Source organism: Cupriavidus sp. 01L45, assembly GCF_056399885.1.
The window spans coordinates 112,415-168,826 of the sequence record NZ_JBFTSG010000003.1 but is presented as its reverse complement, the minus strand read 5'-3'; the positions used below and the strand labels follow the sequence as shown (position 1 = coordinate 168,826).

46 protein-coding genes (1 of these 46 running past the window's edge) are annotated in these 56,412 nt (G+C 64.9%); 17 read left to right on the top strand and 29 right to left on the bottom strand.

Annotated features, from left to right (window positions below; all coding sequences use genetic code 11):
- The 5 genes from AC1DT6_RS03200 to AC1DT6_RS03180 all read left to right on the top strand — a co-directional run.
- On the top strand, positions 1 to 1,055 hold the 3' portion of the coding sequence (locus tag AC1DT6_RS03200) for an acyl-CoA dehydrogenase family protein (protein WP_441626254.1). It extends 100 nt beyond the left edge of the window; 1,055 of the gene's 1,155 nt are visible here — the last part of the coding sequence; the start codon falls outside the window, past its left edge; it ends in the stop codon at positions 1,053 to 1,055.
- A gap of 10 nt (positions 1,056 to 1,065) precedes the next feature.
- On the top strand, positions 1,066 to 2,043 hold the full coding sequence (locus AC1DT6_RS03195; RefSeq protein WP_441626165.1) for an amino acid--[acyl-carrier-protein] ligase: 978 nt from the start codon (positions 1,066 to 1,068) through the stop codon (positions 2,041 to 2,043).
- Entirely contained in the window at positions 2,043 to 3,026 is a 984-nt protein-coding gene (locus AC1DT6_RS03190; RefSeq protein ID WP_276288172.1) for a DUF1839 family protein, read from the top strand. The genes AC1DT6_RS03195 and AC1DT6_RS03190 overlap by 1 nt, the downstream gene beginning before the upstream one ends.
- Positions 3,023 to 5,572 (top strand): glycoside hydrolase family 2 protein, encoded by a 2,550-nt coding sequence (locus AC1DT6_RS03185; RefSeq protein WP_441626162.1) that lies wholly within the window; start codon positions 3,023 to 3,025, stop codon positions 5,570 to 5,572. Before AC1DT6_RS03190 ends, AC1DT6_RS03185 begins: the two co-directional genes overlap by 4 nt.
- Before the next feature lie 310 nt (positions 5,573 to 5,882).
- A complete protein-coding gene (locus AC1DT6_RS03180) occupies positions 5,883 to 6,605 on the top strand; it encodes a Crp/Fnr family transcriptional regulator (RefSeq protein ID WP_276288170.1) in 723 nt (240 codons plus the stop codon).
- Between the two features lie 46 nt (positions 6,606 to 6,651).
- Here AC1DT6_RS03180 and AC1DT6_RS03175 read toward each other — a convergent pair whose 3' ends face one another.
- Entirely contained in the window at positions 6,652 to 7,728 is a 1,077-nt protein-coding gene (locus AC1DT6_RS03175) for a DUF1839 family protein (protein ID WP_441626160.1), read from the bottom strand.
- Between the two features lie 470 nt (positions 7,729 to 8,198).
- Here AC1DT6_RS03175 and AC1DT6_RS03170 point away from each other — a divergent pair, with 470 nt between their 5' ends.
- The 3 genes from AC1DT6_RS03170 to AC1DT6_RS03160 all read left to right on the top strand — a co-directional run bounded on the left by AC1DT6_RS03170 (position 8,199) and on the right by AC1DT6_RS03160 (position 14,047).
- Positions 8,199 to 9,665, top strand: coding sequence for a mannose-1-phosphate guanylyltransferase/mannose-6-phosphate isomerase (locus AC1DT6_RS03170; protein ID WP_441626252.1), 1,467 nt, complete (start codon positions 8,199 to 8,201; stop codon positions 9,663 to 9,665).
- An 85-nt stretch (positions 9,666 to 9,750) separates the two neighbouring features.
- A complete protein-coding gene (locus AC1DT6_RS03165; protein WP_441626250.1) occupies positions 9,751 to 12,084 on the top strand; it encodes a polysaccharide biosynthesis tyrosine autokinase in 2,334 nt (777 codons plus the stop codon).
- Positions 12,085 to 12,184: 100 nt separating this feature from the next.
- Positions 12,185 to 14,047: a serine aminopeptidase domain-containing protein gene (locus AC1DT6_RS03160; RefSeq protein ID WP_441626158.1), complete on the top strand. Its 1,863-nt coding sequence runs from the start codon at positions 12,185 to 12,187 to the stop codon at positions 14,045 to 14,047.
- 183 nt (positions 14,048 to 14,230) lie between these two features.
- Here AC1DT6_RS03160 and AC1DT6_RS03155 read toward each other — a convergent pair whose 3' ends face one another.
- From AC1DT6_RS03155 to AC1DT6_RS03145, 3 genes are read right to left on the bottom strand one after another with little or no spacing between them, the layout of a single operon-like run.
- Positions 14,231 to 16,492: a polysaccharide biosynthesis tyrosine autokinase gene (locus AC1DT6_RS03155; RefSeq protein WP_441626156.1), complete on the bottom strand. Its 2,262-nt coding sequence runs from the start codon at positions 16,490 to 16,492 to the stop codon at positions 14,231 to 14,233.
- Complete coding sequence (locus tag AC1DT6_RS03150) at positions 16,489 to 16,953, bottom strand: low molecular weight protein-tyrosine-phosphatase (RefSeq protein WP_441626154.1); 465 nt, start codon at positions 16,951 to 16,953, stop codon at positions 16,489 to 16,491. The genes AC1DT6_RS03155 and AC1DT6_RS03150 overlap by 4 nt, the downstream gene beginning before the upstream one ends.
- Before the next feature lie 11 nt (positions 16,954 to 16,964).
- Positions 16,965 to 18,143: a polysaccharide biosynthesis/export family protein gene (locus AC1DT6_RS03145; RefSeq protein ID WP_441626152.1), complete on the bottom strand. Its 1,179-nt coding sequence runs from the start codon at positions 18,141 to 18,143 to the stop codon at positions 16,965 to 16,967.
- A 32-nt stretch (positions 18,144 to 18,175) separates the two neighbouring features.
- Here AC1DT6_RS03145 and AC1DT6_RS03140 point away from each other — a divergent pair, with 32 nt between their 5' ends.
- The 3 genes from AC1DT6_RS03140 (at position 18,176) to AC1DT6_RS03130 (ending at position 21,580) form a co-directional block, all read left to right on the top strand.
- A complete protein-coding gene (locus AC1DT6_RS03140) occupies positions 18,176 to 19,171 on the top strand; it encodes a ChbG/HpnK family deacetylase (protein ID WP_441626150.1) in 996 nt (331 codons plus the stop codon).
- Positions 19,172 to 19,355: 184 nt separating this feature from the next.
- Positions 19,356 to 20,711, top strand: a complete 1,356-nt coding sequence (locus tag AC1DT6_RS03135; protein ID WP_441626148.1) for a lipopolysaccharide biosynthesis protein — start codon at positions 19,356 to 19,358, stop codon at positions 20,709 to 20,711.
- A 164-nt stretch (positions 20,712 to 20,875) separates the two neighbouring features.
- Positions 20,876 to 21,580, top strand: a complete 705-nt coding sequence (locus AC1DT6_RS03130; RefSeq protein ID WP_441626146.1) for a glycosyltransferase family 2 protein — start codon at positions 20,876 to 20,878, stop codon at positions 21,578 to 21,580.
- Between the two features lie 188 nt (positions 21,581 to 21,768).
- Here AC1DT6_RS03130 and AC1DT6_RS03125 read toward each other — a convergent pair whose 3' ends face one another.
- From AC1DT6_RS03125 to AC1DT6_RS03040, 18 genes are all read right to left on the bottom strand, one after another.
- Positions 21,769 to 22,911: a glycosyltransferase gene (locus AC1DT6_RS03125; protein ID WP_441626144.1), complete on the bottom strand. Its 1,143-nt coding sequence runs from the start codon at positions 22,909 to 22,911 to the stop codon at positions 21,769 to 21,771.
- 51 nt (positions 22,912 to 22,962) lie between these two features.
- The gene (locus tag AC1DT6_RS03120; protein WP_441626142.1) at positions 22,963 to 24,264 is read right to left on the bottom strand and encodes a glycosyltransferase; all 1,302 of its coding nucleotides are present in this window, start codon (positions 24,262 to 24,264) and stop codon (positions 22,963 to 22,965) included.
- 410 nt (positions 24,265 to 24,674) lie between these two features.
- Complete coding sequence (locus AC1DT6_RS03115; RefSeq protein WP_441626140.1) at positions 24,675 to 25,763, bottom strand: glycosyltransferase family 4 protein; 1,089 nt, start codon at positions 25,761 to 25,763, stop codon at positions 24,675 to 24,677.
- 133 nt (positions 25,764 to 25,896) lie between these two features.
- On the bottom strand, positions 25,897 to 27,042 hold the full coding sequence (locus AC1DT6_RS03110) for a glycosyltransferase (protein ID WP_441626138.1): 1,146 nt from the start codon (positions 27,040 to 27,042) through the stop codon (positions 25,897 to 25,899).
- A gap of 334 nt (positions 27,043 to 27,376) precedes the next feature.
- Positions 27,377 to 28,786, bottom strand: a complete 1,410-nt coding sequence (locus AC1DT6_RS03105) for a hypothetical protein (RefSeq protein ID WP_441626136.1) — start codon at positions 28,784 to 28,786, stop codon at positions 27,377 to 27,379.
- A gap of 255 nt (positions 28,787 to 29,041) precedes the next feature.
- The gene (locus AC1DT6_RS03100; RefSeq protein WP_441626134.1) at positions 29,042 to 30,304 is read right to left on the bottom strand and encodes a class I SAM-dependent methyltransferase; all 1,263 of its coding nucleotides are present in this window, start codon (positions 30,302 to 30,304) and stop codon (positions 29,042 to 29,044) included.
- Positions 30,305 to 30,581: 277 nt separating this feature from the next.
- Positions 30,582 to 31,160 (bottom strand): putative colanic acid biosynthesis acetyltransferase, encoded by a 579-nt coding sequence (locus tag AC1DT6_RS03095; RefSeq protein ID WP_441626132.1) that lies wholly within the window; start codon positions 31,158 to 31,160, stop codon positions 30,582 to 30,584.
- 49 nt (positions 31,161 to 31,209) lie between these two features.
- Positions 31,210 to 32,202 (bottom strand): GDP-L-fucose synthase family protein, encoded by a 993-nt coding sequence (locus AC1DT6_RS03090; RefSeq protein ID WP_441626130.1) that lies wholly within the window; start codon positions 32,200 to 32,202, stop codon positions 31,210 to 31,212.
- Positions 32,195 to 33,403 (bottom strand): GDP-mannose 4,6-dehydratase, encoded by a 1,209-nt coding sequence (gene gmd / locus AC1DT6_RS03085; RefSeq protein ID WP_441626128.1) that lies wholly within the window; start codon positions 33,401 to 33,403, stop codon positions 32,195 to 32,197. The genes AC1DT6_RS03090 and gmd overlap by 8 nt, the downstream gene beginning before the upstream one ends.
- 265 nt (positions 33,404 to 33,668) lie before the next feature.
- Positions 33,669 to 34,601, bottom strand: coding sequence for a glycosyltransferase family 2 protein (locus tag AC1DT6_RS03080; RefSeq protein ID WP_441626126.1), 933 nt, complete (start codon positions 34,599 to 34,601; stop codon positions 33,669 to 33,671).
- A gap of 211 nt (positions 34,602 to 34,812) precedes the next feature.
- Entirely contained in the window at positions 34,813 to 35,712 is a 900-nt protein-coding gene (locus AC1DT6_RS03075; protein ID WP_441626124.1) for a response regulator transcription factor, read from the bottom strand.
- Between the two features lie 832 nt (positions 35,713 to 36,544).
- A complete protein-coding gene (locus AC1DT6_RS03070) occupies positions 36,545 to 37,807 on the bottom strand; it encodes a glycosyltransferase WbuB (RefSeq protein WP_441626122.1) in 1,263 nt (420 codons plus the stop codon).
- Between the two features lie 38 nt (positions 37,808 to 37,845).
- The gene (locus AC1DT6_RS03065; protein WP_441626120.1) at positions 37,846 to 38,907 is read right to left on the bottom strand and encodes a glycosyltransferase; all 1,062 of its coding nucleotides are present in this window, start codon (positions 38,905 to 38,907) and stop codon (positions 37,846 to 37,848) included.
- Position 38,908: 1 nt separating this feature from the next.
- Positions 38,909 to 39,946: a GDP-L-fucose synthase family protein gene (locus AC1DT6_RS03060; RefSeq protein ID WP_441626118.1), complete on the bottom strand. Its 1,038-nt coding sequence runs from the start codon at positions 39,944 to 39,946 to the stop codon at positions 38,909 to 38,911.
- A 319-nt stretch (positions 39,947 to 40,265) separates the two neighbouring features.
- Positions 40,266 to 40,598: a hypothetical protein gene (locus AC1DT6_RS03055; protein WP_441626116.1), complete on the bottom strand. Its 333-nt coding sequence runs from the start codon at positions 40,596 to 40,598 to the stop codon at positions 40,266 to 40,268.
- Positions 40,599 to 41,257: 659 nt separating this feature from the next.
- On the bottom strand, positions 41,258 to 41,965 hold the full coding sequence (locus AC1DT6_RS03050) for a GntR family transcriptional regulator (RefSeq protein ID WP_477114432.1): 708 nt from the start codon (positions 41,963 to 41,965) through the stop codon (positions 41,258 to 41,260).
- Positions 41,962 to 43,374, bottom strand: a complete 1,413-nt coding sequence (locus AC1DT6_RS03045) for an AtzE family amidohydrolase (RefSeq protein ID WP_441626112.1) — start codon at positions 43,372 to 43,374, stop codon at positions 41,962 to 41,964. The genes AC1DT6_RS03050 and AC1DT6_RS03045 overlap by 4 nt, the downstream gene beginning before the upstream one ends.
- Entirely contained in the window at positions 43,371 to 43,562 is a 192-nt protein-coding gene (locus AC1DT6_RS03040) for an AtzG-like protein (protein WP_441626110.1), read from the bottom strand. Before AC1DT6_RS03040 ends, AC1DT6_RS03045 begins: the two co-directional genes overlap by 4 nt.
- A gap of 511 nt (positions 43,563 to 44,073) precedes the next feature.
- Here AC1DT6_RS03040 and AC1DT6_RS03035 point away from each other — a divergent pair.
- Together AC1DT6_RS03035 and cynS are read left to right on the top strand one after the other, a co-directional pair.
- On the top strand, positions 44,074 to 44,202 hold the full coding sequence (locus AC1DT6_RS03035) for a hypothetical protein (RefSeq protein ID WP_255350710.1): 129 nt from the start codon (positions 44,074 to 44,076) through the stop codon (positions 44,200 to 44,202).
- 63 nt (positions 44,203 to 44,265) lie between these two features.
- Positions 44,266 to 44,709, top strand: coding sequence for a cyanase (cynS, locus tag AC1DT6_RS03030; protein ID WP_035875095.1), 444 nt, complete (start codon positions 44,266 to 44,268; stop codon positions 44,707 to 44,709).
- Positions 44,710 to 44,981: 272 nt separating this feature from the next.
- Here the strand turns inward: cynS and AC1DT6_RS03025 are convergent, their stop codons facing one another.
- Both AC1DT6_RS03025 and AC1DT6_RS03020 read right to left on the bottom strand, forming a co-directional pair.
- Positions 44,982 to 45,425 carry a nucleoside deaminase gene (locus tag AC1DT6_RS03025; protein ID WP_276286936.1) on the bottom strand — a complete coding sequence of 148 codons (444 nt, stop codon included), beginning with the start codon at positions 45,423 to 45,425 and terminating at the stop codon, positions 44,982 to 44,984.
- A 142-nt stretch (positions 45,426 to 45,567) separates the two neighbouring features.
- Complete coding sequence (locus AC1DT6_RS03020) at positions 45,568 to 46,161, bottom strand: response regulator (RefSeq protein WP_441626107.1); 594 nt, start codon at positions 46,159 to 46,161, stop codon at positions 45,568 to 45,570.
- Positions 46,162 to 46,540: 379 nt separating this feature from the next.
- Here AC1DT6_RS03020 and AC1DT6_RS03015 point away from each other — a divergent pair, with 379 nt between their 5' ends.
- The 3 genes from AC1DT6_RS03015 to AC1DT6_RS03005 all read left to right on the top strand — a co-directional run bounded on the left by AC1DT6_RS03015 (position 46,541) and on the right by AC1DT6_RS03005 (position 50,815).
- Positions 46,541 to 48,595: an ATP-binding protein gene (locus tag AC1DT6_RS03015; protein WP_477111414.1), complete on the top strand. Its 2,055-nt coding sequence runs from the start codon at positions 46,541 to 46,543 to the stop codon at positions 48,593 to 48,595.
- Positions 48,592 to 50,238 carry an EAL domain-containing protein gene (locus AC1DT6_RS03010; protein ID WP_441626103.1) on the top strand — a complete coding sequence of 549 codons (1,647 nt, stop codon included), beginning with the start codon at positions 48,592 to 48,594 and terminating at the stop codon, positions 50,236 to 50,238. Before AC1DT6_RS03015 ends, AC1DT6_RS03010 begins: the two co-directional genes overlap by 4 nt.
- Positions 50,239 to 50,638: 400 nt before the next feature.
- Positions 50,639 to 50,815 (top strand): CsbD family protein, encoded by a 177-nt coding sequence (locus tag AC1DT6_RS03005; protein WP_477102853.1) that lies wholly within the window; start codon positions 50,639 to 50,641, stop codon positions 50,813 to 50,815.
- 59 nt (positions 50,816 to 50,874) lie between these two features.
- On the opposite strand, the gene AC1DT6_RS03000 is transcribed toward AC1DT6_RS03005, so the two are convergent.
- The gene (locus tag AC1DT6_RS03000) at positions 50,875 to 51,057 is read right to left on the bottom strand and encodes a hypothetical protein (protein ID WP_035875250.1); all 183 of its coding nucleotides are present in this window, start codon (positions 51,055 to 51,057) and stop codon (positions 50,875 to 50,877) included.
- A gap of 563 nt (positions 51,058 to 51,620) precedes the next feature.
- Between AC1DT6_RS03000 and AC1DT6_RS02995 the strand changes: the two genes are divergently transcribed.
- Positions 51,621 to 52,316, top strand: a complete 696-nt coding sequence (locus AC1DT6_RS02995; protein WP_441626248.1) for a phosphoribosyltransferase — start codon at positions 51,621 to 51,623, stop codon at positions 52,314 to 52,316.
- 18 nt (positions 52,317 to 52,334) lie between these two features.
- Here the strand turns inward: AC1DT6_RS02995 and AC1DT6_RS02990 are convergent, their stop codons facing one another.
- Genes AC1DT6_RS02990 through AC1DT6_RS02975 form a run of 4 tightly spaced genes read right to left on the bottom strand, consistent with a single transcriptional unit; the run spans position 52,335 to position 56,006 of the window.
- A complete protein-coding gene (locus AC1DT6_RS02990; protein WP_441626098.1) occupies positions 52,335 to 52,847 on the bottom strand; it encodes a LeuD/DmdB family oxidoreductase small subunit in 513 nt (170 codons plus the stop codon).
- Positions 52,844 to 54,151, bottom strand: coding sequence for a 3-isopropylmalate dehydratase large subunit (locus AC1DT6_RS02985; RefSeq protein ID WP_441626096.1), 1,308 nt, complete (start codon positions 54,149 to 54,151; stop codon positions 52,844 to 52,846). The genes AC1DT6_RS02990 and AC1DT6_RS02985 overlap by 4 nt, the downstream gene beginning before the upstream one ends.
- On the bottom strand, positions 54,148 to 55,176 hold the full coding sequence (locus AC1DT6_RS02980) for a tripartite tricarboxylate transporter substrate binding protein (protein WP_441626094.1): 1,029 nt from the start codon (positions 55,174 to 55,176) through the stop codon (positions 54,148 to 54,150). Before AC1DT6_RS02980 ends, AC1DT6_RS02985 begins: the two co-directional genes overlap by 4 nt.
- Positions 55,177 to 55,226: 50 nt before the next feature.
- Positions 55,227 to 56,006, bottom strand: coding sequence for a GntR family transcriptional regulator (locus AC1DT6_RS02975; RefSeq protein WP_441626092.1), 780 nt, complete (start codon positions 56,004 to 56,006; stop codon positions 55,227 to 55,229).
- Between the last annotated feature and the right edge of the window lie 406 nt (positions 56,007 to 56,412).

Here is a 56,412-nt window from a genome sequence, read left to right as displayed (position 1 = left end):
CCCACGAGGCCCTTGCCGCCATGCGTGATCAGCGACTGCTTGGCGCCATGGTGCCAACCGCATACGACGGTGCGGGAGCATCGCTCGATACCATCGCGGCCATCTGCCAGATCCTCGGCGCCGCCTGCTCGTCCACCGGCATGATCTACGCCATGCACCAGATCCAGGTGGCATGCGTGGCCGGGCACGGCGCGGGTAGTCCGTGGCATGAAAGCCTGCTTGCCCGCATCGCGGCCGAGCAGCTTCTGCTGGCCTCCGCCACCTCGGAGGAAGCCATCGGCGGCGCATTGCGAAACAGCGGCTGCGCGGTCGACGCCGACGGCGACCAATTCCACCTGTTGAAGATCGCGCCCACCATCTCATACGGTGCGTACGCGGATGGCATCCTCGTGACCGCGCGGCGGCACGCCGATGCTTCGCCGTCGGACCAGGTGCTGGTGTGCGTGCTGCACGGCGACTACACGCTTCAGTGCCTTAATACCTGGGATACGCTGGGTATGCGCGGCACCTGCAGCAACGGCTTCCGGCTTGAAGCGGCCGGGCAGGTTGCCCAGGTATTGCCCGTTGCGTTTGGCGAGATCGCCGACGTCACCATGACGCCGGTCTCGCATATCCTCTGGAGCGCACTTTGGCTTGGCATCGCAGGCGACGCGGTCCAACGCGCAAAAAATCTCTTCCGGGGGCAGGCAAGGGCGCGACCGGGTTCGCTGCCGCCCTCGGCGTCCCATGTCGCGGAGGCGGTGGGCCAGTTGCAGATGATCGAAGGGCGGCTCGGGCTAGCCCTTGCGCGTCAGCGCCAGCGTCACGTTGCCGCGTCGGTATCGGCTTCGTTCTCGCTCGCGGCTGAGATGAACGGCTTGAAGACTTCGGTTTCGGAGATGGCGCTGCAGGTGGTGCACCAGGCCATGCTGGTTTGCGGCATGGCCGGCTACAAACATGGCACGCCCTATAGTCTCGGCCGTCATCTGCGTGATCTGTGGTCCGCGCCCCTGATGATCAATAACGACCGTATCCTGGCCAACACCGCCAACCTGCTGCTGGCAGATCGTTCCTGAAAGAAACAAGATGGATTCCATTGCCCTTATCAGCGACACCCTGGCCACGAGCGGCGCCGACGAGCCACCGGCGGCCCGCACCGGACCGGCGACGTTTCTCGCGGCGCTGCTCGACGCAGGCCTCCTGATCCCAACCGGCGTGCAGGGCTTGTACGGTCGCAGCGAGACCTTCGAAGCCATCGCCGACGGCCTGAACGCGGCGATCACCGCGCTCGGCAGCGACCAGCACGCCGAGATCCTGCGATTTCCGCCCGCCATCGGAAAGGCTGACTTCGAGACCAGTGAATACATGAAGAGCTTTCCCCAGCTGGCGGGCACCGTCCATAGCTTCTGCGGCGACGACCGCGGCCACCGCCGCCTGCTTGCACGGCTGGAGGATGGCGACGCGTGGACCGACCAGCAGGCATTCTCCGGCGTGGTATTGACACCGGCAGCCTGCTATCCGGTCTACCCGGTGATGGCGCGCCGGGGACCGCTGCCGTGGCAGGGCAAGGTGGTCGATGTCCTGTCCTATTGCTATCGGCACGAGCCTTCGCTGGAGCCGACGCGCATGCAGTTGTTCCGACAGAGGGAATACGTGTGCCTGGGGCCGGCCGAGCGCATCGTGGCATTCCGTCAGCTATGGATGGAGCGCGGGCTGCAACTGGGCAAGGCGCTCGAGCTCCCGGTGAAAGTCGACGTGGCCAATGATCCGTTCTTCGGGCGCGGCGGCAAGATCGTGGCCGACAGCCAGCGCGAGCTCCGGCTCAAGTTCGAGTTGCTGATTCCCGTCAATGACGGGGCGCCGCCTACCGCCTGTATGAGCTTCAACTACCATATGGACCATTTCGGTGCTTTGTGGGGCATCCGGACAGACGACGGTGGCACCGCGCATACCGGTTGCGTGGGCTTTGGCATCGAGCGGCTCGGGCTTGCCCTGCTGCGTCACCATGGACTCGATCCGGCGCGCTGGCCGCGAGGCGTGCGCGAGCGGCTCTGGAGCGCGTAATGCATGGAACACCCAAGTTGGGGGGCCGCGGCGGTCTCGGTCTGCGCGGCGGGAACCCGGTGTGGTCGCACGCAAATTGCAATGTCGATCTGTGGATAGAGCTTCTGCATGGCTGGGAACTCGAGCCCATTGCCGCACTGGCATTTACCGTGAGCCAGGATTTCGAGGGCGATCAGTTCACGTTATTCAGTTTCCCGTTCGGTGATCTCGAGCGGCTCTATGGTGTCACCGTGCACGACTTGTCCGTGTACGACAACCTGGAGGGGCACATTGCCGCGCAGACATGCCGCGGCAACGTGGTACTGCTTGACGTCGACAGTTTCAACCTGCCGTATGCCGCCGCCGCTGGCTACCGGCGCCTGCATGCGCGTTCCTGCATCGGTGTGGACCTGCTGGTGCCGGAGGCCTCGACCGCCGGTTACTACCATGGCGACGGCTACCACACGGTCAGCGGCGAGGAGTACCAGGCCATCTTCCGGCTGCCGGCGGAACTGAAGGACAAGAATATCGCGCCGTATCCGCAAGCGAGAGTGGTGCGGCGCCGCTTTGCTCCCCAGACCGATGCCGCATTGGTGCGGATCTCGCTTGACATGCTGCGCCGCCACTTGGGACGGCGGCCGCGGGTCAATCCCATCAGCGCCTTTCGTACGGTTTTCCCCGCGCACCTGGACCAGATGATGGGGCGTGGGGAGCCGGGATTCCAGGCCTATGCGTCGAGCGTGTTGCGCCAGCTGGGCGCCAATTTCGAGCTGCTGGGTTGCTACCTTCGCTGGCTGGTGATGCATGGCCAGCCGCTGCCGGACACCATCGCCGAGGCTTGCTACACCATTGCCTCCGAGGCCATGGTGATGCAGTTCCGGCTGATGCGTGCCGTCATCAGCCGCAAGCCCGATCCCTGCCAGGATTGCTTCGATCAGCTCGAGATGTCCTACAAGGCGACGGTGCCGGCGTTGGCTGCCTACTTCGGCGAGGTTGGCGGGTGAGTGCGCGCGACTTCGCCCCCGATCGGCGCGGCTTGCCGGCATTGCCCGGCGTCGCGGTCAAAGGCGCGCCGTTGTCCGGGCAGTGGGTGTGGCTCGAAACCTCCGCTGGCGCCGCCGGGTGCCCGGCCGCCTTGCCGGAGGGCGCCGGCTGGCTGGCTGCGCCCGTGCCCGGCACCGTGGCGGGCGCCTTGCGTGCCGCCGGCCGATGGGATGATGCCGCGCCGCCACCGCTGCACCAGCGCGATCACTGGTACCGCGTGCACTTCACGGGCAGTGGCCGCCGCGTGCTGCGGTTCAGCGGCCTGGCCACGCTGGCCGAGGTGTGGCTGAACGGTGCGCTGGTGCTTACCACGCGCCATATGTTCGTGAGCCATCAGATCGAAGTCGAACTGGCGGGCGAGAATACACTGCACCTGTGCTTTCGCGCGATGTATCCGTGGCTGCGCACACAGCGCGGCGCGGTCCGCTGGAAGCCACGGATGATCGCGCCAGCGACCTTGCGCGCGGTGCGCACCACCCTGCTCGGCCATATGGCCGGCTGGTGCCCCCCGGTGCATGCCGTGGGGCCGTGGCGCCCGGTCGAACTGCTCGACCCGGCCGGCGACGATGCATCGCAAGGCATGCGCGCCGATCTCTCCAGCCGGATCGAGGGGCATGAGGGCGTGGTGTCCCTGCGGCTGCATTTTCCGGGAGAAGCGCCAGAGCATGGCAGTTTCAGTGCCGTCGATGGTGACGGTGAGCCGCTTTGCGCGGGCCTGTTGCGGCGCTTGGATGCCCACACGCTGGCTGGCACATTGCGCATCGCCCATGCCAGGCTGTGGTGGCCGCACACGCACGGCGAGCCCTATCTCTACCGCATAGTTGCCACGGTGCAGGGCGGCACGCTGGCATGCGGGCGCATCGGCTTTCGCACCATCGAGGCCGACCGCGGCGCTGCGCCGGGCGCCTTTGCCTTGCGCATCAACGGCGAGCGGCTTTTCTGCCGTGGCGCGTGCGTGTCGAGCCACGACCTGCACGGCCTGTCGGATGCGCAGGAGACGGTCGGACGCTGGCTGGCGCTGGCTCGAGGGGCCGGCATGAACATGGTGCGTGTGAGCGGCGTCACCTGCTATCCGGGCGAGAACTTTTATCGGCTCTGCGACGAACTTGGCCTGCTGGTGTGGCAGGACTTCATGTTCGCCAATTTCGACTATGGCGGCAGCGACGGCATGGCGGGATCCGCGCTGATGGACGACGCCGCGTGCGAGGTGACGGAGTGGCTGGTTTCCACGCGCGCGCATCCGAGCGTCGCGGTGTTGTGCGGTGGCAGCGAGACCGAGCAGCAAGCCGCCATGATGGGTGCGGCGCGCGCGGCCTGGCGCCAGCCGCTGTTCGAAGCGCTGATCCCCGGCCTGGTGGCCGCGCACAGGCCGGATGTCGTCTACGTGCGCAACTCACCTTGCGAAGGCGCATGGCCCTTCCAGCCCGATACCGGCGTCAGCCATTATTACGGCGTGGGCGCCTACCAGCGCCCCCTGGCGGATGCGCGTCTCGCCAATGTGCGTTTCGCCGCGGAATGCCTGGCGTTTGCCAACGTACCTTGCGAGCGCACCCTGGCCGAGCACGACCTTGGCCAGCCCTTGCACGATCCGCGCTGGAAGACACGCGTGCCGCGCGATGCCGGCGCGCCGTGGGATTTCGAGGACGTGCGCGACTTCTATCTGCGTACGCTGTATGACGTCGATCCACCCCGCCTGCGCTACGAACGGCCGGGGCGCTATCTGGCACTGTCACGCGCGGTGGTGGCCGAGATCATGACCGATGTCTTCAGCGAATGGCGGCGCGTGGGTTCCACCTGCGCGGGCGGGCTGGTCTGGCAGCTGCAGGATCTCCTGCCGGGGCCGGGCTGGGGGATCGTGGACGCATGCGCGCGTCCCAAATCGGCCTGGCATGCCTTGCGGCAGGTCTGGCAGCCGCTGCAGTTGCTGTTCACGGACGAGGGGCTCAACGGCTTGCACCTGCACCTGCTCAACGAATCGCCGGAGCCGCATCAGGTGCGTTTGTCGCTGCGCTGCTACCGCGACGGCGAGACGGTGGTGGCCGAAGCCACGCAGGACCTCGTGCTTGCCCCACGCGAGGCGCACCGCATCGAGGCCGCGTCGCTGATGGATGTGTTCTTCGATTTCACCTACGCCTATCGGTTTGGTCCGCCGGCGCACGACGTCGTCGTGGCCTCGCTTGTAGGGGCTGATGGTGCACTGCTGAGCCAGGTGGCCTACCTGCCGGATCGCAGGGCGAGCGCGCTCAAGCCGCCTGGCCTGAAAGTTGTAGTCGAATGCGTGGCGGGTGAATGGTGGCTCACAATCAGCACACAGCGCTTCGCGCGCTGGGTGCATATCGAAGATCATGTCTTTCAACCGGCACAAGACTGGTTTCATCTTGCCCCCGGCGAGAGCCGGCGTATCCGTCTTATGCATGACGGCGGCTCCCCCGCCCCGGGTGCGCTCATCCCTTCGGGCGAGATTCACGCCATCAACGCGGACCGGCCGGTCAGCTACAACGCATAGGACGCGCCGCTGATTCCCACTCCTGGCATGGCCTGCGCAGCCGCCGGGCCTCGCTTGCGCGCCCAAGCGGGCACGACCGCCGGTGTCCGCCCGTGTCATCTCCAACCTACCAAGGGATGATCTAGTACTAGCCGTCTGCCCAGTGTCACAACGGAGTTGCGTGGCGCTTAATACAGATACACCAGCTGGCGGAAAGTCAGCGGTTGTTTGCAACGGGTGGAACGGCATTGACAGTAGTGCCCAGTCATAAGGGCATCAGGATGTCTTGCTGGCACCAGCCGTGATCCTAGGGTCCAAGGGAGGTCCGAAAATGATCACGCATCGGTCAGATCTGCATGTCAATCATTTGCTCAGCGCGTTGCCGCGCCACGAGTGGGAGGTGTTGTGCCGGCACTTCGAACTGGTCAGGCTCCGCGCGGGGGAGTTGCTGACGGATTCGGGACAGCGCATCGTCCATGTCTACTTTCCCACCACGGCAGTGGTCTCCATGCTCTCGCTGCTCGAGGATGGTGCCACGGTCGAGTTCGCGGCCATCGGCAACGAGGGCCTGGTCGGCATCCCGGTCGTCACCGGCGGCGATACCATGCCCAGCCGCGTGGAAGTGCGCAGCCCGGGCTTCGCCTATCGCATCGCAGCCCGCGATCTGCGCAATGAGCTGATGCGCACACCGGTGCTGCAGCGCGTGACGCTGCTCTACGTGCAGGCGGTACTGACGCAGATCGCGCAGACCGCGGCCTGCAACCGCCATCACTCCCTCAACAAGCAATTGTGCCGCTGGCTCCTGCTGGCGATCGACCGGATGAGTTCCAACGAGCTTGTGATCACGCAGCAGGTGATTGCGAACATGCTCGGTGTCCGGCGCGAAGGCGTGACAGAGGCAGCCGGAAAGCTGGAGGACCTCGGACTCATCCACCACAGCCGTGGGCATATCACCGTGCTGGACCGTTGCGGGCTCGAGAAGCAATCCTGCGAATGCTACAAGCTCGTCAAACGCGAGTACGACCGGTTGCTGCCTGCCTTGGCGCACGCCTGAACAGAGCGGACCCCGGCGCACCGGGGCCGGCATGCCGACGCTGGCCTCAGGCGTGAAGGCGAGTCGCACAGCCGAACGCCGAGACCAGCCCGGCCATGGCGCGCTCATAGGACGCCTCGAGCGTTTCCAGGCAATCCGCGCAGTCGTCATGCCGCCGGCGCGCCACGGCCCGCGCCAGGCGGAATTGCAGCACCTTGCATTCGGTGGCAACGGCTCGGGCCGCAAGTGCCGCCGCTGCCGGGATCCTGTAATCGTGCTCGGCCAACCAGCCAAGATAATGATGAAGCAACTCGAAACCGGCACCGAGCTGCCGCGGCAGGTTGAAACTGTATTGGTGGAAGTAAGCATCTCCACGCGCCAGCAGGACTTCCATCTGCCCACCGAAAGCCGTGCGCCACTGGCTGACCGGATTGGCTGTGGGGCGCCGGGTCAGGTGGTGGCGCATCAGCGACACCGAAGCATTGACCAGCGCACGGGCGCGCAGCGGCGCTCTCGCCTGCCGGGCAAACTCGGCGTAGGGGAACAGTATGTTGCCGTTGCCGCTCAGTTCGGGCGTAAGCCGCATGGCGCCGCGGTAGTCCTCTCCGGCCAGCGTGTGATAGCCAAGGCCGTGGTAGTAGCCAAGCTCCTGCGCCGCCGGCGTGATGCGGTCGATTGCCACCGTGGTCTTGACGTGCTCGCGCCGATAGGCGGTCGCGCGTACGTCCGGCAGGTAGTAGCTGTCGAGTTCCACCAGCACGGTATGGCCGCGGCTGACCTGTGCGACGACGTGGGCCTCGAGCGTGTCATAGACCGGCATTTCCTGCACCACGGTGCCGTACAGCAACTCCAGATCCATCTGCGGATACTTGAAGAATGTGAAATGGTCCCCTTCGAAATCCTGCGTCACCGTGAATGGCAGCGCGGCGCGCGGATCGAGTCCCCGGCCATGCAACAGCTCGATCCACAGGTCCATATAGCAGTTGGTCTCCTGCCAGATCGCGTCCGCGCCATGCAGCACGTGCGGATGGCTTACGGTAGCGGCTGTACTGGTGGCAAGCTCCGCCGGGCGGGCGGCACGCGGCCTTGCCCGCGCCATATTGTCCGCGCCGCCGCCGCTTATGAGTACAGCGTCCCGTTTCATCTTCCGCCTCCTGCGTCTGTTGCCGCGCTGCCCGGTCCGTCGAAAACCGGTAGGCGCCTTTGCTGCCATTGCAACCGTATTGGCGCTTTCCATCCGTTCGTTGCCCAACAGAGGGCACGACAATGGCAGGGGCATTTGCGCGGGGACAGCCTGGCGGCTGGCGTGTGCGGCAGCGAACAGATACCCCCGCTCCCGCTCCCTACACTGGCTGTCAGTATGCGCCGGACCGTCCGGCCCAGGCGGGCCTCATGTCCGGAAGCGTTACCCCCGGCGCTGCGCGGCGCGAGTGCATGCGCGCCGGTGATCCCCCGGATGAAGAATGCACAGTCCGTGTTCCGCGCACGTGGCGAGTATCCGCAGCCTTTCCGGGCTGCGGCAGGCAAGGAGGCAAGATGAACGCAACGACTCGGGACGCGTACCAGCCGGACGGCGCGGCAATAGCAGTGTCCGCCGATGCAGGCGTGCAGTCCATGCCGATAACCGCGATCCAGCCAGTCATCCTGGCCGGCGGCGCCGGCACCAGGCTGTGGCCGCTGTCGCGCGAGCAGCATCCCAAGCAGTTGCTGAACCTGGTTGCCGATGACACGCTGCTGGAAGCCACCGCGCGCCGCTTCGACGGCCTGGCGGAACTGGCCGGCCGTGCGGCGGGCAAGGAAGTGGCGCCGATGGTGGTCTGCGGCGAGGACCACCGTTTCATGATCGCGGAGATGATGAAGCGAGCCGGCAAGCCCGCGCGGATCCTCTCCGAACCTTGCGGCCGCAATACGGCGCCCGCGCTGACGATGGCCGCGCTGCACGCGGCCGGCGGCCTGGGGGAGACCGAGGATGCCGTCCTGGTCGTGACCCCGGCAGACCACAGCGTGGCGGATCCGCAAGCATTTCGCCAGGCACTGGCGACGGCGATACAGCATGCCGACCGTGGCGCCATCGTGACGCTGGGCGTGCGCCCGCTTGCGCCGGAAACCGGCTACGGGTACATCCGCGCCGGCGTGAACGAGGATAGCGGGGCCTTCACGCTCGAGCGCTTCGTGGAGAAGCCCCATCTGGAACTGGCCGAGCACTACGTGGCGTCGGGCGACTACTGGTGGAACGCCGGCATTTTTGTCGTGCGGGCGTCGGTCTGGCTCAAGGCGCTCAGCCAGCTGCAGCCGGAAATGTACCTGCAGTGCCGTGCTGCATATGAGACCGGTGAACGCAGCGGCGACACGTTCCGCATTGGCAAGGAAGCCTTTGGCGACTGTATGTCGGATTCCATCGACTACGCGGTGATGGAGAAGCTGGAGGCCTTGCCCGGTGTGAGCGGCATGCTGGTGCCGCTGGACGCTGGCTGGTCCGACGTTGGCTCGTGGGCCGCGATCTGGGATATCGCTTCCAAGGACGCAGCGGGAAATGTGGGGCGGGGACGCGTGCTGTTCGATGGCGCTTCGTCTTGCCTGGCACATTCCGAGGGACGCCTGATCGCGTGCGTCGGGGTACAGGGCGTGGTGGTGGTGGAGACGGCGGATGCCGTGCTGGTCGTGGACAAGGCGCATGTGCAGGACGTCAAGAACGTGGTCCAGCGCATTCGCTCCGATCACGGATGCGAGGTGGTGAATCATCGCAAGGTCCAGCGCCCCTGGGGCTGCTACGACTCCATCGATCACGGCGAGCGTTTCCAGGTCAAGCGCATCGTCGTGGATCCGGGAGCCAGCCTCTCATTGCAGATGCATTACCACCGTGCCGAGCACTGGGTGGTGGTACGCGGTACCGCACGCGTGACTTGCGGCGACACGGTCAGCATCCTGTCCGAAAACCAGTCCACCTATATCCCGATCGGCACGCTGCACAGGCTGGAGAACCCGGGCAAGACACCGCTGGAAATCATCGAGGTCCAGTCGGGTGCCTATCTGGGCGAGGATGACATCGTCCGGTTCGAAGATAACTACGGGCGCGGTTAGCACTGCGGTATGGGAGCAGGCCTCGCTTGCCCGCTGCGCAGGCAAGGCGGGGACGAACCTAGCGGGGGAATTTGCTGTGAGCAAAATGTCATTTGCCGGCGTCGCGCCGGAGCGCATCGTGCCCGCGGGCGCGATGCTCGATCATATCGGCTGGATCCTTGCCGCTGGCCTGGCGGGTGCCGCGGTTGCGGCGCTGCTGGCGCTGTCGACACCGCGGCAGTTCCGCGCCGAGGCGCTGGTGCAGATTGGCGCCAGGGATGCCGCTACACAGGGGGTTGCGCGCGGTGCGAAGCCCGCCCCCTTCGATATCGGCTTGCTGAAGAGCCGGGCGATGGTCGGCCCGGTGGTGGAGAACCTGCATCTCGATATCTCCGCCGAGCCGTTACGGGCGCCGCTGCTGGGCAGCCTGGCGGCCCGCTTTGCGACACCGGGCAGGTTTGGCGCGCCCTGGCCGGCGAACCTTGGCTATGCATGGGGCGCGCAGCGGCTCGTGGTCGACAAGATGACCGTGCCGGAGCGCCTGTTCAACGAGCCGCTGATGTTCGAGGTCTTGCCGGAGCAACGCTTCGTGCTGCGCTCGGCGGATGCCGTTCTGCTTGAGGGCAAGGTCGACGAGCCTGCCACCGGCAACGGTGTGGAATTGCTGGTGACGCGCGTCGATGCGCTGCCCGGCACGCGCTTCACCATTACGCGGCACGACCTGGCGGCCATGGTCAGCACGATCGCCGGGGAGCTCAAGGTCAGCAGCGAGGAGGGCGAAGCCGGTACGGCGCGAATCACCTGGCAGAATCCCGACCCGAAACTGGCCGCGGCGCTGGTCAATGGTGTTGCCAATTCCTACATTTCGGGGCAGACCGCGCAGCGCAGCGACGACGCGGCCAGCACGCTGGCATTTCTCTCCAGCCAGCTGCCGCGCGTACAGGGCGAGCTTGAGCGCGCCGAAGCCGCGCTGACGCGTTACCGTTCGCGCTCCGGGTCGATGCAGCCCTCGCAGGACGCGCAGTCCTACCTCAATGGCAGCATCGACTACCAGAAGCAGATCGCCGCGCTGAAGATGGAACGTACCGGACTGCTGCAGCGCTTCACCACGGAATCCAACGAGGTACGCACCGTCGACAACAAGATTACCCAGATGATGCGTGAGCGCAAAGAGCTGGATGCGCGCATGCAGAATCTTTCGATGTCGGAGCGTGAGTCGGTGTCGCTCACGCGTGATGTCAAAGTGGCGGAGGACATGTACATGACCTTGCGCAACAAGGTCCAGGAACTGTCGCTGATTGTCTCGGACCACAGTAGTCAGGTCCGCGTCGTCGACAATGCGGTGGTGCCGATGTCGCCGGTGGGGCCCGGGCCCTGGCCGTTGACCGCCGGCGGTGGCCTGCTTGGCCTGTGCCTTGGCATTGCCTGCGTGAGCGTGCGCCAGCGCACGAAGCAGACCGTCGCCAGCGCCAACGAAGCGGAAGCGCTGCTCGGCATGCCCATGCTCGGGGACATTGCGTACAGCCGCGAGCAGCAAGAGCTGGAGCGTCTCATCGAGGCCAAGGTCCGCCTGGGTATTGCCGCTGGCTTCGCGGCGCCGGGCGCGGCTCGGCTGGAGGGGCCCGAGCCGGGGCAGGCACTGGAGGCGCTCGACGAATCCTATCCCGATTTCATCAAGCATTTGCTGCGCCAGGGTCTGCACGACCGCTATCTGCTGGCGCGAAGCGCCCCGCATTCCCTGGCCGTGGAGGGCCTGCGCAGCGTGCGCGCCGCGCTGCATTTCGGCTTGCGAAGCGCGGCCGATGGCGTGGTGGCCGTGACCAGCCCCGCACCGGGCGCGGGCAAGACCTTCGCCGCCATCAACCTGGCGGTGCTGTTTGCCGAAGCCGGCCAGCGTGTGCTGCTGATCGACGCCGACATGCGCCGGGGCAAGGTGGCGAGCTGGTTCGACCAGGGGGCTGAAGGCGGTCTGGCGGAGATACTGGCGGGCCAGCTCACGCTGGCTGCCGCCGTGCGTCCCACCGTCGTCAGCGGTTTGTCGATCCTGACTACGGGGGCGACGCCTCACAATCCCTCCGAACTGCTGATGCGTCCCGCCCTGGCGGAATGCCTGCGCCTGTGCGCTAGCCGCTTTGACCTTGTGATCGTCGATACGCCGCCGGTGATGGCCGTGGCCGACGCCACGCTGGTGGCGAATATTGCCGGCTCGACACTGGTTGTGGTGCGCGCGGACCAGACACCGCCGGATCAGGTCGAGGAGACGCTCAAGCGCCTGGCCCGTTCGCATGCGCGGCTTCTGGGTGGCATTCTGAACGGCGTGACGGCGCGCCGCAGCAACCGTGCCGAGTTCAACAGCATCAATCCCTATCTGGGCATGCCCGAGCCCGCGCCCAGCGTGCCAAAGCTGGAGCGCGCAGCCGGCGTGGAGCGGATGGCATAGTGCCTGGCGCTGGCGAGCGTACCCGTTTCTGCGTGGGCTTTGCCAGCGCCGCAATCGGAGGCGAAAGCAGCGCCCGGGCGGGCGCGAGCGGGGAGTCGGCATGAAGCGCGTCATATTGCATGGCTGTGCCGGCTGGCTTCACGGCGAGACCGGGAGAACCGGCGTGGTCCTCTGCGCGCCGGGCGGGCACGAAGCCATGTGGTCGCATCGCGCCTGGCGCCACCTGGCTGATGATATTGCCGCCGCGGGCCTGCCAGCGTTGCGCTTTGACTATCCGGGCAGCGGGGACTCGGGCGGCGGCGACGATGACCCCAGGTTCGTCGAGCAGGCCGTGGCGAGCATTGTCGCGGCCGCGGCACGGCTGCGCGAACTGGCCGGCGTCGAACGGGTGGTGCTTTGCGGCCTGCGCCTCGGGGCAACCCTTGCGGTGCTTGCGGCTGAAGCCATGGCTACCCACCACAGCACGGCTGCCGCTGGCCTGATCCTGCTGGCGCCCGCGACCAATGGCCGTACCTACCTGCGCGAGTTGCGGGCACTCCACGGCAACTGGCTGAGCAGGGCGATTCCCGATCTCGCCGTGGCGCCTGCGCAGGACGGCGCCCAGCAAGTCCTGGCATTCCGCCTTGTACCGGAAACCGTGGCCCGGATCGGCGCGTTGAACCTGGCGCGCCGGCGGGCTTGCCCGGCGCCGCGCGTGTTGATGCTGGATGCCTGGCCTGGCACGGCCTCGGCGGTGGCGTCGCTGGCGGCGAGCTACGAAGCGGCGGGAGTGCAAGTCGAACTTGGCGGGTTTGACGAATACCCCGCCATGATGCAGTCGGCCGAGTATGCCACCGTGCCCGAGCGGGCCTGGCGGAGACTGCTCGACTGGCTGCGGCCCGGCGCCGCGCCCGCACGGCTGCGGCCGCACCGCGGCGAACCGCGCGTCAGGCAGACACAGGGCTTGCAGGTGGATGGCGGCTTCGAACAGCCGGTCTGGCTGGGCGGGGGGCGCCTGTTCGGCATCCTTTGCGCGCCACGCGAGCGCCTGCCGGCCGGCACCGCGGTGATTTTCCCGAATACCGGTGGCAACCATCATGTTGGCGATGGCAGGATCTTCGTCACGCTGTCGCGCCAGCTCGCCCGCCTGGGCGTGGCTGCCTTGCGGCTCGACGTAGCCGCGCTTGGCGACAGCCCGGCAGCGGCAAGGCAGATGAGCATTCCTTCCATCTATTCGCCGCCGCCGTGCGCGGACGTATGCGCCGCGGTCGAGTGGATGCGAGCCCGGGGCTTCAGGCGCATCGTGCTTGCGGGCGTCTGCTCGGGCGCTTATCTCAGCTTGCACGCGGCGCTTGCCAACGCGGGTGTCAGTGGGCTGGTCATGGCGAATCTCGTCAAGTTCCGCTGGGATCTTGCGGACGACGCCGCGGCCGGAAGCAAGCTGCAATCGATACGAGGCTACCTCGTGGCGGCACGCAAGCCGGAAAACTGGCAGCGCCTGCTGAGCGGCGAGATTCACGCATGGCCGATTGTGTCGAGCCTGGCTGGCCGGGTCGCGCGCCGTGCCGCCGAGCGCCACGCCAGGTTGATGGCACGGCTGCGCGGCGCGGCCGACATCGCCACGGTCAGCGGTTTCGCCTGCCATGCCATGGGCGAGCTGAACCGGCGTGGCGTGTATACCGATTTTCTCTATGGCACGGGCGATCTCGGCCTGGAGGAAGCAGCGTTTTGCTTCGGGGGCGACATGAAGGCTCTCAGCGAGCTGGAGCGGGTGAAGCTGCACACGCTGCCGTGCCTGGACCATTCGCTGTTCCTGCCCGCGAGCCGCCAGGCATTCGCAGAGTTCCTGGTCCGGCACGTCATGCGGCACGAAGCCGAACTGGCGGCCGACACCGCGGCCACGGATGAATCGCCACAAGCGCCGCCCCTCGCGTCCGAGCCCGCCTACCGCACCGCGGGGCTGTTCAACTCCGCGAATCCATAGGGCTGCCGCGGCAGACCGCCTGGCGCTGCCGCGAGGGCTGGATTTCGTCCAGCCGGGAGCGCCGGAAGCCCTGTCCCCCAGTCATTGTTTTCGACTGCCATTGCGAGGCTTGTCTTGCGCACGGCCATCAAAGGAAAAGGGCCGATGCCCTCACGGCATCGGCCCTTTGCGCGTAGCGGCGGTTCAGGCGCGCTTGATGCGTGAGGTGCCGTACTGGTTGAGATAGCGATACTTGCCGAAGTGGTAGTGCGCCCTGTACCAGCGGCCATCGATACGCAGGCCGTTGAACAGTACCCCCTTGATCTCACCGCCGGCTTGCTGGATGGCCCTGTCCGCCGCCGTGATCTCGCCGACAGTGGTCTGGTCGGCGCGGGTCACCATGAAGACCGCGCCCGCCCTGGCTGCCAGGATGCCCGCGTCGGAAGCGGCAAGCACCGGGGGCGTGTCGATCAGCACAACGTCGTACTGTGCCTTCAAGGTATCGAGCAGGGTATCCAGTTGCTCGCTGAGCAGCAGGTCCGCCGGGTGCGGCGGCTCGGTGCCGGTCGGGATGACGTCCAGCCCAGGCAGGACCTGACGGCGGATCGCCTGGTTCAGCGGCGTGCCGGTCAACACCTCCGACAGGCCCGGGCTACGCGCCACGCCAAAGCGATGATTGAGACTGCCCCGGCGCAGGTCGGCGTCAACCAGCACGACGCGCTTGCCGCCGGAGGCCAGCACCGCCGCGAAGTTTGCGCAGACGAACGATTTGCCGACGCCCGGCGCCGGACCGGTGACCACCACGACGCGCGAGCGGCTGCCGGCCAGGGCAAACTGCAGGGCGGTGCGCAGGCTACGCAAGCTCTCGATGGCCGGGTCGCCGGGTTCCAGGTGAGCCAGCACATCGCAGCGCCCGCCGTCCTTGCCGCCCGCCTTCCTGGCGGCTTCCGGGCGTGCTTGTTGCGCACTGAAGGGGATGGTGGAGTACACCGTCAGTCCTGTCGACTTTTCCACCTCGTCGGCATCGCTGACGCCACCGTCGAGCAAGCGCCGCACGACAACCGCCAGCAGGCCCAGCAGCAAGCCCAGCACCAGCGCCACGCCGGCAATCATGCTGCGGTTGGGCCGCACGGGCTTGAGCGGTACCTCGGCGGTATCCACCAGGCGTGCCGTGCCGACCTTGCTTGCCTTCACCAGCCTGAGTTGCTGGGTGTCGTTCAGCAGCGACTGGTAGAGCTCGGTACTGACCTTGACATCACGCATGAGGCGCAACACGTTCTGCTCGACATCCGGCAGCTTCTGGATTTTCCCGGTCACGCCATTCAGTTGTGCATTCAGGCTGGCGATCTGGGAGTCCATGATCTCGATGGTCGGGTGATTGCTCGTGAAACGCGCAATCAGCTCCTGGCGCTTTTGCCTGAGTTCCTGCAGGCGCGTCTGGATTTGCACGGATTGGCCAAGGATGAGCTTCGACTCTTCGCTCAGATCGATGGTACCGCGCTGATTGCGCATCGCGTTGTAGCGCGACTCCGCGGTTTCCACCTGTTGCTTCAGCTGGGGCAGCTGACGATCGAGGAAAGCCAGGGATTTTTCGGCTTCCGCAGCCTTGCGGCGCACATTCTGCTCGACGTACTCCGCGCCGATTTCATTCAGGATGGCGGCCGTCTTCTCGGCGGAGTTGCCTTCGAGCGTCATGCCGATCACGCCGCTCTGCTTGCCGCGCTCCAGGATCATGAGGCTCTCCTGCAACTCCTCGATGGCCGCGGCGCGGGGTATTTGCTGCACGTAAAAGACGCTGCCAGGTCGGCCATCAAGCTCGCTGACCAACATGCTGACCTTGCCTTGCGGTGTGTCGATGGTTAGCGGCTGTCCCACGGTGCCGGTCGACCTGACATCGTTGCTGGCGAAGCTCACGCGGTACTGCTTGCCGCCCAGCGCGGTCAGCTGGATCGTCCTGTCGGCCAGCTTGGGCGGGACTTCGAGGCTCGCCACGCTGATGCTTTCCTGGCCCCAGGCAAAGCCGCCCCAGCCGAACAGCCCGGGCGTCGACAACTCCTTGTTGAAACTGGCGATGGCTTGCCCAACGACGGGGAAGTAACGGGGCGAGGCCTTGATGTCGAGATGCAAACTGTCAATCGCCTTGCCCACCACCATGCGTGAGCGCAGCAGCTCGATCTCCGCGGAGGCAGCCGGCTTGACGTCAAACACGGGCGTGACGTTTGCCGTCTGCTTGCCGGCAGCGCCAGCGCCGGCATTGCTGTCCTCGACCTGCACGACGATGTCCGCGCGATAGACCGGCTTGGCCAGCATCGCATAAACCAGCCCGGCGCAGATCACCCCCCCGGCGACGACGAGGAATGTGCGGCGATAGCGGACCAGCACATCGACATAGGACGTAAAGTCGATCGGCTTGCCGCCATCGTCCCACGTCTCCGGAGCCTGATTCCGCGAATTGACTATATTCATGACGCTTCCCCGTAGCTGTTTGCCGGCGTGATCGCTTGTATGTGAGCCGACCACGATTCAACCCCTTGCTTGATCAACCCCAACACGAGCACGAACATGCCTTGTGAGCCACCGTAGGGGTCTGGTACATCGACATGTGAGAACTCGCACAGCCTGTATGTCTTTCCGCGTGCCTGCGGGTAGAGCCGTTCCAGCTCGTCGCGTTGCTCGTTGTCCATCACCAGCACCAGGTCGGAGACGGCGATCAGTGATTCGTCGACGGTAACGGCGCGATGGGACTCCAGGGTGCAGCCCTCCATCGCCAGCAGGCTGGTGGCGCGCGGATCGGCGGTGGCGCCCACTGGCGGGTCGAGTCCGGCCGAGCGCACTCGGCAGTTGGGCAAGGCGCGCCGCAGCAGGCTCTCCGCCATCGGGCTGCGGCACCGGTTGCCCAGGCAAACGACCAGGATCGAGCGGATCATCGCCGTCTCCACTACGGACGAGCGATGCTTGCCGTGCCCACGACCGGCTGGATCAGCAGGCTCATGACCCGGCTCCAGCGCACCACCGCTTTTGCGTCGACATAGACCACGTCCTTGGGTTCGAGCTCGAAGCCCTCGGCAATGGCCAGCGCAATCGGCGAGGTCCCGTCCAGGTGGAACACCTTCGGTTCATCGGTGGCCGACTTGCGAATCACAAAGATCTGCTCGGCGTTGGCGGATCCGGGGTTGACGCCGCCCGCGTCTCCCAGCGCCTCGTTAAGCGACATGCGCCCGTTGCGCATCAGCAGCGAAACCGGCCGCACCACTTCACCGGTGACGAAGACCTTGCTGTCCTCGCGTTGCTCGACGCGCACGATGTCGCCGGAGCGCAGCATGATGCGTGCGGGATCCACTCCCTTGGCGAGCAGGGCAGGGATGTTGACGTACCAGCTCTGCTCCCCGCGAGTGACGCGCACGCGGCTGTTGTCGCCGGTCAGGTTCAATACGCCGCCAGCGCGGTTGAGCGCCTCCACCAGGGTCATCGGCGCGTCGTCGATGGCTTGCATGCCCGGCGTCTTCACCTCGCCGTCGACATAGATGCGCTGGCTGCGGAAGCCCAGCACGCGGACCGTCATCTGGGGATCCTTCACCACCCGCGACAGGATGCGCGCCATCTGGTCGCGCACATCGTTGGCGGTTTTCCCGGCCACCTTCAGCACGCCCGCATACGGGAACTGGATATCGCCCTGGGCGCTGACCACATAGCCGGGCACATTGGAGCCGCCGCTGGAGGTCGGAATCTCGAACGCGGCGCCGATGCTGTACGTCTGCGTCGGGAACACCAGTTCAGGGTGATCCCAGACCACCACCGAAATGATGTCTCCGGGACCGATCCGGTAAGGCTGCGGTGTCGCGTACAGTTCTTCCACACTTTGATTGGTCGGCCTGCTCTTGCCCTTCAGTTCACGAACCAGGTCCAGGGTGATCGGCGTCACGTCGACCTCGGCGTCCGACCCCATCGCGGTGGTAGAGGCCCGGGAACTCATCGTCATCCCTGGCGAGGCGGCAACGCAGGCTGCCAGCAAAGCGGAGGCGCCGAGCAAGGTCAGGCGCGAGAGAATCGTATTGCGAAGCGAAGCGCCGGTGCGGAATTCTGGCTCATCATTGCATGCGTTCACGGTATTCTCCATGCTTGTTCCAAACGGACATCGCAAGGCATGCCATGTCCACGGATGATCGCATCTTAGAAAGCCGCTCGTTCAGATTCGGTGCGCTGTCGCACACTGGCCGCGGGGTTGCGCCGCGTGGCCGGAATCGGGATGGAGTGTGGGCGGCCGCACGGATTGAGGCAGTAGCGTTGCGTAGCCTGCGTGCAGGGGCGTGTCATGGCTCGGGGTTGCCCTCGGGCCACGCCTTCTCCCTTCCTGCAACCCGGCTAGCGCTGGAGAAGACGATGCGAAGCTTGATCATCAACGCCGACGATTTCGGGTATGACGAAGACACCGTCAAGGCGACCATTTCCTGCTTCGAAGGCGGTCTTCTCACCAGCGCGACCATCCTGGCCGGGTGTCCCGCGTCCAGGCTGGCCTATGACTACGCCAGGCAGCATCGCAAGCAGCTGTCATTCGGCCTGCATTTCAATATCGTCGAAGGGCGGCTTGCAGCACAGGCTGGGAAGTCGTCCCTTTGCGGCGGCGACGGCATGCTTCGGCCGTGCAAGGCACAGCGGGTACGCGCCATGGCAGGCCTGCTCGCGGAGAAGGATATAAGAGAGGCGTTTCGCCAGCAGCTCACCGAATTGCGCGATCACGGCGTGCAGGTCACGCATGTCGACGGGCATGGGCATTTGCACAAGTACCCCGCGGTCATCCGCGCGATCAAACAGGAGATGTTGCAGGCTGGCATCAAATGGGCCCGCCGGCCGCAAAACTGCTATTTCCAGAAGAATGCGATACGCGGTGCCTTGAACGTATGGTTGCTGCATCACTTTTCCGGACTTCGGCATACCGATTACTACATCGCGGCGGACCCGCGCGAGCCCGGCTGGGCATTGCGGTTGCCGGCAATCCTGCGCGATGGCGTGACAGAGATGTCGGTTCATCCCGGCTTCGCCGAACCCTGGCGGCGGGACGAGTCCGCGCCGTTGCTCCAGCCCGCCGAACTGGCTGCGAAGCTCAAGAGCGCCGGCATCGCGCTGCGGCGCTATGGAGACTTATAGGACATCGCCCGCGCCCGAATTGATCGCCATGCCAACACGGCTCGTGTGGCACGCCGCTGCGCCATGGGGCCCGCCGCGCGCATTGTTTGCTGGCGCACATTTTTAGTTTCAACGGCATCCCGCACCATGGCGGAATCAGCGCCAGTGATGCGCGGCAGGCGAGCCGATCACGAGGAAATGAACGATGCAAGGAAAGGGAGCCACGGACGCCCAATCCGCTACGGCCGTTGAGTTCGGCGATGCCATGGCGAACGCGGAAGAGAAGCAGGATATGAGGTCGATCCGGCTCGCCGTGATGAGCTCCTTTGTCTCGAAGGGGTCCAGCGTTGCCTATCAGGTGATCAGCATCCCGCTGTTCGCGAGAGTGCTCAATCCTGAGGATTTCAGCGCGATCATGGTCTACTACGGCATCACGACCTGGCTGACCCTGGTGGCGATCGGCGTATGGCCGACGGTGTCGGCGCATGCCGCGGACAAACGCAAACAAGGCACACTGCCGGCCGTGGTGCTTGAGTCGGCACTATGGCTCAGCGCACTGCTTGGTGCGGTCATCGTGCTGGCGCTGGCGTTCCGGCCGGTGCTGGAGGGCAGCGGCGCCAAGCTGTTTTCGGCGGAGTATTTCAATCTGCTGGTTGCCGCATTGTGCTGCAATGCGCTGATCTTCGTATTCTCGCTCGGAGAGTCGGTCAACCAGGGACAAAACCGTCAGCATGTCAACAACCTCATTGGTGCCGCGTCCAACATCCTGAATGTCCTCTTCATCTACGTGGCGTCCCAGTCGGACGCCACGGCGGACGTGGTGTCCCTGTTCGTCGCCAGCCAATTGGGTTTCATCCTGGCAAAATTCGGCTGCTTCGCCAGTGTGCTGAAACGGGTTGGCTTGCCGCATGGGGTTCGTGCGCCGGGCCTGGCCAGGGAACTGATTGTGAATTCCAGGGCCTTCCTGCTGGCGCAACTCTCTGGCGCCTGCTTGCAGCAGGGCGCGGTGCTTCTGTGCTATGAGTCCGGACGCGCGCAGGATGCGGCCCTGCTTGCATTGATGTTCAGGGCCAACATGCTGCTGAGCAGCGCGGTATGGATGATCAACCAGCCGCTCTGGCCGATAGCCCATCGCCATCTTCTCGACGGGAATACACAGTGGCTCCTTGCGCTCTACAAGAAGCTGAGCCTGCTCTATACCGCCTACGGCGTCCTGGTGATTGCCGGGGCAGCGGTTCTCGGTGGTTATGTCATTACGTTCTGGACATCGTCCGAGTTTGTGATCTCAAATGCCACGGCATCGCTATGCGCGCTATATTTTGCGATCATCGTGTCAACGCAGGCGGGCATTCCGGTGTTAATGGGGGCTAAGGCGTTCGCAAGTCTGAGTAGGGTGGGCATGTCCGAGCTGATGGTTGCTGGCGTGCTGGGTGCGCTGCTTCTGCTCACGGGCAACATCAATTTCCAGTACGTTGTGATCGCGCTGATTGTCGCCAATTCAGTCACCACGCTATGGATGCTGCCAAGGGGCGCGCTACGGATTCTTCGTCAGCCGAGGTAACTGTACCGCGCTCGGCTGCTGCCGGCTCGTGCGCAGCCGAAACCCTGACGCCGGCGGGAAACCGGGAGAGCATGTCGTTGTCTGTCTGGAGACGTCCCGCAACCCGGGCCGCCCTTTCCTGATGGCAGCGATTATTTTTTTGCCGCTTTTTTTCAGGGTTCGAGATGACAAGAATCTCCGTCATATCCGTGAACTACAACAATCGCGATGGTCTGGCGCGCACCATGGACAGCGTGGCCAGTCAGCAACGCGTTGGGTTTGACCTGGAGTACCTTGTGATCGATGGCGGCTCGAAGGATGGGTCGGTCGAACTCATGCAGGCGCGACGGCAGGAAATCGATGTGTTGATCAGCGAGCCGGACGGCGGCATCTACGACGCCATGAACAAGGGCCTGTGCCATGCCACCGGGGACTGGGTCAACTTCATGAACTCGGGCGACTGTTTCGCGGATGAGTTCGCCCTGAAGAGAATCGCAGAGGCGGTCGGGGAAAAGCCGGAATGCCGTCTCGTGTATGGCGACAATATCAGCGTGCGTGGGCACGAGTCCGCGGATGTCGTCGATGTGCTGAAGGCCGGGATCATCCATGCCTGCCACCAGGCGATGGCATTCTGGATCTGCGATCTGCGGTATGACGAGCGCTGGCCGATCTACGCCGACCTGGACTTTGTGCTGCAGTACTACCTCCGCTTCTCCAAACAAGCGTTCTACTATCTCGGCGTGACGCTGTCGTCGACAGAGGAAAGCGGAATGAGCGCAGCGCACCCGCACCGTAAGCGGCTGGAGAAATTCGGAATCCTGCTGACCAGGCTCGGCCCGCTGGCGACGCTGCGCGCCCTTGGAAGCGCGGTGCTGCGCAAGTTCCTGTAGGAAGGACGGTCCTTGTCGTGCCAGGCGCGATTCGGGGCGGCCGGGCGGATGACCGGCCTGCCGTGCTCAGGATACCCGCTCCGTGCGGCATGCCCGCGATCGCAGCGGAGCTGGCTTTCCTTGGAATCTGTCGACTCGGAAAAATGAGTGCCCTCTCCGTCGTTTGATTCCGTATATCGGAATCTTCCTCAATCCATAGCCTCGATGAGCCTGCACGCCGCAGCGGAGATATCGAAATTTCGATCGAAACAGCGTCGCGCACTATTACGCATCGCTATCCAGTCCTCCCGGGGCAATAGCATCATGCGGATGATTGCCGAGCAGACCCCTTCTGCATCGTCCGAACTCACAATTCCTCCACCGCTACTCTGTATTTCTCGCCAAATATCTACCTGGTTGGTAATAATTACGGGTATTGAAGCGGCTAATGCCTCAGCAATGGCCAGGCCATAGTTCTCCTGGTGTGACGGCAATATAAAGGCATACGCGCTTGACAGGAGTCCCCACTTTTCATCGCCTTCGACTAATCCAGTGAAATGTATTCTCCCCAGGCCGGCGCCGGCGTCCGCGCGGACTCTCAATTCCTTGATATATTCCTCCGGCCCCGGGCCCGCGAAAACGAGTTCGATATCCTCCACGGAGGAGAGTGCTCTGGAGAATCCATCTATCAATATATCGCAGCCATTTTTTTCGTGCAGCCGACCGAGAAACAAGAGCCTTCTCGCATGAGTGCCGTTCGGTCTGTGCTGCGCCAGGGAGTCGGCGAGCTGCTCCAAATCTTTTGCGGAATTTTTAATTCCTGTCGGAACAATTTTTCCCTGGAATTTTGTAAATGGGAAAGCGGTGATTCCCTTTCTCTGTTCTTCGGGATTCGTGAAAAATATATCGTTGGCCGAATTTAGATTTTTGCATTCAAAGGCGAGCCAATATATTATTTTCTTTATGTATTTTAATGGGTATTTTTTGTTTATGATCGGGTCCAGCGTGCTGTGTGGAAAAACATAGTATGGGACGCCAAGCGATCTGCAAATATGCCCGGAAATGATGGAGTGCAATTGCCAAAGGCCGTGAATCAGCACTACATCGGCCGCGGCTGCACGCCGACTCAGTAGGTGCCAGAGATCTGAATAAAAACCGAACTTGGAATTTTTATCGACAACCGCCTCCCAGGAGATATCTGGGGGCCAATGGCGCGCTTCCTTGCTGCTATCGAGGGTTATGACGTTGCATGTATGCCCCATCGATTCAAGTTGAAGGCAGAACTGAGATACGTACGCCGAAACGTCTTCAGTGGCGGGATTGAGTGTTGGGGTAACATGAAGTATATTCATTTCACTACTCCGTCGCCGTCGCAGGCAGCATTGAAACAAGAAACTCCTCACTCATTCTTTGAATGTCGCTTTGACTATATCAATTCTCTTCACGTTCACGGATTGCATTCGGTATTTTTTTGCGAGTAGCAAGCAGCCAATAAATAGCCCTCTGACTCTCGGCCATAAGAGATCCATGTCTGATGATTTTTCCGCTCGCTCTCTTAGGGAGATGCAAGTAAGCTTTGTTATCTGGATGGCGGTCGAAAGATAATAGAGCGGAACAAATCCGATGGTTCTTGCCAGCGTCATCCCATTTGCAATTTTCGCGTATCGCGAAATAATCGGGCGGCTTGCACAGAAGCCGGAAATCATCTTCCTCAGGGTGACCGGGTTCATCCGGCGAGGATCGATCGCATGTACAATTTGCGCGCTATCCTGGTACCATCCGTCATAGCCCGCCAAATTAATTGCCAAGCATAGTTCCGTATCGTCGCCAGCCAATTGTGATTTCCCTGCTCTCCCGCTGAGAATGGGAACAAAACCAAAGCAATAGAGCCTGATGATAACGGCTGCTCGACAAGCCATTCCGGCGCCCCAGACTGGAGAGCCATGATCGAGGCGGCCGCTCTGATCGTATTGCCGTCCCACGGCATAGCTCGTGGCATGTACCTGAACATCGTCGGGAAATCGTGAGCCAGTGGGCAATCGCGTACTAACGCCGATCAGTCCGATATTTGGCTCATTTTCAAAGATCCGTATAATTTCCGGAAAATAATCCTCCGAGGGCAGGTTGTCATCATCGATAAAGCAGATGAATTCGCCGCGTGATGCCAAGACGCCCGTCCGCCTCGCATATGCCAATCCTTGTCGTCCTTCCTTGACAATTCTAAGTGCGGAACAATCAGGCTCATTCAACGCGAGCCTGGCAAGCATTTGAGTATTGTCGCTGGAATTATTGTCGACAACGATTATCTCCCACTGGTCTGCGGGCAGGCAAGATTGCGCCATATAGGCGCAATGCTTCAACGTCTGCGTGATCCGGTCTGCGGAATTGAAGCAGCAAATAATGATGGAGATCTTCATCTTGGAGCCAATTTTGGGATGTTTGATTTGTTCACCATCAGAATCATGCAAATGGCGATTCCTGTTTCCACAATCAGCCAATTCATCGCTGCGCCTTCGGCGCGCAACATAATTGGAAGAAGGCAGACGCTCAGCAATGAGGCGACCGTATCCATCGCTGCCCAGGGCGCGCGTCAGCAACGGTATTGTCACCAACGGCAAGGCATAGGCCGCGATTTGAACAAGAAAGAGATATGAGGAAAGCCGAGCGAGAGACTTCGGCGCCTTTTCGGCTTGAATGAGCGGCATTAACAGTTACCCCAAAGCTCGGATTTGACGCTTCTCACAGGACGTTCAAATGCAAGGACGGTGCCGGCGCATAGTTTGGGCAATAGGTCAGGATCTAGTTGGGTGGAGGTGTCGATCGTGTCCACTGGGGAGCGTTGGTCGCGTTTCCCGTGGGCTGCCATTTCTACAGCCATCGCATCGAACACTGCACAACCGGCACGAACTTCCTATTGCTCTACACAAACGTACCGCGCCGCGGATGCTTGCACCGTTCGGCAAGCCACACATAGGCGGTTTGCAGTGGGTGCCATGGAGTCCAACTGCTATTGCAGCGCTAGCTCGCAGGGCTCTAGCCTTACCGCGCTTCATGCCCAGGCGTGCACGCCGTCTCGGCAGGCTTATCTACTCAACGAATTTCAGATTCAGGACCGTTAGCGTGCATGTTCAGCGTGGCATATCATCTGGACGATCTGACCCAGGGTTTCTCCCGCGTGCTCGCGATCGATCCGGAACTGGTCGCGCAGCGATGCCTGCAAGTGAGTGATTTGCGTAAGCTGGGGTTGTTGCTTGCGCAGGAACGCAAGCGCGCCAGCTACGAAGTCGGCTCCCTGGGCGACTACGAGTCCGCCGTCGCCGCGAATCATCGAGGCAATGCAGCCGCGGTCGTTGGCGATGACCGGAATGCCATAGCTATGGGCTTCAAGCACGGTAAGCGGAGAGGCCTCGTTCGCATATGTACTGGGGAACACCAGCACGTCGATGCCGCAAAAGAACTGATGCTTGGCTTCGCCATGTACCGCGCCGACGTAGCGGGCGGCGGGTGTCCGGGCGAGCTCCGCGTTGAAATCCGCAAGGATTTCCTGCGCGACAGGCCCGGCGATGCGCGCATCGATGTCCAGGTTCAGTTCCTGGGCGCGTTGCACCAGGGCAAAGAAGGTGAAGATGCCCTTGGCCGTGGTGATATTCGAAAGAAAGCCGATCGTGAGCTTGTGGCGCTGCGATGGCTGGGGGACATCCTCCTGCTCGAAGTCAACCAGGCTCGAATTGGGCAGAACGCGTACCTGCGTGGCGGGCAGGCCGTATATCTGCATCAGCTTCTCGCCCATGCCGTCGCACAGCGCAAGATGCGTGGCCCCCGGCGCGCACCATAGCAGCGCGCGCGTGTACCAGCGCGCCCTGCTGATGTAGGCAAAGCTGTGGTGATGGATGAAGATCCTCAAGCCAAAGAGATGTGCCGTGAGTGCAAAGGGGATATCGAGCATTTGCCCGAGCCCGCCTGATATGCCCATGTAGAAAGAGCGGGGCCGCTGCGACAGGCAGGCGTACAGGAGCCGGATCCAGAGCATGAACCGCCGGCAGAGGCTACCTGCCAGCGCGAGCTTGCCGGTGCCCGCCCAGCCAGTGTCCAGCGTGATGACGCTGGCCTGCTTGCGCAAGTGTTCCAGCATGCGCAGGCAGGCCGCGGAATAGCCATGCACGGGCGGTGGCAGTGGACCCAGGAAGATAACTCGATTGGACATGCTGTTCCTCAGCATCGATAGCCTTGTGTTTCCGTGGCGTGCCTGGCGCCGCTGTTGCGGCTTTTGCCGAGGTGCGCCTGCTCGGGCCGCGGCACCACGCGGCGTAGCCCGCCGGTGCGTTGCGCGGCAACGTTCAGCGTCGTGCCTCCTCAAGGATCGTGATGCACCCGTCCACGATGGTGCGTCCAGCCGCCGCCGGCGTGAACTCTCCAATGACTTCCAGGCACCTGCGGGCCGTGACTTCGACATCGCTAAAGATCCGTACCGCCTGCCCAAGGGCGCCGGCAAGTGCCTGGATGTCGCGAACCGGAAACGTCAGGCCGGTCTCTCCTTCCAGCACCAGTTCCGGAATACAGCCGCAATGATCGCTGACCACCGCGGGGCAGCCATAGCTCAATGCCTCGTTGACCACCAGGCCCCACGCCTCGCTATGGCTTGGCAGCACGAGGCACGTGGCACGGCCATACTCCGCGGCCAGCTTGTCAATGGCCATCGGGCCAAGAAACTCCGTTGCCGCTGTCACGCCGAGTTCGCCGGCGAGCCGGTCCAGCGATGGCCTGTCATCACACGGGCCGGCCAGGACCAGGGTGGCGAGCGGATGCTCGCGCAGGACCAGGGCAAAGGCGCGCAGAAGGTCCTTGACCCCCTTTTTTTCCGAGATTCGTCCGACAAAGAGGAACCTGGGCGACGAAGGCGATGGCGCCAGTTCCAGGCGACGCTTCTCTGCGTGTTCCGGGCGGTACCCATGTGGCAGGGCCGCCGCCTGGCAACGGTCGAATACCCGCGACGGCTCGGCCCCTAGCGACACGGCGTAGGCGTAGCCGCGCTGTCCGTAGACGAATACGCCGTCGCAGTGTCGGAAGAAGAATACCTTCAGGCGATGCTTGATCGGATTGCTAGGCTGATCCATGGCCGTGGCGTCGCAGAAGACGGCGCGCCGTTTGCCGCGCACCATGCAAGCAAGCAGCATGGCCCAGTACTCGATCAGGTGATATCCGGGCATCACCACGATGTCAGCCGGCGAGCGCCACACCTCCTGCACCAGCCGCAGGCAGAGCTTCCAGCGGGGGATCGCTTCATAGGGGAGGTCGAACAGCACTCGATGCGGATACTTGTGATAGCTCGCGTCGACGTTACTCATTGACGTGCGGCCGCCGTCAGTCGGTACTACGTGAGAAAAGCGCACGCTCCGGCCAAGCTGGCGTGCATGCGAGAACGCCTCGCTGAAGACCGCGCCCTTGTATTTGGGCCATAGCATGTTGTGATAGATGTCGATCATCCTGCCTGCCTCTCAGTTCCCTCAGCCTCGGATATCCACTTGCAACGCGAGTGGCGCCAACTCCGGAATGGCGGTTTGACGCCAATGTACGGCTGCCATGCTGTCAGCACCGTTTGCTAGCACACAGATTCAGCGCGGCTTCGGGGCGGAACGCGGGCCGCGCATCTGCATCGACGACGGCTGCGGCGTGGCGCGCGCCAGCTGCGGCATGACGCCGAACCGACTCGCGTGGCGAGTCACTGCTCGACGTTGGCGATGGCGGTAGCGCGGTGTCGCCGCCGCGGTCCAGGGGCCACGGCGGCATTCGGGAGTCGATCAGCGAGACCGACGCTGCTCAGGATGTGACCGGGTGTGCCGGCAGCGAGTCAATGCGCGCTCGCGCGCGCTTTCGGCGGTAACGCATCACACGGTCTACCGCAAAGAAGGCCAGCGCCGCGCCCGAGCCGTAGGCGACGGCGACCATCAACGCGCCGCGCAGCAGGAAGATCAGATAGAGGGAAAAATAGATTCCCGCGGCCTGCGCCAGAGGATTGTCCGAGTAGCAGAACTTATCAAGCAAGCGCGTTACCCATGCAAGCGCCACCGCTGCGATGACGACGCCAAACACGGAGAGGTCGACATAGGCTTCCGCGACCAGAGGTGCCGACAAGTTGTCGAAATCCATCTGGTAGTTTGCTGACAAGTACTGTCCGATTACGATGCCCGTGGCCAGCGGTTTGGTTTCCCAGAGGGTGTGTGGAACAAAGAACAGGAACGTGCCAAGCAGCTGCCTGCCCAATTGAATTCCCTGGCGGTCAACGAGCTCCACCATGGTGTGGAGATTCGCCCAGGCATCATAGTGCAACTGCAGAAAGTGGGAGAAGTAGAGATCGGGATCGAGTATAGCCTTGAGATCCCAGGACTCCACTTGATTGTGCGTGAAGGCCGAAGACAAGGGGAAGAACACCCCCATCAGAAGCAGGAGCACGGTGATCTGGACGCGTGACGTGCGGGCCAGCCCGGGAACCAGCAGAAACAGCAGCCCCAAATAGACCGGACCGAGCGTATTGCGTTTCTCGATTGCGGGGTTCAGGTTCACCAGTACACAGGCGAGGAAGAAGAGGAAGAAAAGAATCCAGACCGGTTCCTTCAGAAAGCGGGTCCGCTTTGCCGCGACAATCATGAACAACATCGGCACCGGGATGAAGCAGAAGAACTTTTGCTCGAGGAGGTAGGCGGGCGATGATTCGAACGTCCCCAGCGTGACCAGTTCGATGGACCGCGTTGACAAGTAGACGGTAAGAAGGCCAACCGGTACCAGCAAGAGCGCTCGACGCACCGATAGCCGGGTGGAGGGATGGCGCGTCGGCGGACGAACGGAATGGCGCCTTGTGCGGATGAGGATGTAACGCCTGGCGAGCAGGTAGCTCAGCACGAAGGTCATGCAAAGCAGGTTCGTGATGACGGCGTACGTCTCGTTGAGAACCGAGGTGTTGACAAGGTTCTCCTCTAGCAAGGCCAGTTGGACATTCGGCGCAAGGAGCAGAAACATCAACTCGAAAAGCAGAACGGCCGCGTCCGCCATCGACGGGAGCCTCTCATTGTTGTGCATCACCCAGTGTGCGGCGATGACGGCCGCCAGCATGAACGACGAAGCCAGCAACGTGGGCGTGCTGACGTGCGACACGGAATGGCAGATGCTGACCAGCGAGACGATCAGCGCGATCATTACCATGTCCCACACCGCGTTGAGCGGGATACGCATGTGCTGACTCCTCTCACTATTTCAAGGCAGACCGCCGGGCAGCCTGCTCGCGGATGGGAGGGACAAAGCCGGCATGTTGTCCGGCGGGCCGTAGGCAGCGCCCCGCGTCCCCTGGCCTGCGGGCGTTCTCCCGATGAAGCGCCTGGGGCGCCTCGCCCCAGGCCTTCGCAATGGTCCCAAGTGTTGCCTTTGGTGCGGGAGGGCGTATGTTCGGCAGGACACACCAGCCATCATTTGGCTGGCGGGGGCGTCGCCTTACCCCGGCGCGGCGCGGTCTGCGAACTCACGCCTGGCCACGCAGAGCAGGCTCAGCGCAGCGGCTCGGGATTTGGGGTCGATGCCGGATAGTCTTTGCGCCACCCTGATTTTCAGCGGCTGGCGGCCCATGACACCGTCCAGGCTTTCCTTGCCCACATAGTGGTTGTGCGGATAGATGTCGATGCGGAACCGGAGGCCTTCCAGCGTGGAGCGGAGTAGTTGCTCGGAAATGCCGTCGCCCGGCCTGTGATGCAACTCCGTTGCCTGCGCCCAGGACTGCTCATCGTCCTCGGCGCAATGCCCCCCGCGCTTGAGCCAGCGGTAGATTGGCAGGCGCAGGTTCCAGAGGATCAACGCCAGGCCGCGAAAGTCCCAGGCGGACTGCTGGGGATCATGGTCTAGGATCAGCGTGCCGCCGGGCCGCACGAGGCGTGCCGCCTCCCTGAGCACCGTTGGCATGTCATCGCAATGGTGCAGCGACCCATTGATGGCAACGATATCCGCCACCCCCGACCTTAACGGCAGATTGTGCGCGTCCGCCAGCAGTGGCACGTAGCCGACCCTGGCAGCGTGCACAAGGCTTCCGTGCGCGATATCGACGCCAATTGCGATGCGCGGCCGACCTCCCAGCGTGGCGAGTAAATTCCCCGGACCGCAACCGATGTCGATCAGCACCTTTCCATCCAGCGTACCCACGGCGGCATGCCAGCGCTCGCGCAGTTCCGGGTAGCGGTGTACGGCTGCAAGCCAGTCCTCCATCCACCGGGGATGGCTGAAATAGTGTGCGTTCGCCTTCATGCCAGCGCTTGCGTGCGGAATATCCACCGCAGGGATCATTGTGCCGCGCAGCATGGTGTTGGCGGCGAGGTAGGGGCGGAGCTGCTCGAAATAGGGTTTGACGGCGGTGCCCGCACCTTCGTCATCGCGATGGCCTGGCGACCAAGTGAATTCGGACGGCTCCCTTTTTGCCAGTGTGCTGCTGTCCGTCGGGTGGGCGATATCTGGATAGGATAGGGTATTCATCGGCGGGGTCGAGTCCATGAAAATAACGATTTTCAGATACCTGTCCCACGGCGAGATACGCGCAAAAGAAGTCCGCCACAGGCCTGGTTGCCTGTGGTTGCCGAGAAAACAGATGAAAGTCGGCATCCCCGGTCTGGGTTCGCGGCTTATGCCGTTCACCCCGATGCCATTGCGGACCAATATCAACTGAGTCGGCATGGCATTGTGTTGCAACGACGCAAGCTTGCGCTTGGCCATCGCGGAATGTCAGGCGACGATTGATTTGCTGGCTTTTGTAGCGGCTCTGGAATTACCCTGGCCAGTAAAGAATGTAGCAGTGCAGCATTTCTTCAGGCAAGAACTATGTCTTGCCGATACTGTGTGGGAGCGCACAGATGGATTGAACCGGTCCGTGCGTCCGGGGGGCGCCCATGCGGGTCCCGGGCGACGACGGCAGGCCGCGGCATTCCATTGGCTCGGCAACGAGATTGCCGGCCGCGCGACACCGCATGGGAATGACGGCAAAAGGCGCGGGCTAAGCCGCGCTTTCCACGAACTTCAGAACCGGTTCCGGCAGTCGTGGCTTGATCGGACGGCACGGGCTGCCTACGCAGACCATCTTTGCCGGCATGTCTTCAAACACCGCGCTACGGGCACCGATGACGGCTCCGTGGCCGATGGTGACACCGGGTGCGATGAAGACGTGGCAGGCAACCCACGCCTCGTCTTCCACCCGGATCGTTCGGGAGCGAATCGGGAAGTCCGGCAAGCGGTAGTCGTGGTCGCCCCCGCAGAGGTAGCTGTGCTGAGAGATCACGGTGTTGCTTCCGATGATGATCTCGCCCAGGGAATAGAGCTCCACATCGTCACCGATCCAGGAATGGTCGCCGATCGTTATCTTCCACGGATAGGTGATGCGCACGGTGGAACGGATGATGACCTCCTTGCCTACCCGTGCGCCGAAGAGCCTTAGCAACCATCGCCGGAAGCCGTCGGCACGGCGGAGCGAGTGGCGGAACAGCGTCGCTTCGACGATCCACCACAGCTGTACGATAAACGCTGAGCGTCCCCGGAAGCCCTCTGGCATTTTGAACGATGACAGATCTTGCATCATGTCGGTCTCCTCGGGCCATCGCGTGGCAACAGGTCGCACCGCTGGCCTCTTACGTTATGGGAACTGCCTCGGTCTGCGCGGGGCCCAGCAGGCCGCTGGCTAACGCGTCCTCGTAGGCCCCGCGCAGACCGGTTGCCAGGTTGACGCGCGGATTCCAGCCGGTTTGCGCCAGTGCATTCCAGTCAAGCCGCTTGCGCGGCGTGCCATCCGGCTTGGTCGCGTCAAAACGGATTTCACCGCGGTAGCCGGTCGCCCGGGCCACCTCCATCGCGAGTTCGCGGATCGTGAGTTCATCGCCACTGCCGATATTGAGGATCCCCGTGGGCGCGGCGCAGGCCTGATAGGCATCCTTGGACATTGCCATCACGTGGCGGCAGCCTTCGGCCAGGTCGTCAGCGTGGAGAAACTCCCGCATTGGCGTGCCGCTGCCCCAGACCGCCACCGTGGCGGCGCCGGCGATCCGCGCCTCATGAAACCGCCGGATCAAGCCCGGTATCACGTGGCTGTTTTCGGCATGGTAGTTGTCGCCGGGACCATACAGGTTGGTGGGCATGACGCAGCGATAGTCGGTGCCATATTGCCGGTTATAGCTGTCGCACATGGCAATGCCGGCGATCTTGGCAATGGCGTAAGGCGCGTTGGTGGGCTCCAGCGCGCCTGTCATCAGCTCGGTCTCCCTGATCGGCTGGGTGGCCAGCCTGGGGTAGATGCAGCTCGAGCCGAGGAACAGCAAGCGCTCGACATGGCTGCGCCAGGCCTCGTGAATGACATTGGCCGCGATCATCAGGTTTTGCTGGATGAACTCCGCCGGGTAAGTGTTGTTGGCGTGGATACCGCCGACCCGTGCCGCGCCGAGGTAGACCTGCCCGATGCCTTCGGTGGCAAAGAACTCGCGCACCTGTTGCTGGTCGGTCAGGTCGAGTTCCGCGTGGGAGCGGGTGACGATGTCGGTTTCGCCGGCAGCGCGCAGCGCCCGGACGATGGCGGATCCCACCATGCCGCGGTGGCCCGCCACGAAGATACGCCGTGTGTTCCTATTCATGATGATTGTAGGCACGGAAGCCGGCCATCCTGACCAGGGCATCGCGGCGCGCCGCGGAGAAGTCTGACTCGGTCATCTCGCGCACCAGTTCTTCGAAGCCGATGCGCGGCGACCAGCCCAGCCGTTCGCGCGCGCGGGTGGCGTCGCCCAGAAGGGTTTCCACTTCCGTCGGGCGGAAGTAGCGTGGGTCCACGCGTACGATCACGTCTCCGGCCTTGCAATGCGAGGACAGCTCCGGCCGGCTCTTGTCGACATGCGCGATCACGCCGACTTCGTCCACGCCTTCGCCTTCGAAACGCACGGTAATGCCGAGTCCGGCCGCGGAGCGCTCGACAAATTCGCGTACGCTATGCTGCTCGCCGCTGGCAATCACAAAGTCCTCCGCCACGGCTTGCTGCAGCATCAGCCACTGCATTTCCACGTAGTCGCGCGCATGGCCCCAGTCACGAAGCGCCGAGAGATTCCCCAGGTACAGCGTGTCCTGCAGGCCGAGCGCAATGCGGGCGATCGCGCGCGTGATCTTGCGGGTCACGAAGGTCTCTCCGCGTACCGGGCTCTCATGATTGAACAGGATGCCATTGCAGGCATACATGCCATACGCCTCGCGATAGTTGACGGTGATCCAGTAGGCGTACAGCTTGGCCGCCGCGTAGGGGCTGCGTGGATAGAAGGGCGTGGTCTCCTTCTGAGGAATCTCCTGCACCAGGCCGTACAGTTCGGAGGTGGACGCCTGGTAGAAGCGAGTCTGTTTTTCCAGCCCCAGGATCCGAACGGCTTCGAGCAGACGCAGTGTGCCGAGCGCGTCCGTGTTGGCGGTGTACTCCGGTTCCTCGAACGAGACCTGCACATGGCTTTGCGCCGCCAGATTATAGATCTCGTCCGGTTGCGACTGCTGCACCACGCGGACCAGGCTGGCCGTGTCGGTCATATCGCCATGATGCAGTACCAGACGGCGGTCTTCTGCCTGCGGATGCTCATAGAGGTGATCGATGCGGTCGGTGTTGAACAGCGAACTGCGCCGTTTGATGCCGTGCACTTCATAACCCTTGTTGAGCAGGAACTCGCACAGATACGAGCCATCCTGGCCGGTGATACCGGTAATCAGCGCGCGCCGCCGGCGCGCATCCCGTGGCGAGCCTTGTGCTTTGTCCTGGCTGCTTGCCGCCACATGACCGAGAGGTTCCACTTCGTTTGCGCCCATAGCGTTCCGATGTCCGATGAGTGTGATTCTTGCCAAGCAACCCAAAGCGCGCCGGGCGGCGAGCCGGATCTCGGCACGATGCCAGGGCGACCTGCCGTGCCGCGTGCAATGCGGACGAGGGCCGGTTTTTGGACTGTACTGCCGGTGTGCACGGATAACCGTTTGCTAGCACACATAGTGCGGTGCCGCATTTGGCCGGTGCGGGAACAGCCTGCCGCAGGCGTGCGCAGAAACGGGTACGCAAGGGCCGCCGCGGCCAGCGGCCTCAGCCTTGCGTCAGGTTTGCGCCGATGTCGCCCGATGTGGTGGCAATACCAGCGCGGGCGGGACTGCGCAGATGGTTCCACAACGACCGGGCTGTGGCGCAAAACGCGGTCGCGCCACGCAGTCCGGATCGATGCAGGTTGGATGCGAGACTGTGCGTCAGTGCCAGCAGCAGGAAGATCCCGGCTTTTACCCGGCGGTGCTGGTAGTGGCTGTAGCGGTGGAGCGTCGCATAGATGCGGGAGGCTTCGGCCAGGTGGCCGGCGTCGAGGGGTTCGGCGCCGGGGATATGCTGGTTGGCGGCGCTCGGCAGCCACTCGATACGGCACCCGCCGTCGAGCACGACATGGCTGGCCAGGTCGATCACGTCATAGCCACCGGCCAGCCTCTCGTCGAATGCGACATGCCGGAACAGTTCGGATGGAAACACCGTGCTGTGCAGCATCACCGAGCAAAGGCGCTCGCCGTGGCAATAGTTCAGCGAAGGGTACCCCAGGAATGAACTCTTCTTCGGCTTGCACTTCTGCCCGTCGCTCAGGCTGGGGCCGGTGACGATCAGTGGTGTGGCGGCGCCGGTGCCGCCGCGGCGATAGACATCGTCATCCGCGATCCGTTCGGCCACCTGCTGCAGGAACGTCTGACCAAGCACCGTCTCGTCGTCGATGAACAGCACGTGGGAGCCCGTGATGACCGGGAGCATGCGATTGCGGTTGGCGGCATTCCCGCGTCGCGGCCCTTCCAGGTATCTCACCGCAGGAAACTCGGCGCGCATCATCTGGCGCGTGTCATAGTTCGTGCTGTCGTCGGATACCAGTAGCTGGTGCGGCGGCACTGAGGACGCAAGCGCGGAATGCAGCGCGCGACGCAGACCGGCCGGATGATTCCGGGTGCAGATGCAGAGCGAGAAGCTCGGCAGGGATGTGCTGGCTGGCATGATGCCCTCCATGGCAGGTACTTGGCGGGCCGATCGATTCGCGGCAACGCACGCCATGGCCGGTGCAGGTTTGCCATGGACCGGTTGCGTTTGCCGATTTCCTCGCCGAGCGGTTCTCAGAGGCGGCGTGCTGTCTCCGCCGTCGCGGCGTCAGGCGCCGCGATGGCCGGCGACGCGCACTGCTGGCGCGGCCGCCGTATCATTGGCGTCGTCAGAGCGCGGCGCTGCCGGCACTGTGCGCCTCGGTGCGCCGGGCGCTTGCCGACGCCATGGTGGTCACGCGCTCGTCGCCACTGACCCAATCCAGCGTCGCGCCGCGCTGCAGGGCGGCATAGACAGCCTCGCCCTTGTTGCGGACCTTGAGCCGCTGGTACAGCGTGCAGGCGTGGCTCTTGACTGTCGCCACCGAGATATTGAGCATGCGGCTGACCGTCTTGATCGGATGGCCGCGTGCGAGCAGTACCAGTACCTCATACTGGCGCGGCGTGATCTTGAGCATTTCCGCTTCGTCGTAACTGGGCTCCGCGTCGTCGGTGCGGGACGACAGCGATTGCGCGCTGGCCAGCGCGCTGCGCAGTGCCGAGCGCGGTGTAGCGGCACATGCGGCGACCGCGTGCGGATCGGCCTGCACGGCGACAGCCAGCGGCAGGGGCGCTGCCGACGCGAGCGAAGCCGTTGCCGGCAGGGCTGAGCGCGATGCGGCAGGGGCCGCTCCCACACCCGGCTCGGTGGCGAGCAGCAGGCCATGGCTACCCGAAGCCGCCATCCGGATGGCGGCTTCGATTACCGGCAACGATGCCGACTTGGGCAGGCAGCCGCAGATATTGCGCGCACTGTCGGCGGAAGGTACCCACAGCGGGAGTGCGTCGGCCAGCACCAGGATGCGCTTGGGCGCGATCAGTTCGCGTACGCGGTCCAGTTGCTGCCAGCCGGAAACGGTATCGGCGGGCATGCCGAACACCATCAGGTCGGCGTTGCGATGACTACCATCAAGGTGGGCGATGTCGGTGGGCGAGAGGTTGACGACGTGCCCGGTACCGTGGATGTTCTCGAGCATTTGAAACAGCCCGAGACTGAGCAAAGGATGCTCCTCTATCAGCAACGCGTTCATGCTTTTATGACTCCCCGTTAATCGGAGCAGGGAGTGCGGGACGCTTTTGCGTTACGGAATGCCAGCCTGCATGGCGCACGCTGGCGGCGCCTGCAAAGTACGCTGTAACCCCGTGCTTCCGTGCTGCATTGTGCTCCGTTTTGGGTGGAACTATGTCAGCGCAGCCAGAAGAAGGACCCGAACCCTACCCCGAGAAATCTCGCCCCATAACAGGCTTAAAATCATCTTATGGGCTGGTTGGAGGGAATGCAAGCGCTCCTTTCTCAACCTGTCAAAAGGATGGTTGAGAGAGTTTTTACAATCCGGAAAGCGTTGATGGGACTGGCTTGGCGGTGTTAGCCAAGCGTCATTCAAATAGCTCCGGACCGAGTTTCAGAGGTGAAACAAATCGTTTTGCGAAAGTTTCAGCGGTGAAACGGATACTCTCGCCGGGAGGTCCACTTTCGACTTTATTTCACCCTTTCGGGGGTTGGCTGAATATCACCTGATACCGCTTTGCTCCACTATTGAAACTTGGCTTGCGGGCGTAATTTTTCTGGTCTTGCGCCAATGGCTGGGAGGATGGCCAATTAGGACTAATGCAAAAGGATGAGTCCGGTTTCCTACCTCTGGACGAGTGGCGGAGGTCTGATGGACGGCCGGCGGATTTGCTACCGACTCGCAGGGGAGAACGTCGGGGGCTGCTCTGGTAAATGTGGTTCGGAAGGCCCGGCAACCCGGGCCGGCGAGGCGGGGTGAAGCGTGCCGCCGCCGGGACGTACGAAAGCGCACTTGTCCCGGCGTACCGGCAGGCACTTTCCGTGGAAGGACGTGAACGCCGGAGCGGCGCGCGCTATTCGCCGCCCAGCCCGACCGCCTTGGCCGCGCCCGCGGGGTGGTGGCTGACCAGCGCGAACAGTGCGCTTTCCAGGTCGCCCAGCACCATTTCGCGATCCAGGTGCTGTTCGGCCCAGCGGCGGCCGGCGCCACCCAGATGCGCGCGCAACGCGGGTTGCGCGGCCAGCGAGTCGATGGCGTCGGCGAGCGCGGAGGCGTCGCCGGGTGGCACCAGCACGCCGCATTGGGCGACCACGCGGCCAAGTTCGGTTTCCGGCTCCGCAGTGGCGACGACCGGGCGAGCGCTTGCCAGCATGCCGGTCAGCTTCGACGGCATGACCAGATCGGCGGCGCCGGCGCGCTGCGGCAGCAGGTGGATATCGGCGGCGGCCAGCAGCGACGCGAACATCCCGGCCGGTTGCAAGGGCAGGAAGCGCACCCGTGGCAGCCCCGCGCAGGCGGCTTCGAGCCCCGCCCGCCCGGCACCGTCGCCGCAGAAGATGAAGTGCAACCGCTCGTGGCCCGCCAGCAGGCGTGCCGCTTCGGCCATGACGTCCAGGCCCTGCTTGGCCCCCATGTTGCCGGAATACAGTGCCACTATGGCCTCGCCAGGGATTTGCAGCGCACGCCGGGCCATCGCGGCGTTGCCGGCGCCGATTTCCTGCAGGTTGATCCAGTTGGGCAGCAGTGCCGTACGCACTGCTTGCGTACCCTTGCCGCACGCCAGCGAGACCATGGCTTGCGAGATCGACGAGACCCGGTCGAAGCGCGACATCAGTTGATGCTCCACGCGCAGTGCCAGGCGGCGCAGCCAGGGCCGGCGCAGCAGCCCCAGCGCGAAGGCCGCGTCCACTTCGTAGTCCTGCACGTGCAACCAGGTCTTGCAGCCGCTCAAACGGGCGAAGAGCAACGCACCCGGCGCGCACATCAGGGGTGGTTCCACCACAAACAGCACGTCCGGGCGCCAGCGTAGCTGCCACATGACGCTGGGCAGGCTGGACAAGGCAAAGCTCGCCAGGTGCAGCAGCCGCGTGATCCCGCCGGGCCGCCGCGGCACCCAGACCGGCGCGCGAAACACCGCCACCGGGCCGCGTTGCTCGCGGCGGTACTGCCACGCGCGATAACCCTCTCCGACACGCCAGGCCGGATAGTACGGCGGCGCGGTGACGACGCGTACTTCATGTCCGCGTGCGGCCAGCCATTCGGCCTGCTCGCAGGTGTACTTGCCGATGCCGGTCAGTTCCGGCGCGTAGTTGAGGCAGTACATCAGTATCTTCATGGTATCGGGTTGCCTCGGTGCTCGGGTTCGGTGCGCACTTATTCCTCGGCAGCCATGATCCGCATGCAGCCGGCGGCGATGGCCCTGCCCGCCGATGCGGGCGTGTCTTCCAGCGCGATCGCCTGGCAACGGGCGGCGGTAGCGGCGGCATCGCCGAATTGCCTGGGCACTTGCGCAAGGCTTCCCGCCAGCGCGGCGGTATCGCCGGCCTTGAAGTACAGGCCGGTAACGCCATCGCGGACCAGTTCGCCGGCATCGTCGTTGTTGACGCTGACCACCACCGGGCAGCCGTAGCTCAATGCTTCGCGCACCAGCGGATGCCAGCGCTGGGCCGCATCGGGCAGTACCAGGCAGCTCGCCTTGCGATATTCGGTCGCGAAATCCGGTTGCGCCATCGTGCCCAGGAAGCGTACCGATGCGCCCAGCCCCAGCGCGTTGGCCGTGGCGCGCAGCCGCCCGTAGCCCGGGCCGGTGCCGACCAGCGACAGCGTGGCGGCCGGCCACGTTTGTCTCGCGGCGGCGAAGGCGCGTAGCAGCAGCAGCAAGGCCGGTGCGTGCGTGAGCGTGCCGATGTGCAGGAAATTTGGCGCATGTGGCGCTGGCGCATGCTCGATGCGCTCGCGCAGCGCGGTGCCGGCATCGAACCGGTCCGGCAGTACCGCGGGCGGGCGGCAGGCGAAGATCCTGCGCGGCGGCACATCGGCGGCGATGGCGCGCGCGCACCCGCGCTCGCTGCCGACGAAGACGCCATGGCAATGGCGCAGCAGCACCGCGTCGGCCAGCGCGCCGAAACGGCCGGGCATGCTGGCAAAGGCAGCGCCGTGGAAGAAGGCAGCGCGCCGCCGTCCCAGTACCATGCTGGCCAGCAACATGGCCCAGTTGTCCAGCCGGCTCTGACCGGCCAGTACCACCAGCGCGCCGGGACTGAGTGTGATGGCACGCACCAGTTGCAGGCGCCGCCGCCAGGTTCCGGCTTCCGCGCTGCCGGTGGGAAAGACCACCTGGCCCGGCCATAGCGCGCCAGTGCTTGTTGCCGGGCCGTTCGCCGCGGCGAGCGGGGACGGGTCACGTTTTGCGAAATGGCGAAGCAGTGGTTTCATGTCAGGCCTCCCCAGGTTGCGCCGGTGCCGTGCCGTGGGCCAGCGTGCCGCTTTGCAATGCATCGAGGTAGGCCAGCCGGAGGCCGTCGCGCAGCGACACGGCTGGCTGCCAGCCTGTCGCCGAGAGCGCCGTGCAGTCGAGCCGCTTGCGCGGGGTGCCGTCTGGCTTGCCGCTGTCGAAGACAACCTCGCCGCGAAAGCTCACCGTCTTTGCCACTAGTCCCGCCAACTCCCGGATGCTGACTTCCTCGCCGCTGCCTACGTTCAGGAAGCCGGCCGGCGCGGTTTTCCGGTAGGTGTCTTCCGATAATTCCATCACATGCAGGCACGCCGCGGCCAGGTCGTCGGCGTAGAGAAACTCGCGCAGCGGCGCTCCGCTGCCCCACACCGGCGCCTGCTGCGCGTGCGCCATGCCGGCTTCATGGAAACGCCGCAGCAGCGCGGGTATCACGTGGCTGTTATCGAGGTGGTAGTTGTCGCCGGGACCGTAGAGATTGGTCGGCATCACGCTGCGGTAGTCGGTGCCGTACTGGCGGTTGTAGCTCTCGCACAGTGCGATGCCGGTGATCTTGGCCAGGGCGTAGGGCGCGTTGGCGGGCTCAAGCGGGCCCGTCAACAGCGCCGCTTCCCCGATGGGCTGGGGTGCGAGCTTCGGATAGATGCAACTCGAACCGAGGAACAACAGGCGCTTTACGCCAGCGCGCCACGCTTCGTGCACGACGTTGGCCGCGATCATCAGGTTCTGATGGATGAACTCGGCGGGATAGGTGTTGTTGGCGTGGATGCCGCCTACGCGGGCGGCGGCCAGGTAGACGGTGTCGACGGCTTCCGTGGCAAAGAAGTGGCGCACCTGGTGCTGGTCGGCCAGGTCGAGTTCGGCGTGGCCGCGCGTGATCGTCTCCGCTTGTCCGCGCGCGTCGAGCGCACGCACGATGGCCGAGCCGGCCATGCCACGATGTCCCGCCACGAAAACGCGTGGCCGCCGCGGCAGCGGCGATGGCGGTGCGTCCGGCGGCACTACGGTGTCGGCTTCACGCATGATGGTGGCGGGCCTGGAAGGCTGCCAGCTTGCCGAACGCATCGCGGCGTGCCGCAGCGCCCGTGCCGCCGCAAAGGATGAGCGGTACGATCTGCATGTCGTCTGGCATGGCACGTCTCCTTCACACGGCACGAGGCCTGGCTCGCCCTCGCGGCGAGCCGAGTGACGGGTAGTGAGGTGACTGTAATGCCCGGTCCCGGGAGGGACTGTTCCCTAGCACACACTTGGCGGCGGCCGGGCAGGCGCGCAGACCGCGCGCCCTGAAATGAAATCGTCCCCGCCTCGGCGGGGACGATTGCGCGATGGCGCGGGATCCGCGTTAGCGTACCCAGTAGCCGGGGCGCATCACCCAGCCGCCGCGCGGGCTTTGCACCCAGCGCTCGGGCACATAGCGCTGGCCCGGCCGCGCGTGTTGCCAGTAGCCGCCGCGCCAGTCATAGCGGCCGCCGTTGGCTGTCCAGTGCCCCGGGACCCAGGCCTGGCCGGGGCGAGCGGCCGGACGTGGCTCATAGCGCGGAGGGGGCGGGGCCGGGCGCATGTATGGGTTGCCGTGATAGCCCGGCGGATAAGCCTGGGCCTGGGCCGGCGAGATCAGGCCAAGCGCGGCGCCGGCGGCGAGGGTGGTGAGGGCGAGCAGCAGTTGGCGTTTCATGATTCAGCTCCAGGGATGCGAACGATGCATTGGGTATGGTCGGCGCTTTTAGTGTGGATTACCGGGGCCCGCTTAATAGCGGTCGTGGTAGCGGTACGGCGGCGGGCCGCCGCGCGGGGGCACCACGATGCAGGCGGACAGCAGGGCCGCTGCGGATGAGAGCAAGACAACCAGGGCGATGGCGCGTTTCATGTCGGGGACTCCGTGACTGGCTTCGCGTTGAACATGGCCTCACTGTAGCCATCGGGCCGGCGCCGTTGTGCTTGCACTTGTAAGGCTTGCTCACACTTGCGCAAGGCGCCGCATCCTGCGCCGCATGCCTTCGACTGCCCTTGCACGTGCCCCGCCAGCCCTTGCCTGCATTGGTTGCGCGGACTTTGCCGAGCGGCCCGTCGCAGGCTGAAAATAAAACGGGACCGTGGCCGGTCCCGTAATGTGGCGTTACATCGGAAATAACTCGCGCAAAGATTCTGCCCGCGCGGTGGCGTCTTTGCGTGGCGGAACCCTGGCGTTCAGCCTGAGCGGGGGAGCCGTCTCAGGTCGCAGTCGACTCTCTTGGCCGCGGGCCGGTCGGCGTGCTTCGGTGGTCTCCGGACCCACGCAGAAATGGGTACGCTTTGAGGAGGGCGGGCTTCGTCGGGCGCCCGGGATGGCTTCCGCTATGGATGCGGGCTACTGCCGCCGGTGCGTATCGTCTGCAAACGGTGCAGCGTGATCTTGAGCACTTCGGCGCGGCTTTCCTCGATATGGCCGGACAGCAGCAGCACGGCCCGCTCCGCGCACTGGTGCTGTATCTCGCCCAGGATGGCGGCGTGCTCGTCATAGGTGGCGGTCACGCGCGCGGCGCAGGTGAAATCGAGCCGGCGGATGATACGGATGCGCTCTGTCAGCTGCCGGTGCACCGTGGCGATCTCGCGGTTGCCGGCCGCGGCGACCAGCGCGGCGTGAAAGGCTTCATCGTGCTGCGCCACCAGGCGGCCGTCTTCCAGCCGCTCTTTTTGCGGCGCGCGCCAGAACTGCGCGAGCCGCGCCAGCGCGCCGTGCTCCACCGCCGGCGTGGCGTGCGTGCACAGCATGCGCACGGCGTTGACCTCGATCAGCTTGCGCAGCTCGTACAGTTCGTCAAAGCGCGTGAAGTCCAGCGGCACCACTTCCCAGCCGCTGCGGAAGTACACCTGCACCAGCGCCTCGGATTGCAGCCGCTGCAGTGCCTCGCGCACGGGCGTGCGGGACACGCCGAGCCGCAAGGCGATCTCGCCTTCGGTGAAACGGTCGCCAGGCAACATGCGGAACTCGAAGATATCGTCGCGCAACTGCGCATAGACCGCTTCGGCGCGCGAGGAGGCGCGGATTTCCACGCTGCTCATGCGGCAGCCAGCGCCAGCAACGCCGACGGCCGCGGGCAGGCCGCGACGCCCATGGCTTCGAGCGCATGGGCTGCGGCGAAGGCAAGGTCTTCCCGCCATGGCGGCGCAATCAGTTGCACGCCGAGCGGCAGGCCATCCGGTCCCGCCAGCGGCACCGTGAGCACCGGCAGCCCGACGCAGGAGACGGGCTGCGTGAGTAGCCCCAGACTGGCGCGCGCGGGAAGCACCTGGCCATTGATTTCGATGCTCTCCTGCCCGGCCAGCGGTGCCGCCACCGGCGTGGCCGGCGCGATCAGCAGGTCAGTGCGCGCGAAGACGCCGAGCATTTCGTGGCGGAACGCTGCGCGAACCTGCTGCGCGCGCACGTACCACGCAGCCGGCAGGACCAGCCCGGCCGCCAGCCGGTCGCGCGAGAGCGGCTCCATCTCTGCGTACCTGTGCCTGAGGTGCTCGCGGTGCAGGTGCCCGCCCTCGGTGCCGGTGATGATGAAGGCCGCCGCGCGTGCGGCCGCCGCGCCAGGCAGGCTGACGACATCCGCTGCCGCGAGCGCCTCGGCCACGCGCCGGGCGGCGGCACGAGCGGCGGGACCGGCCATGTCATCGAAGTAGCCGTCAAGGCGCGCGGCGCGCACGCGCAGCGGCGCCTGCCCGCTCACGGTTTCGATGGGACGGCGCGCGCAGGCGGGGTCGCGGCTGTCGGCATACTGCAGCACATCGTAGGCCGCAGCCAGGTCCGCCACCGAGCGCGCGAAGGGACCGACGTGGTCCAGGCTGTGCACGAAGGGGTAGCTACCGCGCCGCGACAGCCGTCCGTAGGTGGGCTTCAGGCCGAAGATGCCGGTGAGCGCGGCCGGCACGCGAATCGAGCCATTGGTGTCCGAGCCGAGCGACAGCGGCACCAGGCCCGCGGCAACCGCAGCCGCGCTGCCGCCCGAGGAGCCGCCCGCCACGCGGGCGAGATCGTGCGGATTGCGGCAGGTGCCGCGATGCGCGTTCTCGGTGGTGAAGCCGTAGGCGAATTCATCCATGTTGAGCGTGCCCACCAGCACCGCGCCTGCCTCGCGCATGCGGGCCACCAACGCCGCGTCACGCCGTGCGGGAGCGCTGCCCGCCAGCACGCGCGAGCCCGCCAGCGTGGTGACATTCGCCACGTCGAACAGGTTTTTCACGGCGTAGGGCACGCCCGCCAACGGCGGCAGCCGCGCGCCCTGGGCACGCATCGTGTCGATGCGGCGCGCTTCGGCCAGCGCGCGTTCGCGCGTGACGGCCGTGAAGGCATGCAGCAGCGGATTGCAGGCCTCGATGCGCGTGAGCGTGGCGACGGCCACATCCAGTGCGCTGCGCGCGCCGGTATCGATGTCGCTGCGGATCGTCAGCGCGGACTCGAAGCGGAAATCATGGACGTTCATGGCCTGTATACCGGGGCCGGCGCGTCATGCGCATCGAACGGGTGCGCCAGCATCGGCCCCGCCACCGCGGCGACGCGCAGGAACTGTTCGATCACGCGGGCCTCGGCGTCCGCCGGCAGTTCCAGGCCGTGCAGCCTGAGCGCACTGCGGGCGTAGTGCGCCAGCGTCTCGTCGCAAAGCTTGGTCATGGCATTTCTCCAGGGTTTCGCCGTTCCCAGGCCGGGGACTGAAGAGGCGCGCGGAGGCTGGGATCCGAAAGTCCATGCGGCACGGAGATTGCCGAGAAAGGCGATGCATCCACGCGCGTGGCATGTTGCGCTCTTGCTTGCATGCGGTCTTGTATGCAAGCAATGGCTGTGCCACGTAGACCGCGGCGCGCGCGTGGGAGGCCGTGCCCGGCGCTGCACCGCATGGGGGCGCGGCGGCTGGCCGCGGGTGCGTATCCACGCCGATATTCCCCGTGGCAGTGCGCGCCCGATAGTGCCGGGGACGGAGCGGTGCACGGCGCAAGCGACCGTGCGCAGTGGCACGAACCTTGCGCCGGGGGCGGGAGCGTCCCCATGCCGGTCCGCTTCCGGCATGACGCTGCGATCGCCACATTGCCTGCGGCTTTCGCATCGGGGGTGCGCGTGGTGACGCGGATTCGCGCGCGGCCGCACCGGGTCTCGAGGTCGTGCGCACGAAAGCGCCGGAGGCGTGATGATGCCGATTGTCCTTGTTGTGCTGGCGCTGCAGGCCTTTGTGCCGGGCGCCACCTCGTTCTCCGCGCTGGCGCGATACGACAGCGCGCGCGCCGCCGCCTGTACCGGGCCGGACGGGCTTCCCTGACTTTGCGCAGCGGGAAGCGTCCGTGCCAGCGACACCTGACACATTCAACCGAAAGGACTGCAAATGAACCGTAGCGACGTAACCGACCTGATCATCGAAGCCAAGGTCACCAAGGGCATCCGGTGGGCCGACGTAGCTGGGAAGGTCGGCAAGAGCAAAGAGTGGACGACTGCCGCCTGCCTGGGCCAGATGGCCTTCGACGCGGCAGGCGCGCGGGCCGTTATGGAGATCTTCGGCTTGCCGCCGGAGGCCGAACCGTGGCTGCGCACAGTGCCTTACAAGGGTTCGCTGCCGACCCCGGTGCCGACCGATCCGCTGATCTACCGCTTCTACGAACTGGTCAGCATTTACGGCAGCACCTTCAAGGCACTGATCCACGAAGAGTTCGGCGACGGCATCATGAGCGCGATCGATTTCCGCATGGACCTGCAACGCGAGGCCGACCCCAACGGCGACCGCGTGCGTATTGAAATGTCGGGGAAATTCCTGCCCTACAAGACCTACTGAGGATCCTCCGGAGAGGTCCGGCACCGGTCGTCCCGCGCGCTGCCGCGGGTTTGCGGGCCGGATTGCCGCCTGGATTCCATCACGCAGAAACGGGTACGCCCGGATTCCGGGCCACGCAAAATGTCACGCAGAAACGGGTACGCTCAGCCTCCAGGGCGCGCAAAATCCACGCAGAAACGGGTACGCGGCAGGGTCCGGGCACTCACGCAGAAACGGGTACGCTTTGATTTCGCGCCACGTGATGGCCGGGGGGATGCCCGCGCGTGGCCGCCTTAGGCACCATAGAGTTCGGCCGCCGTCATGCCCGCCGGCAGGCGGGTGAGCGGCAGTGGCGGCGGCGTCAACGGCAGGCGCAGCGCCTGGTACACGGCTTCGCTGGAGAGTCCGTAAGGGGCCGCGTCGGCGTTGTCGAACGCGTAGTAGACCGCCTCCACACCCGTCATGGTTAGCGCGGCCAGGCACATCGGGCAAGGATGGCCGCTGGCGTAGATCACCGCACCCTTCAGGCTCGGCCGTCCAAGTTTGCGGCAGGCAGCACGGATGGCCTCCATCTCGGCGTGGGTGGTGGGGTCGAAGCTGTGCACGATGTCGTTGACGCCAGTCGCAACCAGTTCGCCATCCATCGCGAGTACCGCGCCGAACGGCCTGCCGCCGCGCGCGCGATTGGCCTGGGCAAGGCGTACCGCTTCGCGCAGATATTGCTCATGGATAGACATTGGGGAACTCCTGGGTGAGGGCGATGCGGCTTGCCTAACTGTTTTCGCGGGGCGCGGAATGCGTAAATATGAAACCTGCCCTATAAAATTTTGTGAAAAAAATGATATATAATGCCGGGGCTGAAGCCCACCATCGCCTATCCTAAGCTGTCGCGCCGGGGCTGACCTGCAACGTCACGACCAGCGACTGCAGTACCGACATCGGGATCGGCTTGGAGAAAACGCGGATGTGCGCGGGTATGCCGCCGCGGTCCGCGATAGCGTGCTTGTCGAGAGAAGTCACCACGACGATCCGGGTCGCGGCAAATTCCTGCTGCGCGTCGATGGTCCGGCACAGGCGGAAGCCATCGATGCCGGGCATGATCAGATCCAGGACGACCAGGTCGGGTTTGCTGCTGCCGATGAGCAACAGGCCATCGTAGCCGTTGGTGGCGTCGAGTATCTCGACCGGCGGACTGAGGGTTTCCAGCGCCATGCGGTAAATCTGCAGCAGGTGTTCGTCATCTTCCACCAGCAGCACGCGAAATGGTCTTGCGGCAGTCGCCGTGGGTGCCGCCGCCTGGTTGCGCTGGTCGGCCACCATGCGGTCGACGGCGTCGGCCGGGATCCTGCGATGCCCGCCGTCGGTCTTCCACGCGGGTAACCGGCCGTTCTCGACCCAGAGCTGGACCGTGCGCAAGGACACGCCAAGCATTTCGGCGGCGGTCTTGGTGGAATAGAAACGCAGATCGGTCATAGAGTCTTGTCAACTGCCGCGGCGCGCCCGGTACGGTCGGGGCGTTACGCATCGTATTGTTTTCATTATTCTTCGTAAAGCTGCCAAAGCGCAACTTAATGCCAGGAAAACACGCAATTATGATAAAGCATCGCTGATCTGTCGAAGGGAATGCCGCGTGATGCAACTGCCCGGCAGCGCCTGGCGTACCGCGACGATAGGCCAGGACGTGCGGACTGGCGCAGCCGAATAGATCATACTGTGAAGCTTCGCCGCGGGCAGGCTGCCATCGGGGCAGCGGCACCGGGGGCGCCGGCCGCACGCGCGGACAGCGGACTAGATGGAAGGCTGCGATTCACGGCTGTGATGAACAATATATTCGTTTTTTGGTAGCTTTCCCATGAGGCTGGAAATCTACCGACAGGCATTGGCAGGCGCGCATCGCTCCGTGGGGGGTCCGTTCTGGTCAAGCCTTGTCATCCTGATCGGCATCTGGGGCGCGCTGTCTGGCTGGGCGCTATGGGATCGCGCAGCCGAGTTGCGGCACGTTCATGCCACTCTGGCGCGCATTGCCGGGCTGCTTGGCGAACATGCCGAACGCACGCTGGCCGAAGCCGACCAGATCGCATCGCTGGTCGGTGGCGTGGTGGTTGAGCGCGGGCCCGTGCTGCCGCTGGCGCAATGGATGCGCAGCGGCTATTTCTCCACCAAACCCTTCCTGGAAGTGTCCGTGCTCGACCGCGAGGGCGGGCTGCGCTCGTCCACCAACGCTAGCTTCGAACCGCTGGACCTGAGCGACCGCCAGTATTTTCGTGTGCACGAGAAACGCGCGCTGCCGACGCTATACGTCGGCGTGCCCCTGGTGGGACGCGTCACCGGGTGCTGGTCCGTGCAACTATCCAGGGGCATCGTAGCCCCGATGACCGGCCACTTCGCCGGCGCGGTAGTGATATCGCTCGATCCGGGCTACTTGTCCGAGGTTTTTTCGCGGGCGGCGCTGGGGCCATCCGGCGTCGTGCTGCTGGCGGGCACCGACGACTTCGTGGTGCGCGCGCGCTGGAGCGAGGACAGTCGCCAGCCTGGCCAGATCCTGATGCCCGGGTCCGACTTGCGCCGGGCGTTGGCCGGTGCGCGCGGCGGCCTCGTCACGGACGCCGGCGGGCGCGCCGACAGCCAGCGCATCTACGCCATCCAGCGCCTGCCAGGCCGCAACCTGGCGGTGCTGGTGGGCATGAGCAGCGAGGTTGCGCTGGCCAGCTATCACCACCGTTTGCGCCTGGTGATCGTGATTGCCGCCGTGGTCACCTTACTCGTGATGTTCTTCCAGGTCAGGCAGTTCTCCGCACTGCACGAGCTTGCGATGCTGGCCGATCGCGAGAGCGTGGTGCGCGACATCCTGGCCGAGAAGAAGCAACACCTGCGCGGTCTGTTCCTGGCCATGCCGGACGGGGTGGCCGTCTTTGGCCACGATCGCGTGATCGACGAGACCAATACCGCGCTATGCGAACTGCTTGGGGTGTCGTTGCCGCAACTGCGCGGCGCCACCCAGCGCGAGTTCGTCCACTGGCTTTACCGGGGCCGGCGGCCGGCGGGGCAGGCATGCCATGCCGAACAACTCCTGGCTGAACTGGACCGGGCCCATCCAGGCGGCGAGTTCGCAGGCATTGTCGAGTTCGACATGGCGGTGTCGCCCGCCTACGAGGTGCGCATCGTGCATGCCGCCAGCGGCGGCGGCCTGGTGCTGGTGCTGCGCGACGTCACGTCGCAACTACGCCACGATCGCATGAAATCGCATTTCGTCTCGGCGGCGGCGCACGAACTCAAGGGGCCGGTGGCGGGCATCGCCGGCTACGCCGAGCTGCTGAGCGCCGGTGTCGTGGCGCCGGATCGGCGCAGCGGCATCTACCACGCCATCCATGCCCGGGCCAGGCAGCTCAATGCCCTGCTGTCCGACCTGCTCGACCTGGCCCGCATCGAAGCCCGCAGCAGAGGCTTGCTGGAGCGCGAGCGCGTGGAGGTGGCCGCGCTTGTGCGCGAGACTGTGGCGGCCGAGTTCGCCGAGCAGGGCAGGGTGCATGTGATCGCTGCCAACGCGCCGCTTCATGTACTGGCGGACCGCGCGCAATTGACGCAGGCGGTGCGTAACCTCATTGAGAACGCGCTGAAGTATTCTGACGGCAAAGAAGAAGTCACTGTCACCGTCGCACCGCTGGCGCAAGGGCAGGACAAGGTGTCGGTTCGGGTCGAGGATCGAGGTATCGGCATGACGAAGGAAGAAGCCGGATTGGCGTTCGACAATTTTTACCGGGCCAACCGGCAGGGAAATACAACGGGGAACGGCCTGGGCCTGGCGATCGTGCGGGAAATCGTGGCCGTGCATCAGGGTCAGATCACGCTGAGCAGCGAACTGGGCAAGGGCACCGTGGTCACTCTCAGCCTGCCGGCGGCAACATGAGGCGCTGGCTGTGGGGCGAACCTGGCCAGTCGGCAGGACGCCGGGCCGCTTTGCTGGCGGCATTGCTGGGCGCCTGCCTGGCGCTATGGCTGATCGCGCTGCTGGCTGCGCACGATGCCCGCGAACGCGTGGCGGGAGTGTCCTCGGCGGTGCGCGACAACCTTGAGTTTGCGCTTGCCGATACGCTTGGCGTCGCCTATCAGGATCGTGCGCTGGTGGGCGCGCCCTGCCACAGCGTGGCGCGCCAGTTGCAGGAGCAGGGCGCCTATACCGCCTATGTCCGCGACGTCGTGCTGGTGTCGCGCGGCATGCGCTATTGCTCGGCTGTGCAGGGTGAGATCGCGGTGCCGCTGAGTGAGCTGCTGAACTGGCAGCCCGGCCTGCAATACCGGCTCGCCAGACCCTATCGCGGCAGCAACACGGCCCTGGCGGTGTTCTTTGGTACTGCTCCCGGCAACGGCGTGCTGGTCTGGGTGGAAGGACGCTACCTGGCCGACATGGTGCATTCGGCCGGCAAGCTGGGGTTTCCCGATATCGCGATCGAGGTGGCGGGCACGCGCTTCATGCTCAACGCCGGCGATCCCGCGGCGGGTGAGGCGGCCGCGGCAGCCGGCGCGCCAACGCTGGTCAGGCGGGATGCCGCGCAGGCAGCCGCGCGCGGTATCGTCGATATCCGGCGACTGGAGGGACACCCGATCGCCGTGATCGCCAGCGCGTCGCGCAGTCTTGTGCTGCATGAGAGCCTCAAATACCTGGTGCTGCTACCGCTGACCGCCGGCTTTGCCGCGCTGGCGGTGTTTGCGCTGCATTCGCGCCGCGCGGCGCGCCGCTCCTTCGCCGCGGAGTTGCGGCGCGGGCTGCGCCGCGGTGAATTCATCCCCTATTACCAGCCAGTGGTCGATCTCGAAAGCAGGCTGTGCACGGGGGTGGAAGTATTGGCGCGCTGGGAACACCCGCGGCGCGGCCTGCTTGAGCCGGAGCAATTCATCCCGGCGATCGAGCAACAGCGCCTGGCGGTTGCGCTGACCCTGGACCTGATTCCCCGCGTCCTGCGCGACCTCGAGTCGCTTGTGTTGCCCCCGGCCTTCCATCTCGCGTTCAACATCACCAACGAGCATTTCGACGATGTGGGCTTCTGGGCCGACGATGCGCCGCTGTTCGCGCTGCTGCGCGCCAATATCACCCCGGTGCTGGAAATCACCGAACGCGATGCGGTTTCGCTGGTGGAGCATCAGCGCAGCGCGATCCAGCGTGCCAAGGCACGCGGCATCAAGCTGGCCGTGGACGACTTCGGCACCGGCTACTGCGGCCTGGCGTACTTCAAGCAGTTCGAAGTGGATTTCCTCAAGCTCGACCGCATCTTTGTGCAAGCCGATCAGGACGACAAGGTCAGTGGCCAGATTGTCGACGTCACCCTCAACTTTGCCCATGCGCTTGACCTTGCGGTCGTGGCCGAAGGCATCGAGTGCGAGGCACAGCGCGCGCAACTGGCCGGCAAGGGCGTGCGCCTGGGGCAAGGCTATTACTTCGCGCGGCCGATGACGCTGGCTGCGCTGCGCGACTGGCTGCCGGCGCACCTGGAACGCGTCACGCCGCCACCAGGCCCGCGTGGCGAGGTATTGGGCGTGGCGGAACGCACGTGATCTGGCACCGGCAGACTATTTTTAGTGCAAATATGAAACATATTGCATACCAACAAATGATAAAAATGATATAGAATTCGGGCATAGCCTCACTTCCCCGTCGGGCTATGCGACTCCCTGCCGGAATCCCCTTGCCGGCCAGTGCCTCGCGTCGCAACGCGAGGCGCTCTTTTCCTCTTTCCTCTTCCCTCTTTTCATTTCCAGGCGATTGCCTGATGGATGGGCACTCGTCCTACATGGCATACAGCCACCGCCTGACAGGCGACGGGGCTGCGGTTGCCTAAGCTGGTACCAGCGCCCCCTGGTCCATGCATGTGGACGCGGCGCGGGCACGGCAGCCAGCCTTAGTCCGATGCCTGGGGGCGGCTTAATCCCGTATCGTCGCTAACCGGAGCCGACAATGAACAAGGATCAAGTGAAGGGCCGTATCGAGGAAGCCAAGGGCAAGATGAAGGAGGTCGCCGGAAAGGTGACGGGCAGCGCCACTACCGAGGTCAAGGGCAAGGCGCAGCAGATAGCCGGCAAGACGCAGGCCGCTTACGGTGACGCCAAGGAAGATGCCAAGCGTACCCGCTGATACCGGGAGTCCGCGCCTGCCGGGCCGGGCAGGTCGCCCGGCCCGGGGCACAGCCGGGCTTAACTAAAACACTCGTTGTAGTAGCGCGTGAAGGTGCCGGCCGGGCGGAAGGTATATGGCAGTTCGGCCAGCGCCGCGGCATCAAGCGAGCCGAAAGGGATGTCGAGGCCAAGACTGCTCGCATCCGTGGCGGCGTGATCCGTGCGTTGGGTTTCGTGACTGGATTTGTGGTGCGTGCTCATGTGCGTTCTCGCTGATCCTGGCTGTCCTGACTGTCGCGCCGCGCGGTAAACAACCGGCATGGCTGGCGCTGGTGAAATGGCGAGCCGGCTGGCTGCCATCGTTGCGAGCCATCTTATCCAGATGCGCGCGAAAGAAAATCCAGGCCCGGCAAAATACACTGTTGCGGAATCGCGCCCAATCGCACCCTCCCACGGGCCAGCGGGGACGCTGGCATCACGTGGCGCGCCTTCGCGGCGTCCGTGATGTGACCGTGGTGCCTTTTCCGTCCCACGCGCCGTTTCCCCGTGCTGCGATTGTTTGCCGAGGCAAAGGTGCGCTCCTCGCCCTTCGCCGCCAAGGCGGACGCCAGGCCGCACCCGGGGCGATGTCAGCGTCGTGCGCGGTATCGCTGGACACCTCGCCGGACACCTCGATTCGCCCGCCTTCTCCGTCTATATTTGGCTAGGGCACGCCACTGCCGCGCTGCCCCGAAGCCGTGCGCCGCGGGTAGCGTTGCCACGGCACTGGCCTGCCGCAACCCGGCCCGACCGACTCACTGCAGGAGCCAGCCATGTCCAGCGTTATGCCGTTGCCGCCATGCTTTGCCGATCGCCGCGAAGCCGGGATCTTCCTTGGCCGGCACCTGGCGGGGCTCGGATTTGGCGCCGCCGCGCAGTGCGAGCCGCCGCTGGTGCTGGCCCTGCCGCGCGGCGGCGTGCCTGTCGCCTTCGAGGTGGCTCTCATCCTGGAAGGGCGGCTCGATATCCTGCTGGTGCGCAAGATCGGCGCGCCCGGCTACCCGGAACTGGCACTGGGTGCCGTGGTGGAGGGCGACGCCGCCGGTAACGCTCCATATACCGTGGCCAACGACGACCGCTGGACACGACGCGCCCTCGATAGCGGCACCTTCGACGCCGAGCGCGGGCGCCAGCTCGACGAGATCGCGCGCCGGCAGCAACGCTATCGCGGCGGCGCGAGCGTGCCTGCCCTGGCCGGCCATACCGTGATCGTGGTGGACGATGGCGTGGCCACCGGCGCGACCATGCGCGCAGCGCTGGAAGGTGTGCGCCGCGCGGGCGCGAAGCAGGTGGTGGCCGCGGTGCCGGTTGCCTCGGAGGAAGGCCTGGACAGCCTGCGCGCGGCGGCGGACCAGGTGGTCTGCCTGAACGTGCCGGCCAGCTTTGGCGCCGTGAGCGCTTTCTACCTGGATTTCCGCCAGACCACGGATGAGGAAGTCATGGCCTTGCTGCGCCAGTGCGCCTGCGGGCGCCCGGCGTGAACCCGGGCCGCCGGCGGCTCAACGCTGCGCCGCCAGCCTGGCCTTCAGGTGCGGCACCAGCCCGCCGGCCCGCAGCAGGGTACGCAGGAAATCGGGAATCGGTTCGCACGCCACGCGGCTGCCGTCGGGCAGCAGCAGGCAAGCCCCGTCCAGCTCGAGCCGCGCCAGCCCTCCATCCACCAGCCGCGTGGTGTCGGGGCAGGTCAGCACCGGCAGGCCGAGGTTGATGGCATTGCGGTAGAACAGGCCGGCAAAGGACGGCGCGATCACCGCGGCCAGGCCAAGCTCGCGCAGCGCCTGCGGCGCCTGCTCGCGCGAGGAACCCACGCCGAAATTGCGCCCGGCCACCAGCAGGTCGCCGGGGCGCGCCATGGCCGGAAACTCGGGACGCAGCCCGGCCAGGCAATGACGGGCGATCTCCTTGACGCCCCCCTTCATATGGATACCGGGCGCCATCTGGTCGGTATCGACGTTGTCGCCAAAGCGCCAGATGCGGCCACCGGGCAGGGGCGGGACGGGTACCGGACTCATGGCAACAATGCTCGCGGGTCGGAGATGCTGCCGGTGACGGCGGATGCCGCCACGGTCAGCGGCGAAGCCAGCCAGACCGCGCTGCCGCTGTCGCCCATGCGGCCGGCAAAATTGCGCGCGGTGGAGGCAATGGCGCGGCTGTTGGCCGGGAAGCGGGACGGGCCATAGCCCGCGCACGCGTTGCATGCATTGGGCAGCAATTGCGCACCGGCATCCAGCAGGATGGCCAGCGTGCCCTCGCGCTCGGCCTGGCGCTGGTCGCGCAGCGAGGCGGGCGCCAGTTGCAGGCTCACGCCGGGCGCCACGCGCCGGCCACGCAGCACGCTGGCGGCCATGCGCATGTCTTCCAGTTTGGCGCCGGTGCAAGCGCCCAGGTAGGCGATGTCCACGGGCTGTCCGGCAGCCTGGCCGACGGGGCCGGTGTTGGCCGGCGAATGCGGCGCGGCCACCTGCGGCTCCAGCGCGGCCGCGTCGAAGCGGTGGCTGGCCAGCACGGCGGCTCCGGGCTCGGTGCGCCAGTGCGCAAGCGCGATGGCGTCGAGCGTGGCGGCGGGCACCCCCGCTTCCGCCAGCCAGGCCATCGTGGTGGCATCCGGTGCGATCAGGCCGGTCTGCGCGCCGAGTTCCGCACTCATATTGGTCAGCGTCATGCGCTCCTGCATGGGCAGCGCCGCCACGGCCGTGCCGGTGTATTCGATCGCCTCGTAGCGGCCGCCGTCGAGTCCAAGCTGGCCGCACAGGAACAGCATGATGTCCTTGGCGCAGACGCCGTCGCCAAGCTTGCCGTCCCATTGCAGGCGGATAGTGTGCGGCACGCGCAGCCAGATCTCGCCCGTGGCCACCACGCCCGCCATCTCGGTGGCGCCAATGCCGAACATATAGGCACCGAAGGCGCCGCCGGTCGGGCTATGGCTGTCGCCGCCCACGATGAAGCGTCCCGGCAGCACGTGGCCATGCTCAGGCAGCACCACGTGGCAGATGCCCTCGCCGTCGATGAAATGGGGAAGGCGCGCCTCGCCCACCCAGTCGCGGGTGAAGCGGACGATCGCCTCGGCCTCGGGATCGGCCGCGGGCAGGTAGTGGTCGGTCACTATGACATAGCGCTCCGGATCCCAGACCTTCGCCCCCAGCTCGCGCAGCAGCGGCGCCACCCGGCGCGGGCCGCTCGAATCGTGCGACATGGCAAGGTCGACCCGGCATGTCACCACCGTGCCCGGCGTGACCGCATCGAGCCCGGCAGCCCGCGCAACCAGCTTCTGCGCCAGCGTGGCGGGTGCGTGGGCGGGCCCGGCTAGCGGCTTCATTCCGGCGTGGCTCCCGAATATTTGACCACCTTGGCCCAGTGCTTCACGTCATTGCGCACGAAGGCGGCAAAGGCTTCCGGCGGATTGCCGACCGGCTGCGCGCCGTCGGTCTCCAGGCGCTTGCGCACCGCGGGTGTGTCGAGACCCTTGCGGGCGGCCTGGTAAAGCGCCTGCAGCACGTCGGGCGTAAGGCCGGCGGGGCCGAACAGGCCAAACCAGGCGCTCGACTCGAATCCCTTGACGGTGGCACCGATCGGCGCCACGCCGGGGAACTGCGGCAGCGGCGCGGCGCTGGTCACGCCCAGCACCTTGAGCTTGCCGGTCTTGACATGCGGCAGCACATTGAAGGTACTTGCGAACATCAGGTCGACATGGCCAGATAGCAGGTCGGTGATGGCGGGCGCGGTGCCCTTGTAAGGAATGTTGACGATATAGGTGCCAGTCATCATCTTGAACATGTCGCCAGCCAGGTGAACCGACGAACCCACCGAGCCGATCGCAAAGTTCAGCTTGCCGGGTTTGCTCCTGGCCAGCTGGATCAGTTCCGGGATGTTGTTGGCAGGCAGGCTGGGCGTGGCCACCAGTACGCTCGGGACGGTGGCCACCATCGTGATCGGCGTGAAATCCTGGATCGGGTCGAAGGGCAGCTTCTTGTACAGCGTGGCGTTGATGGTGTGGCTGGTGAAGCTCATCAGCAGGGTGGTGCCGTCGGGCGCGCTCTTGGCCACCTGGTCGGCGGCGATATTGCCGCCCGCACCCGGGCGATTCTCCACCACCACGGACTGATCCAGTTCGCGGGACATCTCCTGGGCGATGGTGCGCGCCAGCGTATCCGTGGTGCCCCCGGCGGGCGCCCCCACCAGGATGCGGATGGGTTTGCCGCCGGCGATCTCGGCGCGCGCTACCGGCGCGTGCGCTAGCAGCGCAACACTGACGGCGGCGCCAAGCAGGCCGTACATCGCCTTGCGGCGCGAGGGGGTGGCAAGCGCATGGGAGAAAGGTCGGCCCGTGCTGGGAGCAGGCATCGCGGTTTCCTTCTGGAAAGATCGTGAGCGTGCAGTATCGCTCGCTTTTCTTACTCGCGCAGCCCTGTTCGCGCTTCGCTTTCCACCCAGACATTGGCGCTGTCGCCGCCCGCGGGGGAGAGCTCCATGCGGTATTCATAGCGGTCCGGCCGGTATTGGCCGAGCAGGAACTGCACCGGGCGGCCAGCCTTGTCCAGCACCACGCGGCGCACCGCCAGCAGCGCGCCGCCCACGGGCACGTCAAGCAATGGCGCTACCACCACGTCGGCCAGCCGGGCCGACAGCGTCTGGCTGGCGCGCCCCAGCTGCACGCCCGAGCCTTCGAGCAGGCGCAGCATCGGCGTGCTTTCGAGATCCTTGCGATTGAGGCCGCGCCCCAGGTCGGCCGGAAGATAGGTGGTGATATGCGATAGCGGGCGGCTGCCATAGTGGCGCACGCGCACCACCTTGACCACCGGGTCGCCTGGTTGCAGCCCGAGCGCGTCGGCGACTTCCGGGGTGGCGTGGACGTCGTCGATCGATATCACCTTGACCGAGGTTTTCTGCCCCATGTCGATGATGTTGTCGAGCAGGCTGCCGGGGCGGTCGCCGACCGTAACCGGCTTGATCGGGTGCGGATTGACGAATGTGCCTAGGCCGCGATGGCGGCGTACCAGGCCTTCCTGCACCAGGCGGTCGAAGACGCGGCGCATGGTCACGCGCGATGCGTGAAACTGCTTGGCGAGGTCGATTTCGCCCGGCAAAGGGCCTTGACCGAAACGGCCTTCCACAATCTGTTGGCGTAGTACCACGTAAATCTGGTGATACAGGGGAACGACGGCTTCACTCATGGTTTCCCTTGCGAATAGGTGACAAGTCTCAGATAGCCTTAATGTACTTTAAATCAGACATAGAGCCTAGTCATGTCGCCAGTTGTGCGTTATTCGATCCCCGAATGGCCCTGGGGCGTTGCGTGCATGCAGCGGATATGCAGCATTCGGCGTGTTGATCCCTCGCAATGTCTTCTTTCCACCGCGCCGGGGCGGACGCGCGGGGCTATCACGCAGCGTCTCATCCGAAGTAGGGAACGTGGCGACGAGCGACGACCAGTGCACCGGCGGGACGTGTGTTTCACTCGTGATACAGCATGGGCAACCTAGGGTTTTCCTTGGGAACCGCGCTAAAGGCCTGATAGCAGGCGGAGTTTTCGCTGCCATGGGGAACTCTCTGCCATGTAGCGCGTCGGGCCTTGTCACA

What these genes read in the sequence shown, in the direction of transcription:
- AC1DT6_RS03140 (WP_441626150.1), top strand. Translation starts at nt 18,176, where the DNA reads ATGTCCACGGATGATCGCATCTTAGAAAGCCGCTCGTTCAGATTCGGT.
- AC1DT6_RS03025 (WP_276286936.1), bottom strand. Translation starts at nt 45,425, where the DNA reads ATGTCTATCCATGAGCAATATCTGCGCGAAGCGGTACGCCTTGCCCAG.
- AC1DT6_RS03110 (WP_441626138.1), bottom strand. Translation starts at nt 27,042, where the DNA reads ATGATCGACATCTATCACAACATGCTATGGCCCAAATACAAGGGCGCG.
- AC1DT6_RS03120 (WP_441626142.1), bottom strand. Translation starts at nt 24,264, where the DNA reads ATGCCGCTCATTCAAGCCGAAAAGGCGCCGAAGTCTCTCGCTCGGCTT.
- AC1DT6_RS03095 (WP_441626132.1), bottom strand. Translation starts at nt 31,160, where the DNA reads ATGATGCAAGATCTGTCATCGTTCAAAATGCCAGAGGGCTTCCGGGGA.
- AC1DT6_RS03155 (WP_441626156.1), bottom strand. Translation starts at nt 16,492, where the DNA reads ATGAATATAGTCAATTCGCGGAATCAGGCTCCGGAGACGTGGGACGAT.
- AC1DT6_RS03170 (WP_441626252.1), top strand. Translation starts at nt 8,199, where the DNA reads ATGCCGATAACCGCGATCCAGCCAGTCATCCTGGCCGGCGGCGCCGGC.
- AC1DT6_RS02985 (WP_441626096.1), bottom strand. Translation starts at nt 54,151, where the DNA reads ATGAAGCCGCTAGCCGGGCCCGCCCACGCACCCGCCACGCTGGCGCAG.
- AC1DT6_RS03090 (WP_441626130.1), bottom strand. Translation starts at nt 32,202, where the DNA reads ATGAATAGGAACACACGGCGTATCTTCGTGGCGGGCCACCGCGGCATG.
- AC1DT6_RS03125 (WP_441626144.1), bottom strand. Translation starts at nt 22,911, where the DNA reads ATGAATATACTTCATGTTACCCCAACACTCAATCCCGCCACTGAAGAC.
- AC1DT6_RS02995 (WP_441626248.1), top strand. Translation starts at nt 51,621, where the DNA reads ATGCCGTTGCCGCCATGCTTTGCCGATCGCCGCGAAGCCGGGATCTTC.
- AC1DT6_RS03115 (WP_441626140.1), bottom strand. Translation starts at nt 25,763, where the DNA reads ATGTCCAATCGAGTTATCTTCCTGGGTCCACTGCCACCGCCCGTGCAT.
- AC1DT6_RS03080 (WP_441626126.1), bottom strand. Translation starts at nt 34,601, where the DNA reads ATGCCAGCCAGCACATCCCTGCCGAGCTTCTCGCTCTGCATCTGCACC.
- AC1DT6_RS03145 (WP_441626152.1), bottom strand. Translation starts at nt 18,143, where the DNA reads ATGGAGAATACCGTGAACGCATGCAATGATGAGCCAGAATTCCGCACC.
- AC1DT6_RS03105 (WP_441626136.1), bottom strand. Translation starts at nt 28,786, where the DNA reads ATGCGTATCCCGCTCAACGCGGTGTGGGACATGGTAATGATCGCGCTG.
- AC1DT6_RS03130 (WP_441626146.1), top strand. Translation starts at nt 20,876, where the DNA reads ATGACAAGAATCTCCGTCATATCCGTGAACTACAACAATCGCGATGGT.
- AC1DT6_RS03045 (WP_441626112.1), bottom strand. Translation starts at nt 43,374, where the DNA reads ATGAACGTCCATGATTTCCGCTTCGAGTCCGCGCTGACGATCCGCAGC.
- AC1DT6_RS03035 (WP_255350710.1), top strand. Translation starts at nt 44,074, where the DNA reads ATGATGCCGATTGTCCTTGTTGTGCTGGCGCTGCAGGCCTTTGTGCCG.
- AC1DT6_RS03075 (WP_441626124.1), bottom strand. Translation starts at nt 35,712, where the DNA reads ATGAACGCGTTGCTGATAGAGGAGCATCCTTTGCTCAGTCTCGGGCTG.
- cynS (WP_035875095.1), top strand. Translation starts at nt 44,266, where the DNA reads ATGAACCGTAGCGACGTAACCGACCTGATCATCGAAGCCAAGGTCACC.
- AC1DT6_RS03100 (WP_441626134.1), bottom strand. Translation starts at nt 30,304, where the DNA reads ATGGCCAAGCGCAAGCTTGCGTCGTTGCAACACAATGCCATGCCGACT.
- AC1DT6_RS03020 (WP_441626107.1), bottom strand. Translation starts at nt 46,161, where the DNA reads ATGACCGATCTGCGTTTCTATTCCACCAAGACCGCCGCCGAAATGCTT.
- AC1DT6_RS03040 (WP_441626110.1), bottom strand. Translation starts at nt 43,562, where the DNA reads ATGACCAAGCTTTGCGACGAGACGCTGGCGCACTACGCCCGCAGTGCG.
- AC1DT6_RS03175 (WP_441626160.1), bottom strand. Translation starts at nt 7,728, where the DNA reads ATGAAACGGGACGCTGTACTCATAAGCGGCGGCGGCGCGGACAATATG.
- AC1DT6_RS03055 (WP_441626116.1), bottom strand. Translation starts at nt 40,598, where the DNA reads ATGAAACGCCAACTGCTGCTCGCCCTCACCACCCTCGCCGCCGGCGCC.
- AC1DT6_RS03000 (WP_035875250.1), bottom strand. Translation starts at nt 51,057, where the DNA reads ATGAGCACGCACCACAAATCCAGTCACGAAACCCAACGCACGGATCAC.
- AC1DT6_RS03195 (WP_441626165.1), top strand. Translation starts at nt 1,066, where the DNA reads ATGGATTCCATTGCCCTTATCAGCGACACCCTGGCCACGAGCGGCGCC.
- AC1DT6_RS02980 (WP_441626094.1), bottom strand. Translation starts at nt 55,176, where the DNA reads ATGCCTGCTCCCAGCACGGGCCGACCTTTCTCCCATGCGCTTGCCACC.
- AC1DT6_RS03160 (WP_441626158.1), top strand. Translation starts at nt 12,185, where the DNA reads ATGAAGCGCGTCATATTGCATGGCTGTGCCGGCTGGCTTCACGGCGAG.
- AC1DT6_RS03065 (WP_441626120.1), bottom strand. Translation starts at nt 38,907, where the DNA reads ATGAAACCACTGCTTCGCCATTTCGCAAAACGTGACCCGTCCCCGCTC.
- AC1DT6_RS03050 (WP_477114432.1), bottom strand. Translation starts at nt 41,965, where the DNA reads ATGAGCAGCGTGGAAATCCGCGCCTCCTCGCGCGCCGAAGCGGTCTAT.
- AC1DT6_RS03070 (WP_441626122.1), bottom strand. Translation starts at nt 37,807, where the DNA reads ATGAAGATACTGATGTACTGCCTCAACTACGCGCCGGAACTGACCGGC.
- gmd (WP_441626128.1), bottom strand. Translation starts at nt 33,403, where the DNA reads ATGGGCGCAAACGAAGTGGAACCTCTCGGTCATGTGGCGGCAAGCAGC.
- AC1DT6_RS03010 (WP_441626103.1), top strand. Translation starts at nt 48,592, where the DNA reads ATGAGGCGCTGGCTGTGGGGCGAACCTGGCCAGTCGGCAGGACGCCGG.
- AC1DT6_RS03135 (WP_441626148.1), top strand. Translation starts at nt 19,356, where the DNA reads ATGCAAGGAAAGGGAGCCACGGACGCCCAATCCGCTACGGCCGTTGAG.
- AC1DT6_RS02975 (WP_441626092.1), bottom strand. Translation starts at nt 56,006, where the DNA reads ATGAGTGAAGCCGTCGTTCCCCTGTATCACCAGATTTACGTGGTACTA.
- AC1DT6_RS03015 (WP_477111414.1), top strand. Translation starts at nt 46,541, where the DNA reads ATGAGGCTGGAAATCTACCGACAGGCATTGGCAGGCGCGCATCGCTCC.
- AC1DT6_RS03190 (WP_276288172.1), top strand. Translation starts at nt 2,043, where the DNA reads ATGCATGGAACACCCAAGTTGGGGGGCCGCGGCGGTCTCGGTCTGCGC.
- AC1DT6_RS03180 (WP_276288170.1), top strand. Translation starts at nt 5,883, where the DNA reads ATGATCACGCATCGGTCAGATCTGCATGTCAATCATTTGCTCAGCGCG.
- AC1DT6_RS02990 (WP_441626098.1), bottom strand. Translation starts at nt 52,847, where the DNA reads ATGAGTCCGGTACCCGTCCCGCCCCTGCCCGGTGGCCGCATCTGGCGC.
- AC1DT6_RS03165 (WP_441626250.1), top strand. Translation starts at nt 9,751, where the DNA reads ATGTCATTTGCCGGCGTCGCGCCGGAGCGCATCGTGCCCGCGGGCGCG.
- AC1DT6_RS03150 (WP_441626154.1), bottom strand. Translation starts at nt 16,953, where the DNA reads ATGATCCGCTCGATCCTGGTCGTTTGCCTGGGCAACCGGTGCCGCAGC.
- AC1DT6_RS03060 (WP_441626118.1), bottom strand. Translation starts at nt 39,946, where the DNA reads ATGCGTGAAGCCGACACCGTAGTGCCGCCGGACGCACCGCCATCGCCG.
- AC1DT6_RS03005 (WP_477102853.1), top strand. Translation starts at nt 50,639, where the DNA reads ATGAACAAGGATCAAGTGAAGGGCCGTATCGAGGAAGCCAAGGGCAAG.